We start from the raw sequence: 53,862 nt of genomic DNA, 5'->3' as shown, positions 1-53,862 counted from the left end.
GATTGACGGGGTGAGGTATGCAGCGTAGACAAGCATCAGGAATGCAGCGGAAATTGGCTCCGCGTAGCGGCTTCGTCCAACCTACCGGTGCAGCGGACGGCTTCGTCGCCCGCTGACCCTTAACATTGGCCGCCCTCAATTTAACTAAACGCGATACCATCAAGGGAGAATATGAAAGCAATATCGTTTGAAGAGTTTCGATCAAGGCAGTTCGGCATTGTGGTATTCGCCGGTGGTGGCAATAGATGCTGGTGGCAGGCTGGGATTGTGGAAGGCCTCAGAGATTCGGCGCTGTGGAAACCTACGACGTTTGTTGGCGCAAGTGCCGGCGCTGCGATAGCAGTAGCTGCAGTGACAGGCAGGCTTCGCGCGTCCCTCGCAGCAGCTGTGGAACGCTTCTCGAGGACTCCAGCAAACGTGGATTGGTCGAGACTTCTCAAGGGAACTCGGCCCTTTGTTTTGCCGCGAATCTATCCCGATTGGATCAAGTCATTTCTTAGCGCGTCTGACTTTCAAACGTTAAGGGAGTCCCCGATCGAAGTGCAGGTTGCTATCACTCGGCCTATCCGTTTTCTGCCAACCGCGGTGTCGACCGCCATTGCGCTGGGTTTGTATTCAACGGAGAAGTTCTGGTTGCGAACACTACACAACAGGCTTCCGCATCTCGTTGGGCTGCGGTCTGAGCATTTGGTGATCAATCAATGCTCGACCGTCGCAGAAGCCAGCACGCTGCTTCTGGCCTCTGGCGCGGCTGTGCCAATTACGCCAACGCATAGGGTGGGTGGCCGTGCCGCACTTGATGGTGGTTTCTACGATAGCATTCCACTTCCTAAGACCGAGAAGAACAGCGGAGACACGCTCATACTGGTTACCCGGCACAAGCCTGACCGGCCACAACTGTTCGAGGTAGATGGGCGCATTTATCTGCAGCCCAAATCCAAGGTTCCAGTCACAAATATGGATTGCACTGATCCGGTTGGAGTGCAACGCACGTTCGATCAAGGGTTTTCTGAAGCGGCCGAACTTCGCGGTACTCGGTGACGTGCAACCCGGCGCTCCTGCGGACTGCCTTCGGCAGCCGCCGAACTTCAACATCAGGCTTTTCATATGGAAGCGTACGAATTCATCGAAGAGCACAAGAAGCTCGTCACTCACTTTGGGCAATGGCCGAGTTTTCATGATGCTGAGGTTCATTGCCTAAGCCTTCATCGACCAGCCAAAACCACCTCTGGCGGCAACATACCTTCGCTCGAACTACAACTTCGCGGCTGGGTTCTTAAGCAAGAGGTATCGGAAACTGGTTTCTACAAGCTTCATGGAGACGCTGTCATTCACTTCCAGTTTGACGGCATCTTTGATCTAAAAATCGAAGGATTCAATAACCAGAACGTGTTGTCGTCCATGAACCTTGAGGTTGTCAACGATCCAAGCATGGCAGGCAGTAGCGTCCTTCAAGTTGAACTGGCGCATTGCTATGAGTTTGAAGCATCCTTCAAAGCCCGCGCTGCTCGCATCATCAGCGTCACGCCATATGCATAGTGCACCCGACCAGCTAGCATCGGGCACCAGCCCAACTGTTTAGTCAAGCCGACGCCCACAAGCTGCGCTTGTGGGTACGCTTCACGAATCATGCAAGTCGAGCACAGCATTCTTGTTCTAGCCACGGCCGAGAGGATCTTCCGCATTTACGAGAACGTCGCCGTGTGGCACACCTGGGACCCCGACACCAGGCGCGCTTCACTTGAGGGGCCGTTTGCCGTCGGCTCACGCGGATCGCTCACACCAACGAAGGGCAACACCGTGCCCATGCTCATCACCAAGGTAAAGCCCAATTCCTGCTTCACAGTCGAGTCCAAGATTCCCTTGTTCCGCATGGTCTTCGAGCACGAGCTTGTTGCTCAAGGCAACGCGGTCAAGGTGACTCACCGAGTCACGTTCTCAGGGTTACTTTCGATGATGCTGGGCCGCATGCTGGTCAAGCAGCTCAACATGGTCTTCCGGTCACCCTTGCAAGCCTCAAACGCCTGGCAGAGAGTGCAGCCAAACCCTTTGTCAAGCGGAGCGCCAACGGCAGGCCACTTCGAACTTTAGGTCTCACAGCAACCAGATGTCTGCGATCATCATTCTTCAATCCGCCGACTACAAGGCAGTGCCACTGCCCAAAAGCCTGGCTGTACATGCCGAGTTCACGTGGAACCACGGCGAGCCAAGGCGCCGAAGTGGCGTGTACGAGTCAAGCGGTCACACGCTGTCGCTCAGTAAAGCAGATATCGATGCGTTTGCCCAGCAAGTCGAGGATGTGACCGCTTTTCTTTCGCATCACGCGGATGTGTGGCGCACCTATGTCCAAGCACTTCGTCACCCATCAGCTGAACTGGTTCTCACCTCATTCATCTCGCCCCAAGGAGCGGCACAGGAACTTACCCTGCCCGTCAAACTTATCGCCGCTGCAGGGAACCTTGGCATGTCCATCTCGCTTCGCACCTTTCTAACCGGCGAGAGTGAGGCCTAACTGATCCTGCCCCTGTTTGGTTTATTCCTGTGGAAGCTTCTCTGCGAGCGACGGTTGGGGCTTGGTCCTCGTGAAAAGAGCAGGTCGAAAGAGGTCAGGCGGTGCATACATTGCTGCACTCTGCCCCGGCTAGGCAAGGCTGCGCAAGGCATAAGCGGCCATGAGCGCAGCCCCCTGGGTGAGGGCGTCTTCATCGATGTTGAACTTGGGGTGGTGGTGGGGGTAGCAGGCGCCCACCGACGGGTTCTGTGCGCCAACCAGTGCCATGAGGCCTGGGCAGAGCGCGAAGAAGTCACCAAAATTCTCTGACACCATGAGCGGTGGAAACTGAACCGATGCGTCCGCACCAAACAGCTCGTGCACACATTGCGTGGCCAGCTCGCTGCAGCGGGCGTCATTAACCAAGGCACCACCGCCGCGTTTGATGTCCAGGCGCGCCTGCACGCGGTGAGCCGCGGCCACGCCCGCCACCACACGTTCGAGGGCGACCTTGAGGGCCACACCGTCTTCAGGCAAGGCGGCGCGGATGGAGCCGGCCAGTTCGGCCCGGTGCGGTATCACGTTGCCCGCCTGCCCCGCCTGCAGGCGCCCAAACGACAGCACCGCCGCGTGGGTGGGATCGATCTCTCGCCCGGGAAGGGAGGACGCCTCTTGCAACAGCACACAGGCGGCGCGCAGGGGATCGACGCCACGGTGCGGGTGCGCACCGTGGGTGCCGCGCCCCTCCAACAGGATGCTGAAGTTGTCGCAACCGGCCATGCGCGGTCCGGCACGGGTGCAGATCTTGCCCGCCTCCAGTTCAGACCATAGGTGGATGGCAAACGCACCGATGAGCGGAAAGGGCCGCAGGTGCTCCAGCATCTCGGCCGTGCCGCCGCCGCGCTCCTCAGCTTGCTGGAAGCAGAGTTTGACCGTGCCGGGCAGTTCGGCCCTGCGCGCCTGCAGCAGTTGGGCAGCGCCCAGCAGCATGGCCACGTGGCCGTCGTGCCCGCAGGCGTGCATGGCGCCAGGCTGACGCGAGCGGTAGCTCAGGTGGTCGTTTTCTTCCTGAATGGGCAGGGCATCCATATCGGCCCGCAGCAACACCATCTGTTGCTGGTGCTGGCCTTCAACGGTGGCCACCACGCCGTGCTCGCCCACGGTCACCCAGGGCACGCCCAGGCGGTCAAGTTCGCGGCGCACCAAGTCGGCGGTGTGGCGCTCGGCAAACGACAGCTCGGGCTGTATGTGCAATGCGCGGCGGATGGTCCTGAGCTGCTCACCCAGGGCCTGTGACGATTGAACGAGAGCGTGCATGACGTGAAGGTGCTCCTATTGAAACCTCATCCGGTGCTGCGGCCCGTGGGCCACACCAGTGAACGCATGGCCCAGGCACCCCACAGCGGGCCTGGCACCAACAACCACAGGGCGCGCTCGCCCCACCGATCCATCAGCGCACCCAGCAACACGATGGACACCACCGAAATCAGAAAGCCCAGGCCGTTCTGGAGCACCAGCGTCATGCCCAACAGGCGCGGTGGCGCGGCCTGAGACGAGAGCGCGGAAAACTGTGGCGAATCGGCCACCACCAAAATGCCCCAGGCCAACAACAGACACAGCTTGAGCCCCACCATGCTGTGCGGCACGAAGGGGTACACCAGGCCCACCAACCCCGAGCTCAGCAACGCCACAAAAGCAACCGGCGCGCTGCCCACGGCCCGCGCGATGTAGCCGCCCAGCAAACAGCCCAGCGCGCCCGCGCCAATGACCACGGCCGGCAGCCAGCTCCACCAGCCCGTGGCCACCTGCGCCACATCCGGACGGGTCAGCAGCGGCGCACACAGCAGTGGCACCACGGCCCAGAACGCATACAGCTCCCACATGTGGCCGAAATAGCCGCCGGCCGATGCGCGCAAGGCCGGCCGCTTGGCCAGGGTGCGCAGGTCGAGCGTGCTCAGACGCAGGGCGTTGGCCGCAGGCGGTCTGAACCGGCCATCGCCCACGGCAGCCACCGCCAGCCCACCCACCAGGGCGAACAAGGACGCACCGACGAGCACATGCTCCCACGGCCAGCTCACGCCGAAGGCGCGCAGCGCGTGCGGCATGGCTGTGCCCAATGTGAGCATGGCCACCAGCCAGGCCAAGGCCAGCGCCGGTTTGCCGCCCACCCACTGCACCACCAGCTTCATGCCCAAGGGATAAATGCCCGCCAAGGACACGCCCACCAGCACACGCACCCACCAGGCGGTGGCCACACCCATCTGTGACATGACCACGCTGGCGTTGGCCAAAGCCCCGAGCACACAACTCGCTGCGAAGACCTTGCTGGCGGGCCAGCGATCGGCCGCACCGGTAATTGCCAGCAGCAGCGAGCCGCCGATGAACCCCAATTGGGTGGCCGCGAGCAACCAGGCAAAACCGGGGCCATCCAGCTGCCAGCGCGCCATCAGGCCCACCGCTGCGCCGGCAGGACTGAACCACAGCGAGGTACCCAGACACTGGGCGAGCACCACCACGGCCAGGCCACCAAGGCGCCACCGATGCGCCTTCGGATCCAGGGGGTGACCCGACGTGTTCACACCTGATCGAGCGCCTGTGCCAGGTCGTCGATCAGGTCGTCGGCGTGCTCCAGCCCCACCGACACGCGCAGCAGCCCCTGCGGCGTGGTGCTTTGTGGGCCTTCGATGGAGGCGCGGTGCTCGATCAGGCTCTCCACCCCGCCCAAGCTGGTGGCGCGGGTGAACAAGGCCACCTTGGCGGCCAAGCCCATGGCTGCAGGTTGCCCGCCCTGAACCTCAAAGGACAACATGCCGCCAAAGGCCCGCATCTGCCGTTTGGCCAACGCGTGATAGGGGTTGTCGGTGAGGCCGGGGTAGTGCACCGCCGTGACTTTGGGGTGGCTTTGCAGAAACGCCGCCACGCGCCCGGCGTTGTGGCAATGCGCGGCCATGCGGTAGGCCAAGGTGCTCAGGCTTCGCATGACCAGCCAGCAATCGAAGGGCGATGGCACCGCGCCACCGAACAGTTGGGCGGTCCGCACGGCTTCAAAGTGCTCGTCCGCCTGCCGCGTCACCAAGGCGCCCCCCAGCACGTCACTGCGGCCACCCAGGTACTTGGTGGTGGCGTGCATCACCATGTCGCACCCCAGCGCAAGTGGGTTTTGCACGGCAGGAGAGGCAAAGGTGTTGTCGGCAATCACACGGATGTTTTTGCCCGCACACATCTCCACCAGGGCCGCGATGTCGGTGCACTGCAGCAGTGGGTTGGAGGGGGTTTCCACCCACAGGATGCGGGTGTTGGGTTGAATGGCCGCGCGGGTGGCGTCCAGGTTGGTCATGTCCACAAAAGAGAACACAACGCCCCACTTGGCAAACAGGTGTTTGAGCACGTTCGCGGTGCCGTGGTAGATGTCCTTGGGCGCAACCACATGATCGCCCGGTTGCAGGCCCTGGAACACCGCCGTGACGGCGGCCAGGCCCGAGCCAAAGGCCGCCCCGGCCGCCCCGCCCTCCAGCGCGGCCAGCGCCTCTTCCAGCGCGTTGCGGTTGGGGTTGTGGTTGCGCGAGTACAAATACCCGCGCGAGTAGCCGCCGTCAATGTCGCGCTCGAACGTGGTGGACAGGTGAATGGGGGCCACCACGGCGCCGGTGGCAGGATCGACTTTCTGACCGGCGTGAACCGCAAGGGTTTCGAAACGGAGCTGGGGTTTGAGAGAGGACATATCAGGTGGTGGATGTGAGAGAAAGAAAAACGCGGGGGCTTAGAACACAGGCAGCAGGCTGCCTTTGAAGCGGGTCTGTATGTAGCTGCGAACTTCGGGCGAGCGCAAAGCGGCCACGAGTTTTTTCATCGCTTCGCTGTCTTTGTTGTCTGGGCGGGCGGCCAGCAGGTTGATGAACAGCGATTTGTCACCCTCCAGGAACAAGGCGTCCCGGTTGGGCTCCAGCTTGGCTTCGAGTGCGAACGTCGTGTTGATGATGGAGAGATCCACCTCGGAGAGTGTTCGCGGCAGCATGGGCGCCTCAAACTGCTTGAGGACCACCCGCTTGGGGTTGGCAACGATGTCGCGCTCGGTGGCCATGTTGTTGGCGGGATCGGCCAGTTGCAAGATGCCGGCCTGGTGCAACAGCTGGAGCGCGCGTCCGGCGTTCACCGCGTCGTTGGGGATGGCAATCAAGGCGTTGTCGCGCAGCTCTTTGACGTTCTTGACCTTGCGGGAATAGGCACCGAAGGGTGCGATGAACACATCCGCCACCTTGACGATGTTCGTGCCCCGGGTGCGGTTGAACTCGTTCATGAAGGGCTGGTGCTGAAAGAAGTTGGCGTCGATGCGCTTCTCCGCCAGCTGGGCGTTGGGCTGGATGTAGTCGGTGAACACACGGACTTCCAGCTCCACACCCTGCTTGGCGAGCACGGGCTTGATCTGTTCAAGGATTTCCGCGTGTGGCGTTGGACTGGCACCAACGATGAGCTTGTCGTTGGCAAAACTCAGCATCGGCAGGCAGGCGGCGGCACACAGCAAGGCTCTTCTGAACATCATGGTTCTCCTGGTTGGGGACGGGGTGGGGACGGGCGCAAAGGCGGACGGTCGGTCAATGGCTGAAGCGAGTGACCAGCCGCTGGCCCAGGCTTTGCAAGGCCTGGACGATGAGCAACAACAACACGATCGTGATGGCCATCACATCCAGCTGGAACCGCTGGTAGCCGTAACGTATGGCCAGATCGCCCAGCCCGCCGCCGCCGACCACGCCAGCCAACGCCGTGTAGGACACCAGGGCGATGGCGGTGACCGTGCCGGCCGCCAGAATGCCCGGCAAGGCTTCGCGCAACAGGGCGTTGAACACGATTTGTGTGGTGGTCGCGCCCATGGCCAGAGACGCCTCGATGATGCCCCGGTCCACCTCGCGCAGCGCCGACTCGATGAGCCGCGCAAAAAACGGCGTGCCGGCCACAACCAGCGATGGAATGGAGCCGGCCACGCCAAAGGATGTGCCGGTCACTAACACCGTGACAGGAATCATCGCGATGAGCAAGATCACGAACGGAATGGACCGCAGCACGTTGACCGCGAAGGACAACACCGCATAGGTCTTGGGCGCGTCCAGGAGCTGCTTGGGCCCGAGCAGAAACAGCACGACACCCAGGGGCAGGCCAAAGGCCACGGTCAAGCTCAGCGAGCCACCGAGCATGCTCAGTGTGTCGAGGGTGGCTTCACCGATCTCGCGCCATTGAACGTTGACAAAAAAACCTTCAAGCCACTGTCGCATCACTGACCTCCTCGACACAAACACCGGCCTGAGCTAACTGGGACAAAGCGCCCTGGACCTGATCGGCCTCACCCGTCGCCCGAACGACCACCTGGCCACACGGCTCGGACTTGATGGCACCAAAACGGCCCGTGATGATGGAGAAGTCCACCGCGAAGGACCGGGCGACCCGAGAGAGCAGAGGTTGGTGAACGGTTTCGCGCTGGAAGGTCAGGCGGTACAGGCCGCCGCGTGGGGCCGCGTTGTCGCCCCACACCACCGCGTCGTGGGCGCCTTCAGCCTCCTGGACGAAGCGCTTGGTCGTGGGGTGTTGCGGATGCAAAAACACCTGTGTCACCGCCCCCTCCTCCACAATCCGCCCGCCGTCAATCACCGCAACGCGGTCGCACACCGTGCGAATCACGTCCATTTCGTGGGTGATCAGCACGATCGTCAGCTTGAGCGTTTCGTTGATGCGGCGCAGCAGCTGCAAGATCGAATGTGTGGTCTGGGGATCGAGCGCACTGGTGGCTTCATCGCACAACAGCACGGTCGGGTGGTTGGACAGTGCCCGCGCAATACCCACCCGTTGTTTTTCGCCGCCCGACAATTGCCTTGGATATTTGTGCTTGTGTTTGCTCAGCCCGACCAATTCCAGCAATTCGTCCACCCTGGCATCAATGGCCTGGGCGCTTTTCTGGCCCACAATGCGCATGGCATACGCAATGTACTCGGCCACGGTCATGGAACCGAGCAAATTGAAATGCTGAAAAATCATGCCAACGTGCTGACGGAATTGGCGCAAGTCGTTTTCGCTCAGCGCCATCAAATCAACACCCGACACCTTGACCGTGCCCTCGGTCGGCCGCTCCAGTAAATTGATCAGCCGGATGAGGGTGGACTTGCCAGCACCCGAATGCCCAATCACGCCGAAGATCTCACCCTCATTCACCTTCAGATCAATGCGCTGCAACGCGGTGATGCTGGCATTGCCGGTGGTGTATGTTTTTTGTACGCCGCAAAACTCAATCACAAAGAATCCTCACAAAAATAGAAGGAACTCCATGTGCTTGACGTCAATGTCGTACACATCAAGCAGCTGAATGGCTTGATTTCATTCTGCTGTCATTTGAAAAAAGTACGCCATCACAAAACGCGATGCGGTATGCCATTGCGTTATGGCCGCAGGCACGCGACACCAACCACAGGCAGGCGCGACATCGGGTAACGTGCGCCCGGCAACACCCCTCAATGGGGCAGCGTGTGATGGGCTTGTGCCGCCACCGAGGCGAGGATTTGCACGAACCGCCGCCCGGCGTGCGACGCCTGGGCGCGGTGCGCGCGCAGGTGAAAAATGCGCACGGGGATCAGCGGATGCAACTGCACCACCCCCACCAGCCGCCGGTCGGCCTGCGCGGCGGTGAAAGAATCGATGCTGGCGATGCCCAAGCCGCGCTCGGCCATGCGCATGGCCATGTAATTGGTCGACACCGTCAACCGCGGTGTGCCGGACGCACTGCCTTGCGGCAACGGAAACAGTTCCGCACCGTGTGGCCCTCCGGGTGGCACACGGATGAGCGGCAAATGGGCCAGATCGGCGATGGCCATCTCGGCCGGCAAATCCTGCTTGATCGCCTTGGGCACCAGCGCCACGATGGTGCCGCTGGCCACCACGTCTTCCACGATGGCCGGGTTGGGCAGCGACGCCAGGGACAAGCCCACGTCGCACTGGCCTTGCATGAGCTTTTGGACGATGGCCTCATGAACGTGGGTTTCGATCTCGCAGCTGACCGCCGGGTACTGGCGCGAGAAGGCCTCGACACACTGGGGAATCAGCGCCGCCGCAATGGAGGGCGCACAGGCCACACGCAACACATGCGAGGGCTGGCTGGCCAGGGTCCTGGAAAACTCGCGCAACCGGTCCAGGCGGTGCGCAATCGCCTGAAATTCCGGCTGCAACAGCAAAGCCTCGGAAGTGGGCACCAGTTTGTTCTTCTCGCGCAGGAAGAGCTTGAAGCCCAACTGGTTCTCCGCGCTGTGCAGCAATTTGGTCACCGCCGGCTGACTCAGGTGCAGCAGCTTCGCAGCCCCCGTGACCGAGCCTGTCATCAACACAGCGTTACAGACGTCCAGGTGCGAGAGCTTCACGGTTTCAAGCCAGGGTTCGGAACAAGACCTTCAGATGCCGCGCCAAATGAGGCGCCGCAGCGGTTGGCCGGATCATAGGTGGTATCGGCGACAAAGGCGGAGAGGTCGTTGCTTGGACCGTGTGATGGGCACGCGCGAGCAAATCTCAAATCCATTGCCAAACAATTGAACAATTGATCGCAACAATGGATTGAACCCGCCTGCACCCTTTGATATTGACAAAATACGAGGGTTAACCACAGCCATTCATTCAACATATTCACTTAGCATCGCGCCGTTCTTTTTGGAACTCACCCACCTTGAGGCAATTCTGAAAAATAGATGTTGAAATTACAAAAATCAAAACCCATTCAATTTACATTCGGCACAACATTGGCCCTCGCACTGCTGGGCTGTGGTGGTGGATCGCAAGCAGAAAAGCCCCAATGCCCCTCGGCAATCGAGTCGGCCACAGCCCTCGCAATGGTCAACCAGATCAGGGCCGAGCCACGCATGTGTGGCGCCAAGGCCATGAGCGCGGCACCGCGCCTGCAATGGGACCAAGCACTGCATGCGGCAGCCACCGCTCACTCCAAAGACATGGCACACCGAAATTTCTTCGGCCATACCAATCCTGATGGCTTGACCACCGGCCAAAGAGCCACCATCGCCGGCTACGGTGCGAACACGGGCGAGAACATCGGCGCAGGTTACGCAAGCCTTGAAGCTGTGCAGAAAAGCCTGCTGGAAAGCGCCGAACATTGTGAAAACATCATGCGACCGGAATTCAAACATTACGCAGTAGCTTGTGCCAGCAACGACAACAGCGAATACGGCACTTACTGGACCCAGAGCTTCGGCTCCAAATGATGTCGGCCGATCGGCAATTGCAAAAGCAAGGTCTGATTACTTTTAAATTTGGGGCCATTGCCCACGGGGGACATACCTCAAGTGCCGCGACCCGCCGCACGAAAGCCAACGCCAGTTCAGGGTTCCACTGAGCGCCATGCCGTCGCAGTGCTTGCACAATGTCGACCGGGAGGAACCTGCCATGCACAGGCCATTGAAAACCAAGGCCCAACGGGCCGGCATCTGGGCCGCTGTGGCTTTTGCCACATTCTGCTTTGGCCTTGGCCCCAGCGCCCAGGCCCAGGCCCAGGCCCAGGCCCAGGCCCAGGCCCAGGCCCAGAACACACCGCACCGGCCCTTCGCATTCGCCGCCATCGGCGACACCGCGTATTCCATCGAAAACGAGCGGGCGTTTGACCGCATGGTGGACGCGATGAACCGCGCGCCCCTGGCCTTTGTGGCGCATGTGGGCGACTTTGAGGCCGACCCCAGGCCCTACGCAGACAGCCCGGACACGATTTCGATGCCCTGCACCAACGAACGCTACGCGCAGGTGTTGGCTTCGTTCCGGCGGTCGGTGCACCCTTTTGTGCTCACCCCGGGCGACAACGACTGGGCCGACTGCCACTTTCTGCAGGCGCGCCAGTTCGATCCCTTGGAGCGGCTGGACACACTGCGCACCAGCTTCTTTCCACCCGGGCGCAGCCTGGGCCAGCGCACGATGTCGCTGATCAGCCAGGCCACCACACCCGGCTTTGCCAGCTTCCGCGAGAACCTGCGTTGGCGCACCCATGGGGTGGTGTTCGCCACGCTGCACACCGTGGGCAGCAACGACAACCGGGGCCACAGCCCCACGCTGGACGCAGAACAGACGGCGCGCATGGCGGCCAACCTGGCGTGGCTGAAGCAGGCGTTTGCGGCGGCCAAGGCACCCGGCGTGTTGGGACTGGTGCTGCTCACCCAGGCCAACATCGGGTTTGAGGCCCACTGGACCCACAACCTCAAAACGCGCTACGTGCGCAGCGCGGGCGGCAGCGTACCTCAGCAAGCGGAAGGCAGCGCCTACGACCCGCTGGTGAAGGCGTTGACCAACGAGATGCTGTCGTTCGACCGCCCCGTGTTGTTCGTGCACGGCGACACCCACCTGTACCGCGTGAACCGGCCCTTGATGCACCCCAAAACCGGGCGCTTCTTCGACAACTTCACCCGCCTGGAGGTGTTTGGTGACCCGGACTCGCATTGGGTGCGGGTGACGGTGGATCCGGCCAAGCCAGGGTTGTTCACGATCGACGCCGAAACCGTGCCGGGGAACAGGGCCCACTGACCCTGGCGCCGACCGGCATGAGCCTCTGTGGGTGAAACACATCAAAACAGGCACTTCGGTGCTTGTTTTTTTACATCCATCCACATAATGCGCCATGGACAAGCTCAAGCAGCTCGAAACCTTTGTGTCTGTGGCCACGCGCGGCAGCCTGACGGCGGCGGCGCGGGCCGAAGGGGTGGCGCCGGCCATCATTGGGCGGCGGCTGGACGCGCTGGAGGAGCGACTGGGCGTCAAGCTGCTGGTGCGCACCACGCGGCGCATCAGCCTCACGCACGAAGGCAGCGCTTTTCTGGAGGACTGCCAGCGGCTGCTGACCGATCTGGCCAGCGCCGAGGCCAGCGTGAGTGCCGGCGGCGTGAAGGCCAGCGGGCATTTGCGCGTGACCGCACCGGCGGGTTTTGGCCGCCGCCACGTGGCGCCGCTGGTGCCACGCTTTCACGCCCTGCACCCCGAGGTAACGCTGTCGCTCAACCTGAGCGACCGGGTGGTGGACATCGCCGCCGAGGGCTACGACTGCGCGGTGCGGGTGGGCGATCTGCCCGACTCGGCCCTGGTCAGCGTGCGCCTGGCCGACAACCGCCGCCTGTGTGTGGCCACCCCCGCCTACCTGCAGCGCCATGGGGTGCCGCAGCACCCATCTGAACTGGCGCGTTTTGCCTGCCTCACGCTCTCGTCCGACGCGTCCCAGACGCGGGGCTGGGCCTTCATGGTGCCACGCGACGGTGGCGCCAGCGAGCTGGTGCACCTGCGCCCCGGCGGCCCGTTGGACTGCTCCGACGGCCAGGTATTGCACGAATGGTGCCTGGCCGGCCACGGCATCGCATGGCGCAGCACCTGGGAGGTGGAGGCCGACATCGCCGCAGGTCGGCTGCAGCCCGTGCTGGAAACATTTGCCGCCCCGCCGAACGGTATTTACGCCGTGTTCCCGCAGCGCAAACATCTGGCCTTGCGGGTGCGCCTGTGGATCGATTTTCTGAAACACCATTACGGCCAGCCCGACTTCTGGCGCCAACCCGCCGGCTGAGCCCCCACACGCACGCACGGCACACCCATGACCGCAGACGCCCCCACCCACACCACACCCCTCCGGCTGGAGTGGCTGGCCAACCCGCTGCGGCGTCCGGCCGCGCTGCGCCTGCACCTGGACACACAAGCACCCGAAGCGTGGTCGGTGTTGCTCGCCGATCCGGTCCTGCGCGAGCTGTGCGCGGCGCTGCCCTGCCACCTGGCCGAGCCAGCCCATGCGGGGCTGGACGACGCCACCCGAGCGCTGGCCACCGACGCAGGACTCACGGTGTTGCCTGACGCGCAACTCCAGCAAGCCGCCATGGCATTTCCGGCCCAGGTGGACAACGACCACTGGGTGGTGGGTGCCTGGTACCAACAGCCTCCTGCCAAAGCGGCGGCGGCCCAGGCCGCGTCACGCGCGCGGGCGCTGCAGCTGGTGCAACTGGTCAGCGCCGACGCCGACACCCACGAGATCGAGGCCGTGCTGCGCCAAGACGTGACGCTGTCCTACCACCTGCTGCGGGTGGTCAATTCGGTGGCCCTGGGTGGGCGGCGCGAAATCACCAGCTTTGCCCAGGCCATTCTGCTGCTGGGCCGCCAGCAGCTGCGCCGCTGGCTGCACCTGATGCTGTTTGCCGCCCGCGACGACGACCCGCGCAGCGCCATGCTGGGCGCCCATGTGACCCTGCGTGCGCGCAGCATGGAACTGCTGGCCGAAGCCTGCGGGCTGGACCGCGCGGCCCAAGAGCTGGCCTTCATGGGCGGCATGTTCTCGCTACTGGGCACGCTGTTTGGCCAGCCTTTGCCGCAGGTGCTGAGCTCGCTCACCCTGCCCGACGCGCTGCGCGGCGCCTTGCTTGAACGCGAGGGCATGCTGGGGCAACAACTCAGCGTGGTCGAAGCCTCCGAGGCGCCCGGCGACGCGCCCGCTTTGAACGCGCACCTGGCCCGCCTCGGCCTGCCCGCCGCCAGCTTCAACCGCCTGCGCCTGCAAGCGGCCGTGTGGGCCTTGCAGATGACACAGGCCCCCGCCGCATGACGTCCGTCCATACCCTCAACGACTGGTTGGCCTTGTGCCGCCAGGCCCAGCAGGCCGAGGGGCCAACGCGTTTGAGCGCGCTGGCGCAACTCGAGGCCGCGCTGTCCGAGGCCCAGCGCGACATCGAGGCGCAGACGCCCACGCTGCAACTGGACACGCTGGGCTACATCACCGACTGGAACCTGGGCGCGGCCGCGCTGTTCGGCTACAGCGCCGACGAGGTGCGCGGCCAACACGTGCTGTTTCTGTACAAGGACGATGGCGAGGCCCCGGCCGAGTTGTTCCTGGCCTCCGACAGCGCGTTGATGGAGGTGCAGCGGCGCAAAAAATCGGGCGAGGTGTTCCGCGCCACCATGTCGCTGCAGATGCTGCGCGATGCCGACGGCGAACCCGAAGGCATGCTGGCGCAGTTCAAACCCCTGCCCGATGGCCTGAGCAACGACGAAAAGCTGCGCCTGTACCTGCGCATCATCGAAGACAGCAACCAGGGCGTGATGGTGTCGGACGCGCAGGAACGCATCGTGGTGGTCAACGCGGCCTTTACCCGCATCACCGGCTACACCGCCGCCGAGGCCCTGGGCAAAACGCCCGACTTGCTGCGGTCGGGCCGGCACGACGCCGCCTTTCGCGCCCAGGTGCGCCTGGCCATGAAAGGCGAACACCCCTGGAGCGGCGAGATCCTCGGCCGGCGCAAGAACGGCGAGGTGTTCCCACAATCCGTGTCCATCAGCGCGGTGCGCGACGACCACGGCCAGATCACCCACGCCTTCTCCATCTTTTCCGACATCAGCGCCCACAAAGAAACCGAGGCCCGGCTGCACCGCCTGGCCAACTTCGACAGCGTGACCGGCCTGCCCAACCGCTCGCTCTTGCAGCAACTGGTGGGCCAGGCGCTCACCGGCGTGGAGCGCAACAAAAGCCACGGGGCCCTGCTGGTGGTGCACCTGCAGCGCGTGGCCATCCTGTACGACACGCTGGGCCACGACGCCTGCGATGCCCTGCTGCAGGAAGTGAGCCAGGGTTTCCGGAAAATGCTGCGCGACCAAGACGTGCTGGCGCGCACCGGCAACGACAAATTTGTGGTGGCCCTGCTCAACATCAACAAACGCGAACACGCGGCCATCGTGGCGCAAAAGCTGCTGTCCACGCTGGACCACAGCTTCAAGGTGCAAGGCCACGAACTGCGGTTGACGGCCAACATCGGTGTCTCCATCTTCCCCGACGATGGCCTGGACACCACGGCCCTGCTGCGTTTTGCCGAACTGGCTGCAGCCCGCGCGCGCGAAGTGGGCGACCAGACCGAAGCCGGTGAATGCCTGTTTTACAGCAGCGAAATGAACCAGCGCGCGAGCGCCCACTTCCGCCTCGAAAGCGAACTGCGCCAGGCGGTCAGCCGCAACGAACTTCGCCTGTTCTACCAGCCCAAAGTGAGCCTGCGCACGGGGCGCATCGCGGGTGCCGAAGCCTTGCTGCGCTGGCACCACCCCGAACAAGGGCTGCTGTCGCCCGCGCAGTTTGTGGCCGTGGCCGAAGAAACCCGGCTGATTCTGGAGCTGGGCGACTGGGTGCTCAACGAAGCGTGCCGCCAGCTGCGCGCCTGGGCCGATGCCGGCATGGTGGTGCCGCCGGTGGCGGTCAACCTGTCGGCGCGGCAGGTGGACGACCGCCTGCCCGAGATGGTGGAAAAAACCCTGAACCGGCACGGCGTGCCTCCGGCACAGCTCAAGCTGGAGATCACCGAAAGCCTGGTCATGCGCAACCCCGAGATGGTGCTGCCCGTGCTTAACCAGCTGGTGGCCATGGGCCTGTCCATCGCGCTCGACGACTTCGGCACCGGTTACTCCAGCCTGGCCTACCTGAAGCGTTTTCCCATCACCACGCTCAAGATCGACCGCGCGTTTGTCATCGGCGTGCCCCACGAAGCCAACGACTGCGCCATCGCCCAGGCCATCGTGACCATGGGCAAACAACTGCGGCAAGAGATCGTGGCCGAAGGCGTGGAAAGCCGCGAGCAGATGGCCTTTCTGCGCGAGCTGGGCTGCGACCAGTTGCAAGGTTTCCTGTTCAGCAAGCCGCTGGATGCCGACGAGTACGCGCGCTGGGTGGCAGAAGACCGGCGGTTGCCGCTTCAGTAGAGATCGCTGCGCCGGTGCGGCAGCGGTGAGCTCTGGCGTGCGGCCAACAGCGCCTGCGTGCTCAAACGCACCACGCTCAGCGACGCATCGCGCCCCGCCTGCGTCAGCACCGCGCCCAGCGGGCCGGCCACCGTGCTCAAGCCCCCGTAGTTGGTGTCACCCTCGCGCCCACACGCGTTTGTGTAGGCCAGGTACACGCGGTTCTCGCAAGCGCGTGCAGGCACCAGCAAGGTGGGCGCCTCGTCGTATTCACGCATGTTGGCGGTGGGCACCAACACCACATCGGCGCCCAACAAGGCGAGGTGGCGCACAGGCTCGGGGAATTCCACGTCGTAGCAAATCAGCAGGCCCAGACGCCAACCCCGGTAGCTGAACACCGTGGGCAGCGCCGGGCCGGGCGCGAACTGGACTCGGTCGGCGTCGCCAAACAAATGGGTCTTGGCATAGACGTTCAACAGCACACCTTCGGCGTCCACAAACGCCACGGCGTTGTGGGGTCGACCCGATGTGGCACAGGCCCAGCCGGCCACGATGGCGATGCCGTGGCGGCGCGCGGTGGCGGCCACGGCTTGCAGCAAGGGCCCATCGGTGGGCTCGGCCAAGGCCGCGATGCGATCCGCGCCCAACAGGTAGCCGGTGAGCGACATCTCCGGGCACACCAACACGTTCGCACCCTGGGCACGCGCCTGCGCCGCCGCGTCGTCCAACGCACGCAGCGCGGCGGGCACGTCGGCCGCATAGGCGGTTTGCCACAGGGCCAGGGTGAGGTCGGTTGTGGGGGTCATTCGGGCAAGGCCAGGGGGCCGATCTGCGGGTAGGCCTCGCCGGGGCCGGGGTTGGCCGTGTGGCAGGCGCCACCCAGATGATGCACCACACCCCACACGGCGTTGAGCGCGGTCTGCACCGCGCCTTCCACCCACGCGGGTGTCCACGAGATGTCGTCGCCCGCGAGGAAAATGCCGCGCTCGGCAGCAGGCAGGGCGTCTTGCATGAAGTGGCCGTACATGCGGTGGTTGTAGCGGTAGTGGCCGGGCAGCGCGCCCTTGAAGGCACCGAGGAAATGCGGGTCGGCCTCCCACGACACGCTGATGGGGTCGCCAATGATGTGGCTGCGGATGTCCACGTCGGGGTAGATTTTTTGCAGCGCCGAAAGCGCCAGCTCGACCCGCTTCTCGGTGCTGTGCGGCAGCATCTTGAGCGCGTCGCTCATCCACGCGTACGACAGGCAAATGGCGGCCGGTCGGTCCGGCCCGTTGTCGAAAAAGTAGGTGCCACGCGTGAGGCGGTCGGTCAGCGTCATGCCCATTTGGGGCCAACCCTGCTGCGGGCCGTCAGGCCGCAGATCTTTCCAGAACGGTCGGTCCACCATCACAAAGGTTTTGGACGACTGCATGTAGCGCGTGCGGTCCAGCGCCATCCACAGCGGCTGCGAGAACAGCGACTCTTCGCAATCGATCTGGGTGGTGAGCAGCCAGCTCTGGCACGTGACGAGCACGGCCGCGTGTTCGCGTGTGACGCCCCAGGTGTCGGTGACGGCGATGTGGCCGCTGGGCGCGCGCTTGAGCGCCTCCACGCCGGCGCGCGGCGCGCCACCGTGCAGCCGTGCCAGCGTGGTGCCTGCGGGCCAGTGCGCCAATTGCGCGGGGGCGTGTTGCCACAGGCCCTCGGGCACCTGCTGCACGCCACCCTCGATCAGGTGCTGGTCCTCGTCGCAACCGGTGAGCACCACACGCAGGATCTCCAGCATGGAGTTGGGAAAGTCCGAGTCCCAGCCTCCGGTGCCAAAACCCACCTGTCCAAACACCTCGCGGTGGCGAAAACTCAGGGCCGCGAAGGCGGGCGATTGAGCGACAAAGTCGTAGAAGGTGCGGTCGTCCCACAAAGGCACGAGCTGATCCCACAAGGCTTTGAGACGCGGCACGTCGCGCTCGCGCAAGGCCTGCTGCAGCCCGCTGAAACCGGCGCCACCTTCCAGCGCCTGACCCCAGGCCTCGGCCACCTCGCGGAACAGCGGCGGCAGGTCGTCCAGCGAACGCGCCCAGTGGGTTTGCCCTGCCAAGTCGACCACGGTGCAGCCGGCGGCCGGCGTGAGCGGGTTGGGAAAGGGCTGGCTGCGCAGGCCCAGCAAATCAACGTAGTGCCAGAAGGCGCGCGAAGACGCCGGAAAACGCATGCCGCCCAGCTCGGCCACCACGCCCTGCCCACCTTCAAACGCCTGCGAGCGCAGCCGCCCGCCCAGGCGCGAGGCCTCGTACACCACAGGCTTCACGCCCAGCTTCATCAGCTCGTAGGCCGCCGTGAGGCCGGCCATGCCGGCGCCCACAATGGCTACCTCTGTGCCCAGGCGCTCGGCCGGTAAAGCACCCAGCCCGGCCGGGTGGGCCAGCCAGTCGTCGTAGGCAAAAGGAAAGTCGGGGCCAAAAATCGTGACGGGCTTTTGCATGGCGACTTCCCTCAAAACAAGCTCGCGACCAACCAGGCAGCGGTGCCCCACATCATGAGCGCCACCAGACCATCGAGCGCCCGCCACACCGCCACCGAATTGAGCCGGCGACCCAGCCAGAACATGGCCACGCCCAGGCCCACAAACCACAGCAGCGAGCCGGTGGCCGCGCCCAGGCCAAACACCCTGCTGCCTTGCCCGTAGGCCAGCGAGGCGGTGCCGATCAGCACAGCGGTGTCCAGCCAGGCATGCGGGTTGAGCCACGAAAAGGCCAGCGCTTGCAATACCGCCTGCCGGCGGGTAAGGGCCTGCGGCACGCCCGACGCGGTGATGCCACCAGCGCGGGGGTGGCGGAAGCGCAAAAACGCCTGCCAGCCGTACACCGCGAGGAACAACACCCCCGCGCCGATCAGCGCGCCCTGCAGCTTGTCGCTCAAGCCCCCGAGTTGCGCCAGGCCCAACACACCCAACGCAATCAGGCTCACATCGGTGACCACACAGATGGCGATGGTCAGCCACACATGTTGGCGCTGCAGGCCCATGCGCAGCACGTGCGCGTTCTGCGGGCCAATGGCCATGATCAGCGACAGGCTGAGCACCAGGCCGGCGGTGAAAGCCGGCGACAACGAAACAAAAGGCAAAGCGATGGACATGAAAGCACCCAAAACACAAGGTTCACAACGGCCTGCAGTGTGCGCTTGTCATGACTTGAATTAAACTGAATTGACTTGTTTTCACTTCACTCAAGTTTTACTTAACCCATGCTCGACGCCAAACAGCTCGACGCCCTGGCTGCCGTCGTGGAGCACGGCGGCTTTGGCCCTGCCGCCCAGGCCCTGCACATCACGCTGGCCGCCGTGTCGCTGCGCATACGTGGGCTGGAGGAACAACTGGGCCAACGTTTGCTGGTGCGCGGCAAGGCGGTACACGCCACCGCCGCCGGCCAGGCGCTGCTGGCGCATGTGAAGCAGGTGCGTTCGATGGAGGCCGACCTGCTGGCCGGCTTGCAGGGGCAGCACAGCGCCGCGCGCCAACGGTGGCAGACGCTGGGCGTGGCCATCAACGCCGACTCGGTGGCGGGCTGGTTTTTGCCCGGCGTGGCGCCGCTGCTCAAACGCCACAAGCTGCTGCTCGACATCCTGATCGACGACCAGGACCACACGCACGACGCGCTCAAGAGCGGCGACGTGATGGGCTGCGTGACGACACTGGCGCAAGCCATGCGCGGCTGTGTGGCCGAGCCCCTGGGCGTGATGCGCTACCGCTGTGTGGCCGCGCCGGAGGTGGTGGCACGCTGCCGCACGGCCAGCGGCGCGGTGTCGGTGCACAAGCTGCTGCAACAGCCGGCCATCATCTTCAACCGCAAAGACGCCCTGCAAGACACGTTCCTGGCGCAACACTTCGAGCTGCGCCAACCCGAATACCCGCGCCACTTCGCCCCCTCGGTGGAAGCGTTCGAGACCGCCATCGCGCTGGGTCTGGGCTGGGGCATGGTGCCCGAGCAACACCTGGCCGGGCACCCCGGCTTTGAAGAGGTGTTGCCCGGCGCCACCGTAGACGTGACCCTGTACTGGCAACACTGGGCGCGCGAGGCGCCTTCCGCGCAGCGGCTGACGGCGGCGGTGAAGGCGGCGGCGCGAATCAGCTTGGCACAAAGTTGAGCAAACACCGTTATCTATCCGGCTGGCATAGGCTTGCTCCACGCGAGACACAGACGTGGAAGTAAGTTAAGTAGACAGCAAGAGCGGCTGCCGACCCATACATCCAGAAAAATGGCAAAAACAACAACGCACTGCCAAGACCGACCGCAGGCCCTACTGTGTACCAACTCCAATGTGGCTTTTGCTCAGTCAACCATCCCCGAGTCAGAACAAACAGTGCCAGCCACGCGTAAGTAACTGCCAAACCAACGAAAAGGGGGAGGCCCAATCGACCGTGCTTTATCCAGTCGACAATGGCCGTCCCCAACACTACCAAGACCGAAATAAGAACGCCAAAACTAGACAACAACCAGCAGATCAAGGCGATGACAAATCGCTTGCCATTCATTTTTGCTGGGCGCTTCTGTATTCCGTCCATCAAGTCGGACATCAGCCCTTGAGGCACTCGCTCATAAAGGCCTTGCGCTCCTTGCCTTCTTTGCCGGTGGCTTTGAAGTCGGCGCTGCACTGGGTCATTTTTTCGTTCCGGGCCTTTTTGCCGTCGGCCGCCTTGGTGCTCAGGCAGGTTTTCATGAAGGCCTGGCGCTCTTTGCCTTCCTTGCCGGTGGCCTTGAACTCGGCGCTGCACTCGGACATGCGGTTGTTTTGTGCGGTGCGGGCCTTGGCGGGTTTGGCCTCGGCAGCGGGTGCGGGTGAGGCCGCTGGTGCTGGGGCGGATGCCGTGGCAGCCGCAGGCGCGGCCGTCTGGGCCTGCGCAACAAAAGCCAGGCCAGCCAAAGACAGCGCAACAAAGGTCAGTTTCATGGGGTTCCTCTCCTGAAAAGAAAAGCGACCGGGATGGGCGCCGACGGGCATCACACCCAAAAACGGCTCGACGCGCAAGAAACTTGAAGCACCTGTAACAAGCCTGTGGCGCCCAGGAAACAGCCGGCTCGTAAAATCCCGCGATGCTTCAAGCCAAGACCGAATTGCTCGCCGCCCTCGCCGCCGAGCTGGAAAAACTGTCCCCGGGCGCCGGTGCGCGTGCCGCTTTTGAATCGCCCAAGGTGGCGGCGCACGGCGATTTCGCCTGCACCGCCGCCATGCAGCTGGCCAAGCCGCTCAAGGCCAACCCGCGCCAGCTGGGCGAGCAGCTGCGCGATGCGCTGCTGGCCACGCCGGCCTTTGGCCAGTGGGTGGAGGCCATCGACATCGCCGGCCCCGGCTTCATCAACGTCCGCCTGAAAGCCGCTGCCAAACAGCAGGTGGTGCGCGAGGTGCTGGGCGCGGGTGCGGCCTTCGGCCAGCAGCCGGCGCGCAACGAGCGGGTGCTGGTGGAGTTCGTCTCGGCCAACCCCACCGGCCCGCTGCACGTGGGCCACGGCCGCCAGGCCGCGCTGGGCGATGCGATCTGCAACCTGTTCGAAACCCAGGGCTGGAACGTGCACCGCGAGTTTTATTACAACGACGCGGGCGTGCAGATCAACACCCTGGCCACCAGCACGCAGTTGCGCATCCAGGGCGTGAAACCCGGCGATGCCGCATGGCCGGAGCAGGCCTACAACGGCGACTACATCCAGGACATTGCCAACGACTACCTGGCCAAGAAAACGGTGCATTCGGACGACCGCGAATTCACCGCCAGCGGTGACCCGGCGGCGCTGGACGACATCCGTCTCTTTGCCGTGGCCTACCTGCGCCACGAACAGGATCTGGACCTCAAGGCCTTCTCGGTCAAATTCGACCAGTACTACCTCGAATCCAGCCTCTACACCAGCGGCAAGGTGGACGCGGCGGTGCAAAAGCTGCGCGACGCCGGCAAGACCTACGAACACGAGGGCGCGCTGTGGCTCAAGTCCACCGACTACGGTGACGACAAGGACCGCGTGATGCGCAAGGGCGACGGCTCCTACACCTACTTCGTCCCCGACGTGGCCTACCACATCGCCAAGTGGGAACGTGGCTTCACCAAGGTCATCAACATCCAGGGCACCGACCACCACGGCACCATCGCCCGCGTGCGCGCCGGCCTGCAGGCGGCGGGTGTGGGCATCCCCCAGGGCTACCCCGACTACGTGCTGCACACCATGGTGCGCGTGGTCAAGGGCGGCGAGGAAGTGAAGATCAGCAAACGCGCAGGCAGCTACGTGACGCTGCGCGACCTGATCGAATGGACCAGCAAGGACGCGGTGCGTTTCTTCCTGCTGAGCCGCAAGCCGGACACCGAATACACCTTCGACATCGATCTGGCGATCCAGAAGAACAACGACAACCCGGTCTACTACGTGCAGTACGCACACGCGCGCATCTGCTCGGTGCTGGCCTCCTGGAAAGACAAGGAAGGCGGTGACGCCGCCACCCTGAAAGACGCTGACCTTTCGGCCTTGACCGGCCCGCAGGCCCAGGCCCTGCTGCTGCAACTGGCCAAGTACCCCGAGATGCTGAGCGCTGCCGCCACCGACTTTGCGCCCCACGACGTGACCTTCTACCTGCGCGAGCTGGCCGCCGCCTACCACTCGTACTACGACGCGGAGCGCATTCTGGTGGAAGACGAGGCCGTCAAACGTGCCCGCCTGGCCCTGGTCGCGGCCACCGCACAGGTGCTGCACAATGGCCTGGCTGTGCTCGGTGTGAGCGCACCGCAAAAGATGTGAACAGCATGAAGAAGCAACTTGGTGGAACCCTGATCGGTTTTCTGGCCGGCCTGTTGGTGGGCCTGGGTCTGGCCCTGGCGGTGGCGGTCTATGTGACCAAAGTGCCGGTGCCCTTTGTGGACCGGGGCGTGTCGCGCAAGCCCACACAAGACGCCATCGAGGCCGAGAAGAACCGCAACTGGAACCCGAACGCGGGCCTGGCGGGCAACAAGCCGGCAACGCCCAAGGCCGATGCGCAGGCGCCCGAAGAAGGTGCGGTCAAGGCAGAAGGGTCGCCGGCCCCTGCGGCCAAGCCCGCCGCCACGTCCCCGGCCACGTCGTCCGATCCCCTGGGCGACCTGGCGCGCAGCCGCACGCAGGGCAACTCGCCGGCAGGCGGCACGGTGGCGGCAGTGCCGGCCAGCGGCGCCACGGAGTCCGACGCTTTCATTTATTTTGTGCAAGCGGGCGCTTTCCGCACGCCGGCTGACGCCGAGGCGCAGCGCGCCAAGCTGGCCATGCTGGGATTTGACGCCAAGGTCACCGAACGCGAGCAGGCGGGTCAAACCGTCTACCGTGTGCGCACCGGCCCCCACCGTGCCAAGGCCGACGCCGACGCCACCCAGGCCAAGCTGGCCGGCAACGGCATTGAAGCCGCGCTGGTGCGCGTGCAACGCTGAAGTGTTGTTGACCACCCCGTCGCTTGCCCACTGCGTGTGGCCGCATCCCCCTCAAGGGGCGACACCAGCCGTCCGGCAGAGCCGGCCCGGCGGTGTCTCCCGGTTCGGCCGCTTCATGCGCCACGGGTACGGCGCACATGCAATGGATCAGCGACACGCAGCCACGTTTTTGAACTTTTGCCGCCGTGACGCGCTCCACTCGGAGCAACCGCCGTTTTGGCAAGGAGATTGTTGAACATGCAACGCCGCGAATTCACCCAGGCCGTGCTGATGGCCGGCACCGCCTCCACGGGCCTGTTGGGCGCCAGCCACGCGCAGGCCCAGGCCACCTTCAAGGAGGGCAGTGACTACCTCAAGCTGAGCCGCCCGGCCCCCGTCGATGCGCCGGCCGACAAGGTCGAAGTGATCGAGTTCTTCTGGTACAGCTGCCCCCATTGCAACGCCTTCGAACCCGCGTTCGACGCCTGGGCGAAGCGGCAACCGGCCCACGTGGTGGTCAAACGCGCACCGGTGGCCTTTCAGGACAGTTTTGTGCCCCAGCAGCGCCTGTATTACGCGCTGGAGGCCCTGGGCAAGGTCGAGGAGATGCACCGCAAGGTCTTCCACGCCATCCACACCGAACGCCAGCGCCTGGCCACCCAGGACCAGATCGCCGATTGGGTCGCCAAACAGGGTGTGGACCGCGCCAAGTTCCTGGAGGCTTACAACGCCTTCGGCGTGGCCGGCAAAGCCCGCCGTGCCACCCAGTTGCAAGACGCCTACCAGGTGGACGGTGTGCCGTCTTTGGGCATCGCCGGCAAATACTTCACCTCAGGTTCGTTGGCGCAGACGCTGCCGCGCTCGCTGCTGGTGGCCGACCACCTGATCGCACAGTCGCGCAAGGGCTGAGCCACAGGCCCTGGTCCAGGCCCGCCCTCTTCCGGCGGGCTTTTTTGTGCCCGCGCCACGGCTGAGGCCGGAAAGCACCGGCTTACAATGCCATGCAATTTCCATGCCCTACCCAACATGCCGTTCCCGACCCTGACCCACCTCTGCCAGGCCATGCTGCTGACCTTGGCCGCGTGCGCCGGTGTGGCAGCCTGGGCCGAGAAGGCCGACCGCGACAAGCCCATGAACGTGGAGGCCGACGCCTTGCGCCACGAGGACGGCCGCCAAACCAGCGTGTTCACCGGCAACGTGGTGGTGACCAAAGGCAGCATCCTCATCCGGGGCCAACAAATCGAGGTGCGCCAAGGCGCTCAGGGCCAGCAGTTCGGCATCGTGCTGGGCAACGCGCAGCAACAGGCCTTCTTCCGCCAGAAGCGCGATGTGGTCGATGAACACATCGAGGGCGTGGCCGACCGCATCGAATACAACAGCCAGGCCGACACGGTGAAATTCATCGGCCGCGCCGTGCTGCGCCGCTACCGGGGCAGCAACCTGAACGACGAAACGGCTGGCAACACCATCGTCTACGACAACGGGGCCGACGTGTTCACGGTGGACGGTGGCACAGCCACCACGGCCGCCACCCCCAACAACCCCGGCGGGCGCGTTCGCGCCATGCTGACCCCGGTGCCCAAGGCCGACGCCAGCGCCACCGCCCCGGCAAACAGCCCCGCTCCCGTGCTCAAACCCAGCCCCAGCATGGGGCCAGGCAAGCAGTGAGCGCGCACACATCTGCACCGCTGGCGCCCAAACGCCGGCTGGAAGCCAGTGGCCTGCAAAAGGCCTATGGCAGCCGCAAGGTGGTCAAGGACGTGTCGCTGGCGGTGGAAGAAGGCGAAGTGGTGGGCCTGCTGGGCCCCAACGGTGCCGGCAAAACCACCTCGTTCTACATGATCGTGGGCCTGGTGCGGGCCGATGCGGGGCAGATCACGCTCGACGGCCAGGCCGTCGAACGCCTGCCCATCCACCGCCGGGCACGCCTGGGCCTGGGCTACCTGCCGCAGGAAGCCTCGATTTTTCGCAAGCTCAGCGTGGAAGACAACGTGCGTGCCGTGCTGGAGCTGCAGGACGACCCCGCCACCGGCAAGCCCTACACCGCCCAAGCCCTGGACGAACGCCTGACGCAACTGCTGGAAGACCTGCACGTGTCGCACCTGCGCTCGTCGCCGGCTCCCGCCTTGTCGGGCGGCGAACGGCGCCGGGTCGAAATCGCCCGCGCGCTGGCGAGCAACCCGCGCTTCATCCTGCTCGACGAGCCCTTTGCCGGCATCGACCCGATTGCCGTCATCGAGATCCAGCGCATCATCGGTTTTCTCAAGTCGCGTGGCATCGGCGTGCTCATCACCGACCACAACGTGCGCGAAACGCTGGGCATCTGCGACCACGCCTACATCATCAACGAGGGCCGCGTGCTGGCCCGGGGCACGCCTTCGGAGATCGTCGAAAACGCGGATGTGCGAAGGGTGTACCTCGGCGAACACTTCCGCATGTGATGCCCATGAAACCCCCACGCTCCACCGCTTCGCGGGTCGCTGCCCCCCCAGGGGGCTGGCCTGGCTTGGGGCGGCCCTGCGCTGCGGCCGTATGAAGCAAAGCCTTTCGCTTCGTGTTTCCCAGCATCTGTCGCTGACCCCACAACTGCAGCAGTCCATCCGGCTGCTGCAGCTCTCCACGCTGGAGATGGCGCAGGAGGTCGAGCAGATGCTCGACGAGAACCCCTTCCTGGAGCGCAGCGAGGAGGTGGCCGAGCGCGAGGCGTTTGGCGTGGACGCCGAAAACGCACCGGTCAGCACCGGCGATCAGGTGAGCGAATGGAGCGCGGACAGCGGCCCGGCGACCACCAGCAGCGAAAGCGACGACTTCAGCGAAGAGGTGGGCAGCAGCGAGCCCGACTGGGACGGTGATGGCACCGTGTCCTTCACGCCCGACGACGGCGAATGGGGCGGCGAGGCCGCGCCGCGCAACCGCAACAACGCCGACGATGAAACCGCCAGCGCCGCCGAGCTGGCCAGCGAACACATCAGCCTGCAGGCCCACCTGCACCAGCAGGCCCTGGGCCTGCGGCTCAATGAAGAGGAGCGCGCAGCGCTGTACTTCCTGATCGAATCGCTCAACGACGACGGCTACCTGGACGAGCCCATCACCGACCTCGCCGCCGCGCTGGCTGGCGACGACTGGGAGGCCCGTGAAGCCACCGAACAGGTCCTGAACCTGGCGCTGCACTGGCTGCAGAACATGGACCCGGCTGGTGTGGGTGCGCGCGATCTGGCCGAATGCCTGCGGCTGCAAATCGAAGAGCTGCGCAACAGCCCCGCTGCCCAGGCCGCGCTGGCCATGTGCGCGCAGCCGCTGGACCTGCTGGCGCGGCGCGACGCCAAACGCCTGGCCGCCGCCTGCCACCTGGACGAGGCCGTGGTGCGCGAGGGCCTGGCGCTGATCAGCCGGTTGGAGCCCAAGCCGGGCCGGCGCTTCGCCAACGTGGAACGCAACACCGTGGTGCCCGACGTCATCGTCACCAAGGCGGGGCGCGGCTTCAAGGTGCAGCTCAACCCCGACGTGATGCCACGCCTGCGGGTGCACGACATCTACGCCAACGCGCTGCGACAAGGGCGCGGCGACAAGGGCGAAGGCGCGGCCAGCATGCAGCAGCGGCTGCAGGAGGCGCGCTGGTTCATCAAGAACATCCAGCAGCGCTTCGACACCATCCTGCGGGTCTCCAGCGCCATCGTCGAGCGCCAGCGCAACTTCTTCATGCACGGCGAGCTGGCCATGCGACCGTTGGTGCTGCGCGAGATCGCCGATGAGCTGGGCCTGCACGAATCCACCATCAGCCGCGTGACGACCGCCAAGTACATGGCCACCCCTTTTGGCACCTACGAGCTCAAGTACTTCTTCGGCTCCAGCCTGGGGACGGAGACCGGCGGCAACGCGTCGAGCACCGCCGTGCGCGCGCTGATCAAACAGTTTGTGGCGTCTGAAGATGTAGCCAAGCCGCTGTCGGACAACCAGCTGTCGGAAATGCTCAAGGAACAAGGCATTGAGTGCGCACGCCGCACGGTGGCCAAGTACCGCGAGGCCCTTCGCATCGCACCCGCCAATTTGAGAAAACGATGACCCCCACGCTCCACCGCTGCGCGGGTCGCCGCCCCCCGAGGGGGCTGTTCCGCCTTGGGGCGGCCCGGCGGCGGATCGAAAAGCCCACATGAACCAACTCACCCTTTTCCTGCCCTGCGCCGCTGGCGTGGAAGACTTTCTGGCCGCTGAGGTCAAGCGCATCGTGGGCGTGGCCGATGGCGACATGTCACGCTCGCGCGGCGGTGTGTTGCTCAAGGCCAGCTGGCGCGACGCCATGCTGCTCAACCTGCACAGCCGCCTGGCGCAGCGCGTGCTGGTGGAGCTGGCCTACGAGCCCTACCGCAGCGAAGACGACATCTACGAGATCGCCTGCGGTGTGGCCTGGGAAATCTGGATGACGCCCCGGCACACGCTCAAAGTGGAGATCACCGCGCAGCACAGCCCGCTCAAGAGCCTGAACTTTGCCGCCCTGCGGGTGAAGGACGCGGTCTGCGACCGCCTGCGCCACAAGACCGGCGAGCGCCCCAGCATCGACACCACCTGGCCCGACGTGCGGGTGTTTGCCCACCTGACCGAAGGCCAGTGCTCCGTCTACATCGACACCTCGGGCGAGCCGCTGTTCAAACGCGGCTGGCGCGAAGACAAAGGCGACGCGCCGCTGAAAGAAACCCTGGCCGCCGCCATGATCGCGGCGACCGGCTGGGACGGCAGCCAGGGCGCCGCCCTGCCCCTGTACGACCCCTGCTGCGGCAGCGGCACCGTGCTCATCGAGGCCGCGCAGATGGCGCTCAACATCGCGCCTGGTAGCACACGCCGCTTTGCCTTCGAAAAACTGCTGCCCTTCCAGTCCCATGTGTGGCAGGGCATCAAGGCCCAGGCACAGGCGGCACAAAAGCCCTGGCCCGAAGGGCAAAAGCCCTTCATCTTTGGCAGCGACGTGGCCTTCCGCATGGTGGACTTCGCGCAGCGCAACGCGCAGCGCGCCGGCGTGGCTCACGCCATCGAACTGCGCGGTGGCGACGCGCTGCAACGCATGCCACCCAGCGAGCAACCCGGCGTGATGCTGCTCAACCCGCCCTACGGCGAACGCATTGCGGCGGCTGGCGTGGCCGGACAGCGCGCAGAACAGCGGGCCACCGTGCGGGCGCGCGAACACGCGCAGAACGCCGACGGCGGCGAAGTGGACGCCTTCTTCGAACGCCTGGCCAGCCATTGGAAAAAACACTACAGCGGCTGGAGCGCCTGGCTGCTCACGCCCGACCTGAAACTGCCGGGCAAGATGCGATTCAAGGAAAGCCGGCGTGTGCCGCTGTGGAACGGCCCCATCGAATGCCGCCTGTTCCGCTTCGATCTGGTGGCGGGCCGCAACACCAAGCCGGCTGCGCCCTCCGATGCCGGCTGACGCGGTGCCGGCCGACGCCGCCGCCGGGCCGCCCCAAGGCGGCGTCAGCCCCCTTGGGGGGCAGCGGCCACACGCAGTGGGGCGCGTGGGGGCTCCGCTCGTCATCGACACCAACGTCGCGCTCGATCTGTTGGTGTTCAAAGACGCATCCACCACAGCGCTGTGGGATGCGCTGCAAACCGGTCGGGTCCGCTGGATTGCGACACGTGCCATGCGCGATGAACTGGAACGTGTGCTGGGTTATCCCAAACTGGCCGCGCGCATCGCCTTCCACCAATGCGACACGAGCACGGTGCTGGCGGCCATGGATGGGCTGTGCGATCAGGTGGCGGATGCGCCCAAAGCGCCCGTCACCTGCACGGACGCGGACGATCAGAAATTCATCGATCTGGCACTGGCCCACCGGGCCCAGCTGTTGAGCAAAGACCACCACATCACCCGCATGCGCAAGCGCCTGGCCGCGCTCGGCGTGAGCACTTCTGTCACTTGGAATCCGGTTGTTGTCTGATACAGACGGATACCACGGGTGGCATCTTTGTTTGTCAAATTTCTACAAATTTTCGCTTAGAATTCGCGTGGGCCGTCCTTGATGGCTCCCCGCTTTTCCTCCCTGAGCGGGCGCCTCAATGTGTCAAAGCAAAGAGGCTTCCCAATCCTGGCCCCTGGCCAGGATTTTTTTTGGGCGGATGCTTCCCCCGCGCCGGCTGCGTGCTGGCTGGCTCAATCGGCGGCCTGCTTCAGGCGCTCACTTTTCCAGTACACGTCGTCGCCACCGTTCATGCGGTTGAGCACACGGGCGAAGACGAACATCAGGTCACTCAGGCGGTTGAGGTACTGGCGCGGGGTGTCCTTGATGGCCTCCTCGTTGCCCAGCGCCACCACAGCACGCTCGGCACGGCGGGCCACGGTGCGGCACACGTGCGACAAGGCGGCTGCACGGCTGCCGGCCGGGAGGATGAACTCCTGCAAACGGGGCAGGCGCTCGTTGTGGGTGGCCAGGGCTTCGTCCAACGCCAGCACGGCTTCGGGCTTGAGCAGCTCAAACCCCGGTATGGAGAGTTCGCCCCCGAGGTTGAACAACTGGTGCTGCACCTCGACCAGGGTCTGGCGCACATCGTCCGGCACGTCTTCGCACAAGAGCACGCCGATGTGCGAATTGAGTTCGTCCACCTCGCCCATGGCGTGCACGCGCAGGCTGTTCTTGGAGACCCGGGTGTTGTCGCCCAGGCCGGTGGTGCCGTTGTCGCCGGTGCGGGTGGCGATTTGAGTGAGTCGGTTGCCCATGCGCGTTCCTGTGTCGGTGGAGGAAGCACCGATTTTGACGCATGGGCCCTCAGCCCCATGCGACGCTCAGAACCGCGCGACCGTGTGGGCCTCGATGTACTCGAAGTGGATGTCCTCTCCCAGGCCCGGCGCTTGCGACAGGTGCACATAGCCCTGCGCGTCCATGGGGTCGGGCAGGCGGTGCAGGTAGGCGGGCACCTCGTCGTAGTCGAGGAAGGGGTGCAGCAGGCCACGCTCGTACCAGCGGCAGTTGCGCACGGCCGCACACACCGCCAGGTTGGCGGCGCCGTTGCCGTGCACCTCGCAGTTCATGCCAAACCCCTCGGCCATGTGCGCCACCTTCAGCGCCGGCGAGATGCCGCCCACGCCGGTGACGCCAGCGCGCAGGATGTCGCTGGCGCCGGCCTTGATCCAGTCGGCACGGCTGTGGTGTTTGCCGGACAGGCTCTCGGGGCCGAGGATGGGGATGTCGAGCTGCTCGGCCAGCCACACGTAGGAGGCCATGCTCTGCTCGTTCATCATCTCTTCGAACCAGGTGAAGTCCAGGCGCTGCAGGGCACGGCCGATGCGCAGGGCGTCGGTGCGGCTGTAGCTGTGGTAGCCGTCGAGCATCAGCGGCACGTTGGGCCCCACGGCTTCGCGCACGGCGGCGCAGGCGCGGATGTCCATGTCCACGTCGGGCGCGAAGGACACCGGCGGCATCCAGGTGTGCAGCTTGATGCCACGGTAGCCCCGCGCCACCAGCTTGACGGCGAAGGCGGCGTATTCGTCGGGGGTGGAGAGGCCACCAGGCGTTTCGTCGCCACACATGGTGCTGCCGTAGGCCGGCACCTTGTCGCGGTATCCGCCCAGCAGCTTGTACACCGGCTCGCCCAGCGAACGCCCGGCCAGATCCCACAACGCGGTGTCCACCGCCGCCAGGGCGCGGTCGGTGAGCTGGCCAGCGCTGCCGCGCTGCCAGTGTTCCAGCTCGTGCCACAGCGCTTCGCGGTGCATGGGGTCGCGACCGATCAGCACCTTGCGCACAAAGCTGTCCAGCACGTGGGGGCGGATCACTTCGCAAGGGGCAAAACAGTGGCCGGTGCTGCCATCGTCGCAGGTGATGCTCAACAGCACCTGTTTGGCCTGACCCAGTTCGCCAGGGTGCGAGTGGCCCGCGCTGTCCACGCTGCGGCGGGTGGGGTAGGTGAACACCTGTCCGTCAATTTTTTCGATCTTCATTCAAACGTCCTGATCAACAAAAAGGGGGCCATCACACCCGTGTGGCACCTGCCTGGGCGCGCACCTTGCGCGCGACCTCGGCGGTGGGATCGATGGCCCCGTGCAAGGTGGGCGTCCAGCCCACATCGGCGCCCAGGGTGGCACCGGGGTTGGCCTGCCTGAGCGCGGCCAGCAAGTCCACCGACTGCCCGTTGTGCCAGTTGTCCTGGGCGGCCAGTGCCTGGCCTCGCCAGAGCTTGACAAGTTGTGTGGCGGGCACATGCGGCGGGGTTTCCCACACGTTGTTCTGCACCACCAAACGCGATTGCACGCCCACCCCTATGGAATAGCCCAGCGGGTACGGGCCCTGGTCGCTGCCGGTGTAGAGGTTGTTGTAGACATGGACCTGGCCAAAACGCACGCGCGGTGCGCGCTCGCCACAACGCTCCCACCAGTTGTGGTGGAAGGTCACCTTGAGGCGCTCACCGTCATCGGCCTTGTCGCTGTTGCCCACGAGGTTGGTTTTGTCGTGGTCGCGAAAGTGGCAGTACGACACCGTGACCCAGTTGGAGCGGGTGGTGATGTCGAGCAGGCCATCGTGGTGCTGCATGGGCCGGCCCAAGGCGGTGCGGGCGCTGTGGTCGGGGCGCGCGCCGTCGTCGAAGGTGCAGTGGTCCACCCACACGTGGGTGGCGTTGCCCAGCGAGAGGTTGTCGTACTCCGCGTTCCACTCGCCGCTGGCGTTGTCCTTGGGGTCCCAGGCAGGGAAAAAGTCGTAGGCGTCGCTGAAGCGCAGGTTGCGCAAGATGACGTTGTCCACGTCTTTGATCAACAGCGTGCCGTGCTTGAAGCCCGCGTCGGGCCCCATGCCAATGACGGTGGTGCGCCCAGGCACCGGCACCACCACCGTGGCCTGCTGGCGATCCGCCGAGCGCTGGCGGGCTTCTTCCAACGGTCCCTTGAGCGGCTGTTTGCCCCACACTGCGGGTGCGTAGGCGCGCAGGTAGGCCTCGAAATCAAAGGCCGGGTCGCGGAAGGCCTCGGCCCCGACGGGGCGGTTCTGCGCGTCCACACACAGATCGATGCGGCCGTGGACCCGCACGATGCGGGGCGCACCGGCTGCGCCGGCAGCCAAAGCCGCCACCAGTTCGGCGCGGTTGCGCACGTCGAACACCATGGACGGCAAGGCGTCGGCACCACCCCGCGTGCCACCTTCGGCCGCTGCCCAACCATCGTTGGTGGCCAGCACCTGGCGCTCCCACGGGTGGCTGGTGGCCACGGGGCCGGTGCTGGAACAGCCGGGCAACAGGGCCATGCCAGCACCCGCCGCCGACAAACCCAGGACCAGACGGCGGCGCGCAGCGTTGTGCAAGCTGAACATGTGTGCTCCCTTCACTTGATGCGCTTGAGCAGGGTGTTGCCTTCCTCGTACAAACGACGTGCGGCCTCCTGCTCGGTGGCCTTGCCATAGGCCACGGTCTCGAAGACCTCGCGCATGAACTTGCTGAAACGCTGGTTCTCGAACAGCGGTGAAGGCAGGTCGATGCCACCGGCCTCCTTCTGCAGCTTGATCTGCTGGTAGGCCGCCTGCTCCAGCGGGCCAATGCGGTTGTCCTTGAGCAAGGCGTGCAGCGCGCCGCTGGCCGAGGGCACGCCACGCGACAGCCCGAGGATTTGTGCGGCCTGCGGGTCGGTCAGCAGGAAGTTCAGGAACTTGACCGCGACTTCTGGGTGTTTGGTGCGTTTGCTCACGGCAAACATCAGCGAGGGCCGCCCGAACATGCCGCTGTGTTTGGCGCCCGGCAAGGTGAGGAAGGGGCCAATGGCCAGCTTCTGGTTTTTGTCCAGCGTGCTTTCGCGCAGGCGCACCACCGAGTCCCAGGTGTAGTTGCCGGCCCAGTTGCCGTTGGTCCAGTCCTGCTGCTGTTCGGTGGGCTTTTCGGCACCGCCCAGGCTGGCGCGGTAGGGCAGCGGGGTGGCCACCTTGCTGTCCACCAGCTTCTTGTACATCTGCACCCACTCCAGCACCGCTTCCTGGCTCATGGCCACCTTGGGCTCGTTGGGGTCCACATAGGGTTTGCCGTGTTTCTGCTGCACGTAGGCGTGCGACAGCAACAGCACGTCGTAAGGCTCACCGTCGAGCAGGTAGGCCTTGTCGCCGTTTTTGGCCTGTAAGGCCTTGCCGGCCGCGAAAAGTTCGTCCCAAGTGGTGGGCAGCTTCAGGCCGGCGCGTTCAATGGCCGCCTGGTTCCACACAAACACCCGCGCGGTGTAGGCCGCGGGCAACGCATTGAGCTTGCCGCCCAAGGTGCCCATCTTGAGGTCGGCGGGCGCGAACTGGTCCAGCGCCAGCAGGTTCTTGTGGGCGCCCAGGTCCAGGAAGCCCGTACCGCTCTTGGAGTAGCTGGACAACCATGCCCAGTTGAGCTGCACGATGTCGGCCTCGGAACCCCCAGCGATCTGCGTGGACAGGCGCTCCTGGTAGCCGTTGAAGCCCATGTACTCGCCCTTGATTTTGACGCCCGGGTTTTTGGCCTCGAAGGCGGCGATGGCCTTGAGTGTGGTTTCGTGGCGCTCGCCGCCGCCCCACCACGAAAAGCGCAAGGTGGCGTCCTGCGCGTGAGCGGGGGCGGTGCTGGCCAGCGCGGCAAGTGCGGCGGCGGTGAGGATGGTGCGGCGTTGCATGTGGATCTCCCTGTGTTGTTGTGTTGGAAAGCGGATCAGAGGAACAGGTTGCGGCCATCGCCTTCGTGGGCAAAAGCGTGGCACTGGTGCATGTGGAAACCGAAGGTGTGCTTGTCGCCACGCTGCTTATGCTCCAGGCCCTGGAGCTGTTCGGGCGGCACGCGGCAGGTCAGCGGCACGTCGCCGATGTCGAAGTGCACAAACACCTCGCTGCCCATGTGCTCCATGAAACGCAGACGGCCTTCCACCCGATGCACGCCGTCTTGTTCGGCGCCAGCGGTGACGTGCTCGGGACGGATGCCAAAACGGATGGGCTGGCCCACCAGCGAACGCAGCTTGGCCTCGCGGTCAGCGGGCAGCGGCAAGGTGGCGCCACCCAACTCGATGCCCAGGCCGGCACCTGCGGCACTCACCTTGGCCGGGCGGATGTTCATTTCGGGCGAGCCGATGAAGCTGGCCACAAAGGCATTCGCCGGACGTTCGTAAAGCGTGGTGGGCCGGTCCACCTGCTGGATGGTGCCTTCCTTGAGCACGCAGATGCGCTCGCCCATGGTCATGGCCTCGGTCTGGTCGTGGGTGACATAGATCACGGTGGACGGTCGGCCGGCTTCGCGCAGCGTGCGGTGCAGCTCGGTCAGGCGCACCCGCATGGACGCGCGCAGTTTGGCGTCGAGGTTGGACAGCGGTTCGTCGAACAAAAACACCTCGGGCTTCTTCACGATGGCGCGGCCCACGGCCACACGCTGCGCCTGGCCACCCGAGAGCTGCTTGGGGTAGCGGTCCAGCAGGTGGTCCATCTCCAGCAGCTTGGCGGCGTCGCGCACGCGGTTGTCCACCTCGGCCTTGGGTGTGCCCGCGAGCTTGAGGCCAAAGGCCAGGTTCTCGTAGACCTTCATGTGTGGGTACAGCGCATAGTTCTGGAACACCATGGCGATGCCACGTTGTTTGGGCGCGAGGTTGTTGACCACCTTGCCGCCGATACGCAGCTCACCACCGCTGATGGTCTCCAGCCCGGCGACCATGCGCAGCAGCGTGCTTTTGGCGCAGCCCGACGGGCCGACAAACACCATGAACTCACCGTCGTGGATGTCGAGGTCAACGCCATGCACGGCGGTGAACCCATTGGCGTAGGTTTTCTGGATTTTTTTGAGATGGACTTGTGCCATGGTGTGGTCTCCCTGGAATGCGTGTAAAGACGAAGCCGTGTCAGTGGTCCATCGCGTGAACGCGGGAACCGCGACGCACGAAACGGCCCAACCGGGGGACACCGCCGGGCCGGCTTTGCCGGACGGCTGGTGTCGCCCCTTGAGGGGGATGCGGCCACGCGAAGCGGGCAAGCGACGGGGTGGTCGGTTTCACATCAACCCTTGATGCCGCTGCTGGAGGCGCCTTCGATGAAGTGGCGCTGGGCGGCGAAGAACACGAGGATGGACGGCAGCAGGGCCACCACCGAGATGGCCAGCACGCTGGCCCACTCGACCTCTTCGGTGGCGCCGATGCTCATCTTCAAAGCCAGCGACACGGGGTACTTCTCCACGGTGGAGAGGTAGATCAGCGGGCCCATGAAGTCGTTCATGGTCCAGATGAACTGGAACACGATGACGCTGATGATGGCCGGCTTGAGCAGCGGCACGATGATGTGCCACAGCAGTTGCAGCGGGTTGCAGCCGTCGATTTGTGCGGCCTCCTCCATGTCGCGCGGGATGCCGCGCAGGAACTGCACCAGCATGAAGACGAAGAAGGTGTCGGTGGCGAAAGCCGAAGGCACGATCAGCGGCAGGTAGCTGTCGAGCCAGCCAAACTCTTTGAACATCAGGTACTGCGGCAGGCGCAGGATGATGAGCGGCAGCATCATGGTGCCGACCATGATTCCGAACAGCGTCTTCTTGCCCCAGAACTCGAAACGCGCGAAAGCGTAGGCCACCAGCACACACGAGATCACCGTGACGATGATGCGCGGCACCGTGATGATGAAGGAGTTGAGGAAGTAGGTGGCGAAGGTGTATTCGGTGCTGGTCTTCCAGCCCTTGACGTAGGCGGTGAAATCAAAACTGGAGGGCCAGAAACCCATCTCGGTGAAGATTTCGGTGTTGGTCTTGAATGACGCACCGACCAGCCAGATCATGGGATAGAGCATGACCAGGCCGACCAGGCCCAACACCACGTAGCGCATGAGGGCGTTGAGGCGTTCGCGCCGTTGCGACACGGCGGCTTCGTGGTCGGCCACAGACGTTGCTGCGGCGTTGTTGGTGGTGAGCGTGTTCATCGCTTGCTGTCCTTCTCGCCGGAATAAAAGACCCAGTACTTGGAGGTGAAAAAGGAGAACGCGCTGAGACTGCCCACCAACGCGAACAACACCCACGACAGCGCGCTGCCGTAGCCCAGGTTGAAATACTTGAAGCTTTGGTCGTAGATGTAGAGCGAGAGCACGTAGGTGGAGTGCAGCGGGCCGCCCTCGGTGATCATGTAGGGGCCGTTGAACTCCTGGAAGGCGTGCACCATCTGCATGATCAGGTTGAAGAAGATCACCGGCGTGATCAGCGGCACCGTGATGCGGAAGAACTGTTGTGTCTTGCTGGCGCCGTCGATTTCAGCGGCCTCGTACAACGACGTGGGCACGTTCTGCAGCGCGGCCAGAAAGATCACCATGGCCGAGCCGAACTGCCAGGTGAACAACAGGATCACGGTCCAGATGGAATAGTGCTCGTCGGCCAGCCAGGCGATGGGCTCCAAACCGAACTTGGCCAGCACGATGTTGACCAGCCCGTTCTGCGAAAAGATGAAGCGCCACATCACCGCCGCTGCGATGGAGCCGCCCAGGATGGAGGGCAGGTAGAAGGCCGAGCGGAAGAAGTTGATGCCACGCAGTTTGAAGTTCAGCACGTGGGCGATGAACAACGCGAAGCCCACCCGCAGCGGCACCGAGATGGCCACGAACAGCAGCGTGACGCCGAGCGACTTGTGGAACAGCGGATCGGTGGTGAACATCTCCCGGTAGTTGTCCAGGCCGATGTACTCGGGCGGGTTGATGACGTCGTATTGCGTGAAGCTCAGCGCAAAACTCATCACAAAGGGGAACAGCTTGAACAGCAGCACGCCCAACACAAAGGGCAGCACAAACAGAAAGCCGATGCGTTTGTTTTCATACATGGTTGGCCCAGTCTCCGGCGCGCGCGGCCGGGGTTCGGTGATGTAATAAGCCCACTGCAGGGAGATGCCTCGCCCCACCACGGGTGGTCACGGTCCTGCGTTTTGTGTTCACGCTGCCGCCATGCCCGCCTCTCGCCCACAGCCCCACCGCGCTTTGTCCCACCTGCTGGTGGCCGAACTCAGCGCCGACATCCGCAACAACGTGCTGCGCCCTGGCGACAAGCTGCCCATCGAGCCTGAGCTGGCACAACGTTTTGGCGTGAGCCGCACCGTGGTGCGCGAATCGGTGCAACGCCTGCAGGCCATGGGCATGGTGGAGGTGCGCCGTGGGGTGGGCACCTTTGTGCTGGCGCCCACCGCCGACCACGGCTTGCTGTTGCACGCCGAGGGCCTGAGCGGAACACACCAGGTGCTGGCCATGCTGGAGCTGCGCATCGGCGTGGAAACCGAAGCCGCTGCGCTGGCCGCCATGCGCCGCACCGACGCCCAGCTCGCCGGCATGCGGCGCGCCTTGCAGGACTTCGACACCGCCTTGCGCGAGGGCCGCAGCACGCTGTCGGCCGACTTCGATTTCCACCGGCTCATCGCCCAGGCCACACACAACCCCTACTTCGAGCAGGTGCTTCACAACCTGGGGCACGCCACCATGTCGGGTGGCGCCCACCGGCACGGTGAGGCCCAGGCCGTGACCGATCAGGACGCGGCCTCGCCCACGCAGTTTGGCGCGGAAGTGGCCACGTTGTTGCCGGGCAAGGCCATGACCGCCCACGAGCACGAGGGCCTGTTTGAGCGCATCGCACAAGGCGACGTCATGGGTGCGCGGGCGGCCATGCTGGTGCACCTGAGCAGCAGCCGGGAACGCATGCGTCGCGCCAGTGCCACGCCCGCCTGAGGGCCAGCGCCGGCACGGCGGGTGATGGCGGCGGAGGGTCTCGGCCATGGGGTCACTCAGAAGTTGTGCCGCAACGCCACTTCGTAGCCGGTGCCGGCGCGCTTGTATTTCAGCGTGCCATCAGCCTCGAAGGCCTTGAGCTGATCGCGCACCAGCGACAGATTCACCGAGGTGCGTTTGCTCAAGGGGTAGTGGTAGCCCAGGCCCAGACGGGCGCCTTCGCGGTCAGCGGCGCGCGACGAACCGTTGGCCATGTCGTCCTTGAGGCGGCGGTAGGACACGCGGACCTCGCCCGGCCCGGCCGGAATGCGTGCACCCAGCGTCACCACCGTTTGCCGCCCGCTGTCGCTGGCACCCAGGTCGTCGGTGCGGGCCCAGGTGAACAGGGGTTTGATGAACCCCAGGTCGTAGGAGCCGCCGAAGGTCAGCGTTTTGATGCCATCGCTCGAACTGGCGCCCGACAGCGGGTCCTGTTCTGTCTGGTAGGTGGTGGCCAGGGTCAACGGGCCGCCCGCGTAGTCCAGGTGGAAACCGCGGGCCGCTTTGATGTCTTTGGCGGGCGCAGCAGCGGCCAAACCCAAACTGAAGCCGCCCAGCGAGGGCGTTTCGTAGTAAACGGTGTGGTCCCATTTGGCGGCGGAACGGGCCCCACGGCTGCCGTTGGAGGCGTAGGAGTCGCCCCCAAACGCTTCAAAGCGGCCGTTGACGCCCTTCCAGTCCTGCGGCGAACTCATGCGCCCCAAGCGCACCTGGCCGATGGACTTGTTCGCCAACCCCACCCAGGCCTTGTCCTTCCAGTAGACCGGGCCATCGACGTTGCCGTCGGTGCCGTTGAAGCGGTGCTCCAACTGGAAGAAGGCGCTGTTGCCATTGCCCAGGTCTTCCTTGCCCGCAAAGCCGATGCGGCCGCGAGAGCTGTCGTCCATGTAGCTGACGCTGTCCTCGCTTTTGCTCAGGTCCATCGGTCCGTGGCGCACGCCCAGATCGATGCGGCCATACACGGCCACGCTGGATTGCGCCTGCGCGATCCCCACTTGCAGGCATGCGGCCAGCAGCACGCCGGGCACCACCACCCAGTTGCGTTGTTTCATTTTTCAGTCTCCCTGATGCACGCTCACGTGCATTGCGCCTCACACACACCGCTGCCCACAGGCACCGGCGCCTCCCTTGTTCAAACCCCCACCCAGCAACGCGCAGGGGTTTGTTCAAACGCTTTTTGTTGTTAGACATCATACGTAAACACCAGCTCGGAATGCCGCCCAAAAATGCGCTGAAATTAGGGGTTTTCCCTTTTGTTTCACAATTTTTTGGGATTGAATTGGCCTGCACCACCACAACCAACCCGGCAAACGCGGGGAAAACATCCGAGAACCTTGGATGAGCCGCAGCACCACGGTCACGTCATGTGATGACTTGCCTCTTTCTCTGCCTCCAGTGCCGCCCCAGGGCACAACACCCACAATGTGTCGATAATGCAAAGCCGGCAGCCGCACTGGCCTAGGTCTGCCGGGTTGGAGACCTTTTATGAACACCCCCCTGCCCAGCCACTTGCTGCCTGAAATCCACCAGCGCGAGGTGCCCGTCGCCCTGATCGATGCGCTGAAAGCGCGTTTTGGCGACCGTTGCTCCACCGCGCTGGCCGTGCGCGAGCAACACGGCCGCGACGAGTCCGCCTTCACCACCGTGCCGCCGCCCTCGGCGGTGGTGTTCGCCGAATCCACCCAGGACGTGGCCGACGCGGTGAAGCTGGCCGCGCAGCACCGGGTGCCGGTCATTCCTTTTGGGGTGGGCTCCTCGCTCGAAGGCCATTTGTTGGCCGTGCAAGGTGGCATCAGCATCGACGTGAGCCGCATGGCCCAGGTGCTGTCGGTCAACGCCGAAGACCTGACGGTGACGGTGCAGCCCGGTGTGACACGCAAGGCGGTGAACGAAGCGGTCAAGAGCGAAGGCCTGTTTTTCCCCATCGACCCCGGCGCCGATGCGTCGATTGGTGGCATGGCCGCCACCCGCGCCAGCGGCACCAACGCCGTGCGCTACGGCACCATGCGCGAAAACGTGCTGGCGCTGGAGGTGGTGACCGCCCAGGGCGAGGTCATCCGCACCGGCACCCGCGCCAAAAAAAGCAGCGCCGGCTACGACCTCACCCGCCTGATGGTGGGCAGCGAAGGCACGCTGGGCGTGATCACCGAGGTCACGCTCAAGCTGTATCCGCTGCCCGAGGCGGTGTCGGCCGCGACCTGCTCTTTCCCCAGCATCGAAGCCGCCGTGCGCACCACGATTCAGGTGATCCAGATGGGCATCCCGATCGCACGCTGCGAGTTGATCGACGCCGGCACCATCCGCATGGTGAACGCTCACAGCAAGCTGGGCCTGCGCGAGGAAACCATGTTGCTGATGGAGTTCCACGGCTCGCCCGCCAGCGTGCAGGAACAGGCCGAAACGGTGCAGGCCATCGCCGACGAATTTGGCGGCCAGGCCTTTGCCTGGGCCACCACACCCGAAGATCGCACCCGCCTGTGGACCGCGCGCCACAACGCCTACTTCGCTGCCGTGCAGAGCAAACCCGGCTGCCGTGCCATCAGCACCGACACCTGTGTGCCCATCAGCCGCCTGGCCGACTGCCTGCTCGACTCGGTGGCCGAGGCCGACGCCTCGGGCCTGCCCTACTTCCTGGTCGGCCATGTGGGCGACGGCAACTTCCACTTCGGCTACCTGATCGACCCGGACAACGCCGACGAACGTCGGCTGGCCGAGGACCTCAACCACAAACTGGTGGCGCGGGCGCTGTCGCTGGAAGGCACTTGCACCGGCGAACACGGCGTGGGCCTGCACAAGATGGACTTCCTGCGCCATGAGGCCGGTGATGGCGCGGTGCAGATGATGCGCACCATCAAACGTGCGCTGGACCCCGACAACATCATGAACCCAGGCAAGATCTTCGCGTGGTGAGACACGCCGCCCTCGCACCCCGGCGTACCGCCGCATGAGCCTGCCGCTGCGTTTTCGCTCGCGCTTGCAGGGCCATTTCCAGCCCCTGTCGGTGGCCCTGATCTACGGCGTGCTGGCGTCGCTGTGGATTTTGCTGTCCGACCGCGCCGTGGGCTGGCTGTTCAAAGACCCGGCCCTGGTGCTGCTGGCCAGCACCACCAAAGGCTGGCTGTTTGTGGGCGTGACCACGGCCCTGGTGTTTGTGCTGCTGTTGCGGCGCGAGCGCCACACGCCCGACACACCCGCGCCCGTGCGCTCCCTGCCCTGGTGGGGCCTGGCCGGGCTGCTGCTGCTGGTGCTGGCCGCCACCGGCCTGGCCATCAACGGCGTGTGGCGTGGCGAACGTGAGCAAGCCAGCAAACAGCTGCTGGCCATTTCGGAAAGCAAAGCCCGAGAGGTGGCGCTGTGGTACAGCGAGCGCCAGCACGATGCACATTGGCTGCAAGCCGACAAAGACCTCCAGGTCAACTGGCTGATCTGGCTCCACACGCGTGCACCCAGTGCGTTGGACGCCTTGGGGCAGCACCTGGCGGGTCACCTCAACGACGGTCATTTTCGGCGCGCCAGCCTGTTGCGCCCCGACGGCACCGTGGTGTGGCACTCCGGCGGGCCCACACACGCCCAAGAACCCGAAATCAAAGCTGGCCTGGCCCGCGCGTTGCAACTCAACAGCACGGAGCGGGTCGGCCCCTGGACAGACAGCAGCGGGCAGCTCCGCCTGGCCTTTCTGGCCCCCGTGGCGGCCGACAGCGAGTCCCCTGCGGTGGTGGTGCTGCACCTGGACCCGCCGCCCCACCTGCATCCCGCGCTGGCACAGTGGCCTCTGCCCCAAGAAACCGCCGAGGCCTTTCTGTTCACGCAGGAAGCCGACCAGGTGCGCTTCCTCTCGGCACGCAAGTTCATCACCGCCGACAGCCACGAACACCACCTGCCCCTGAACACGCCCGAGCTGTTCACCGCCCGGGTGCTGCGCGGCGATGCCCAGCCCAACACCGTGCTGGACGGTCTCGACTACCGGGGCATGGCGGCGCTGGGTGTGGTGCGCGCCATCGAAGGGACCGACTGGTGGCTGCTGGCCAAGCAGGACAGGGTGGAGCTCATGGGAGACGCCGTGTTGCGCTCGCTGTGGCTCATGCTGCTGGGCCTGCTGAGTCTGCTCAGCGCGTCTGCCTTGGTCTATCTGCTGACGCAACGCAGGCACCTGCAGGACATGGCACACAGCTACACCACGCTGCAGCATATGCAAGCCGAGCTGGGCAACAGCGAAGCCCGCTACCGTCTGCTGGCCGAAAACAGCGTCGATGTGGTGTGGCTGTACGACCTGCAGCGCAGCCAAATGGTCTACATCAGCCCCTCGGTGGAAAAGATGCTGGGCTACCGGCCCGACGAGCTGGTGGGACACGACGCCCTGACCCTGTTGCTGACGCCCGAAGCCCAGACATTCGCCGTCGGGCGCCTGCAGGCGCGTCAACAGGCCCTCGCGCAGGGCGACACCGAGGCCATGAGCAGCGTCGATGAGCTGATGCACCGCCACAAGGATGGCCACCTGGTGTGTGTGGAGCTGGTGACCACTTTCGTGACCAACGGTCAGCAACAGGTGCTGCAGTTGCAGGGCGTGAGCCGCGACGTCACGGCACGCAAGGCCGCCCAGACGCAGATCACCCAGCTTTCGCAGGCCACCGAACAAAGCCCCGCCAGCGTGATCATCACCAACCTGCGCGGCGAGATCGAGTACGTGAACGCCGCCTTCGAACGCAACACCGGCTACACGCGCCAGGATGTGGTGGGCCGCAACCCGCGTTTCCTGCAATCCGGCCAGACGCCGAGCGGCACCTACAAAACGATGTGGAAGGCGCTGCGGGCGGGCGACCACTGGGACGGCGAGGTGATCAACCGCCGTCGGGATGGCACGCTCACCGTGCAAAGCGTGACCACTGCCCCGGTGCGCGGCGACACCGGCGCCATCGAGCGCTACCTCTCGGTGCAGCTGGACGTGACCGCCCAGCGCGAGGCCGAAGCCACCGCCCACCGCCTGGCCTGGTTTGACCCGCTGACCGGCCTGCCCAACCGCCACCGTCTGCTGACCGAACTGGCCAACAGCCTGGCGGCAGACCGGCGCCAGGGCGGCCACAGCGCCATCGTGTTGATCAACCTCGACCGCTTCAAAACCGTCAATGAAGCCCTGGGCCACGCGGCCGGCGACGCCTTGTTGCGCCAGCTGACGCAGCGCCTGGGCCAGTTGCAGGCGCCTGGCGACATGCTCGCGCGCCTGGGTGCCGACGAATTCGCGTTGTTGCAGCACGCACAGGAACAACAAGCGGCCGCCACCTCGGCCACCGCACTGCGCACAGCGCAGGCGGTGCACGCCGCCCTGGTGGCGCCATTTGCGCTGGAGTCGGGCGAAACGATCAACGTCACCGCCAGTGTGGGCGTGGCCCTGCTGCCACACGACGCCACCGACACCCCCGGTGATGTGCTGCGCCGCGCCGACACCGCGCTGCACCGCGCCAAAGCGGGCGGCGGGCAGCAGTCGGCCTTTTTCGATGCCGCCATGGGCCAGGTGGTGAGCGAGCGTTTTGCGGTGGAGCAGGATTTGCGCCGTGGCCTGGCCGCGCAAGAGCTGCGCCTGTACCTGCAACCCCAGGTCAACCGCCAGGGCCACATGGTCAGCGCTGAAGCGCTGGTGCGCTGGCAACACCCCGACAAAGGCCTGGTGCCGCCCGGCACCTTCATCGGTGTGGCCGAAGAAAGCGACCTGATCACCGAGGTGGGCGACTGGGTGCTGACCCAGGTCTGTGCCCACCTGGGCCAGCTGCACACGCAGGGCCGCCGCCTGCCCATCGCGGTCAACGTGAGCCCGCGCCAGTTCCACAAGGCAGACTTTGTGCCCGGCGTGTTGCAGGCGCTGGAGCAGGCGGGCGCGCAGCCCGAAGATCTGGTGCTGGAAATCACCGAAGGGGTGGTGATCGAGCAGGTGGACACGGTGGTGCGCAAAATGAGCCAGCTCACACAGCATGGCGTGCGGTTCTCCATCGACGACTTCGGCACCGGCTATTCATCGCTGGCCTACCTCAAACGCCTGCCCATCCACGAACTGAAGATCGACAAGAGTTTTGTTCAAGACGCGCCACACGACCCGAGCGACGCCGCTTTGGTCGAGGCCATCCTGTCGGTGGCCGGCCACCTGCGCCTGAAGGTGGTGGCCGAGGGCGTGGAAACGCAGGAACAGGCCGACTTCCTGAACCAACGCGCCAACGTGATTCACCAGGGTTATCTGTTCGGCCGCCCAGCGCCCGCTGCGGAGGTGCTGGCCACGTGGTCGGGCGCCCCGTCTGACGGCGCCTCGGCGGCCTGAAACGGCACCTGGTAAAGCCACACCGGCCGCTCGTCTTCGTCCTGCAGACAGGCGTTCGCCACCCACCCGTCGGCGGCGAACTCCAGGCTCACCAGCCAGGCGCCTGGGCGCAGTTCGCGCGTCGCCTTGTCCATGGCGCGGGCCATGCTTTCAGGCCGCTGGAACAGGTAGACCATGTCGTACGGCGACCAGTCGGCGGCCCACATGTCGCCGCCCGCCACCCGCGCCCAGCGACAGCGGAAGGCACACAACAGGCGCAGCGGGAGGCTGCGTTCTATGCCCGCCAGGTGCACATCCGGGTACTCCCGTTCCAGCTCGATCAGACCGTCCCCCAGGCCACAACCGGCGTCCAGCACCCTGCCAGCCAAAGGCAACGGTGCAACCTGCCGCAAGCCTTGCAAAACACCTGGCGGCGTGGGAAACAGCGGGGCGTCCTTCCAGCTCGACGGGGGGTACACCGCCAGAAACAGGCCCAGTGGCAACAACCAGGCCCAGGCCAGGTGGGCCCCCATGGGCAAGCCTGTGAGCAACCACCACGAGAGCGGAAACCCCAGCGCCATCACCAGCTTGCGGGTCAGTGTGCTGCCCATGGTGCTGAACACCACGCCGGTGGTGGCACCCACCAGCAAAGGCACGGCCACAGGCATGCCAACCCAGCCCGCCAGTTTGAAGCCCCCCCACGCGGCGGCCCAGGTCAAAAGCGCGGGCAGCGGCCAGGGCCAGTGCAAGGGGGTGTGGTTCACGTGACGGTTCCTGTAGAGCCAAAGCGCTCCGGGTCGCCAGCTTGAGGCCCAGCGTTTCGGCGCAACACGTTGGCCCCCTTCATGCCGGTCATCCAGCCAAGCACCTGCTCAGTTCACCGAGCCGTGGTTCCCACGCAAGCGGTCAATCAGACCGTTGAGTTCATCGAGCGAACCAAACGAAATCGCGATTTCACCCTGGTCCTCAAAACGCCCATGGCGTTTGACGCGTTTTTTCACCCGCACTTCCACCGCAGCGGTCAGCAGATCGGCCAATTCGTCTTCCACCCGGCGGATGTCGCGCGACTTTTCTTTTTTGGGTTTCTGGGGCGTGAGCGCAAACTCGGCCGCCAACTTCTTGACCAGACTTTCGGCCTCGCGAACCGACATCTTTTTGGCCGAAATCTGGTTCCCGGCGGTGATCTGCGCCGCACGGTCCAGCGCCAGCAGCGCCCGCGCGTGGCCCATGTCGATGTCACCGGCCATCAGCATGGTCTGCACCGGGTCGGCCAGGTTGAGCAGGCGCAACAGGTTGCTGGCCGCGCTGCGCGAACGGCCGACGGCCTGCGCCGCCTGCTCGTGAGTGAGCCCAAACTCTTTGATGAGACGTTGTAAACCCTGGGCTTCTTCCAGCGGGTTGAGGTCTTCGCGCTGGATGTTCTCGATCAGCGCCATGGCGGCGGCGGCCTCGTTGGGCACCTCACGCACCAGCACCGGCACCGTGTCCAGCCCGGCCAGCCGCGAGGCCCGGAAGCGCCGTTCGCCGGCGATGATCTCGTACTTGCCCGCGTGGTCGCCGTCGGCCAGGCGACGCACCAGAATGGGTTGCATCACCCCCTGGGCCTTGATGGACTCGGCCAGTTCGTACAGCGCGCCTTCGTCCATGTGGGTGCGCGGCTGGTACTGGCCGGGCACGAGTTGGTCCAGCGTCAGGGTGGAAGGCGCACCCTCGGTTGCCGGTGCGGCAGGTGCAGCGTCGTCCACCTTGGGGCCGAGCAGGGCTTCGAGGCCACGTCCGAGGCCTTTGGGTTTCTTGGTGACCATCGTCGTCAGGCTTTCAAAATCAGTTCGTCAAGCAGGTCGCGGCCGGTACGCCAGTCGCCCAGGCCCGATTCGGCATTGATGTGCCCCCGTTCGCCCAGATCCACGAAGCGGCTGCCCCAGGTGGTCGCCAGTTCGCGGGCCTTGTCAAAACGGCAGTAGGGATCGTTGCGGCTGCCCACCAGGATGCTGGAAAAAGGCAATGGCTGGCGCACGATGGGCGCCCAGCTGGGCAACTGCGGGCCCAGGTCGGGGTCTTCGGTGTCGCCGGGTGCCACCAACAGGGCACCCAACACACGGGCCGTGTTCTGCGAATGCGCGGCCCAGGCGGCCGTGAGGATGCAACCCAGGCTGTGGGCCACCAGCAAGGCCGGGCGGTTGTCCTGCAACAGCACCTCTTCGAGCCGGGCCATCCAGTCGCCCCGGCGCGGGGTCTCCCAGTCGTGCTGCTCCACGCGCTGGTCGCCGTACAGCACTTCCCAGCGGCTCTGCCAATGGTCGGGGCCGCTGCCCAGCCAGCCGGGCAGCACCAGCACACGCGGCGTCATGGCTTCATGGTCCCGAGGCGGTCCACCATCTCCTGCGCAAAGGCCACAAAGGCCTGGCTGCCGCGGGCCGAGGGATCGAACACCACACCGGGCAGGCCGTAGCTGGGGGCCTCGGCCAGGCGGACGTTGCGCGGGATGAGGGTGTTGAACACCTTGTCGCCAAAGTGGCCCTTGAGCTGCTCGCTGACCTGCTGTTGCAGGGTGATGCGGGGGTCGAACATGACGCGCAGCAACCCGATGATTTCGAGCTCGGGGTTGAGGTTGGCGTGCACCTGCTTGATGGTGTTGACCAGGTCGCTCAGCCCTTCCAGCGCAAAGTACTCGCACTGCATGGGCACGATGACACCATGGGCGGCGCACAAGCCGTTGAGCGTGAGCATGGACAGGCTGGGCGGGCAATCGATGAGCACAAAATCGAAGTCGGCATCGGCGGCCGCCAGCGCGGTCTTGAGGCGTTTTTCACGCCGCTCCAGCTCCACCAGTTCCACCTCGGCGCCAGCCAGTTCGCGGTTGGCGCCCAGCACGTGGTAGCCACATTTGTCCGAGAACACCGCCGCCTCGGCCACGCTGGCCGACTCAAGCAGCACGTCGTACACGGTGAGCGCCAGTTCGCGTTTGTTGACGCCGGAGCCCATGGTGGCGTTGCCCTGCGGGTCCAGGTCCACCATCAGCACACGCTGGCCCACCTTGGCCAGACCGGCCGCGAGGTTGACCGTGGTGGTGGTTTTGCCCACCCCGCCCTTCTGGTTGGCGATGCAGAAAATTTTGGCCATCTGGGGCTTACTTGCTCAAGGCCAGCTTGACGCCAAAGCCGATGAGGAACACGCCGGCCAGCTTTTCCAGCGTGCGGGCAATGACCGGGTTGGCGCGCATGCGAGCGGCCAGAAAGTAGGTGAGCAGGACAGCCACCAACCCGTACAAGAAGGTCAGTACCGCCACCGTGGCCGCCATCGCACCAAAGGTGATCAGACCTTGGTGTCGGGTCGGGTCCACAAACAACGGAAAGAAGGCCATGTAGAAGACGATGGCCTTGGGGTTGAGCAGCGTGATGGTGAAGGCCTGCTGAAAGTATTGCTGGGGGCGGATGTTGAGCACAGGCGCGTCACCCGGTTTGGCGGTCAACATCTTCCAGCCCAGCCAAGCCAGGTAGGCGGCGCCCAGCCACTGCACCGCAGCAAAAGCCGCCGGGTAAGCGGTCAGCAACGCAGCCACACCAGCGACGGCCGCCCACATCAGCACCTGGTCACCCGCCATCACCCCCAAAGTGGCCGCCAGCCCGCCACGCAAGCCACCCTTGCCGGTGGAGGTGATGAGCGCCAGGTTGCCCGGGCCGGGAATGGCGAGAAACAGAACGATGGCGGCGACAAAGGCGCCGTAATCAGCGATGCCGAACATGGGGGGCTTTCTTTTCTTGAGCGGGAATGCGCTTGAGTTTACGTGAGGTTGTGGGGTGGGATGGTTGTGGTTTCACGTGGAACATCTGGATTGCGGCTGGTTTCGGGCCTGGGTGTGGGCACGGCGGATGGGGTGGGTGCGCGGGCGCAGGCCCTATTTGCGGTTGCCACAGAGGGCGCGAGCAACAACGGTCTTGACGAAGCGGCGCTTGCGCGCCCAATCAGACGCCCGCGAGTGGGCCGGAGAACGCGCATGCCGCCACAGGCACAGCGCGAGGTCACCGCATCAAATCAACCCGCACGCATCCAAACAATGCACCGCTCAGCATCCAACCCTGGCACCAACAACGGTTCCACGTGAAACACCTCCACATCAGCAGGCAAAGCAGCCATCTCATCACCCGGGTGTTTGCCCTTGAGCGCCATCCACACCCCGCCCTGCCCCAGCGCCTGGCGCGACCAGGTGGTGAAGTCCACCAGCGATGCGAACGCGCGCGACGACACCACGTCGTACGGTTCGGTGAGCGACTCCACCCGCGCGTGCACACCGCGCAGGTTCGGCAAGCGCAAAGCCACAGCCACTTGTTGGATGAAGGCGGCCTTTTTGGCCACGGTGTCCACACAATCCACCCGCACATCGGGGCAGCAGATGGCGATGACCACACCTGGCAAGCCGGCACCCGAACCCACATCCAGCAAACGGATGGCACGCCCGTTCCGCTGGTGGTTCAGCGGCGCAATGACGGCCAGGCTGTCCAACAGGTGGTGGGTCAACATCTCGGCCGGCTCGCGCACGGCCGTGAGGTTGTAGACCCGGTTCCATTTGGCGATCCAGTCCAGGTAGGCCAGCAACTGGCCAATCTGGGTGTCATCCAGCGTCAGACCCAGCGCCGTCACACCCGCGCGCAACGCGGCTTCCTGCGCGTGCACCGTCATGCCGCTTCTGCCTCGGCCTCGTTGGCAAAACCTTTGAACTTGCCACGCTTGAGGTGGATGAGCAGCAAGGAAATGGCGGCGGGCGTCACGCCCGACACACGCGAGGCCTGACCCAGGGTTTCCGGCCTGTGTTTGTTGAGCTTTTGCCGCACCTCGATGGACAACGCCGGCACCGCCATGTAATCCAGCTCAGCGGGCAGCCTGAGGTTTTCGTAGTGGGCAGCGCGCTCCACCTCGCCCTTTTGCCGGTCGATGTAGCCCGAGTATTTGGCAGCAATTTCAATCTGTTCCACCACCGGCTCATGCAAGTCGTCAAACAAATCGCCCAGTGTTTCACGTGAAACCAGGGTGTCGGCGCCGTACTTGCCGCCATCCATACCCATCAAGGCCGCATAGCTCACGTCGGGCCGGCGCAACAAGTCGCCCAGGTTGTACTCGCGCTCAATGGCCTTGCCCAACACCCGCGCCGACTCTTCCGCCGGCAGGTTGCGCGGATTGACCCACGTCGCCTTGAGGCGCTCTGTTTCACGTGAAACCGCATCACGTTTGCGGTTGAAGGCGTCCCAGCGGGCGTTGCCCACCAAGCCCATCTGGCGTCCGACTTCGGTCAGACGCATGTCGGCATTGTCCTCACGCAGCTGCAGGCGGAACTCGGCGCGGCTGGTGAACATGCGGTAGGGTTCTGTCACGCCCTTGGTGATCAGGTCGTCCACCAGCACGCCCAGGTAGGCCTGGTCGCGACCGGGCAACCAGGCGCCTTCGCCCCGGCACAGCAGCGCGGCGTTGATGCCGGCAAACAGCCCCTGGGCGGCCGCTTCCTCGTAGCCGGTGGTGCCGTTGATCTGACCGGCGAAGAACAGGCCTTGGATCTGCCGGGTCTCGAAACTGCTCTTGAGCGAGCGCGGATCGAAGTAGTCGTACTCGATGGCGTAGCCCGGACGCAGGATGTGGGCATTCTCCAGCCCCGGCATGCTGCGCACCAGCGCGTACTGAATGTCAAAAGGCAAGCTGGTGGAAATGCCGTTGGGGTAGACCTCGTGGGTGGTCAGGCCCTCGGGCTCCAGAAAGATCTGGTGGCTGTCCTTGTCGGCAAAGCGGTTGATCTTGTCTTCCACGCTGGGGCAGTAGCGCGGCCCCACGCCTTCGATCTTGCCGGTGAACATGGGGCTGCGGTCAAAACCGCTGCGGATGATCTCGTGCGTGCGCTCGTTGGTGTAGGTGATCCAGCAAGGCAATTGCTGCGGGTGCATGCTGGCCTTGCCCATGAAGCTGAACACCGGCACCGGGCGGTCGGCGGTGTCCGAGCCCGGCATGCCGTCGCCCGGCTGTTCGGCACACTTGCTGTAGTCGATGGTTTTGCCGTCCAGGCGCGGCGGCGTGCCGGTCTTGAGGCGCCCCTGCGGCAGCTTCAATTCCTTCAGTCGGGCCGACAGCGAGACCGCCGGCGGGTCGCCCGCGCGGCCGGCGCTGTAGTTTTGCAGGCCAACATGGATCTTGCCGTCCAGAAAGGTGCCAGCCGTCAACACCACCGTGCGGCTGCGAAAACGGATGCCCACCTGGGTCACAGCGCCCACCACCCGGTCACCTTCCACCATCAGGTCGTCCACCGCCTGCTGGAAGATCAGCAGATTCGGCTGGTTCTCCAGCATGCGGCGGATGGCGGCCTTGTACAGAATGCGGTCGGCCTGGGCCCGGGTGGCGCGCACGGCCGGCCCCTTGCTGCTGTTGAGGATGCGGAACTGGATGCCGCCCTCGTCGGTGGCCAGCGCCATGGCACCGCCCAGCGCGTCCACCTCCTTCACCAGATGCCCCTTGCCAATGCCGCCGATGGACGGGTTGCAGCTCATCTGCCCCAGGGTTTCGATGTTGTGCGTGAGCAGCAGCGTGGCGCAGCCCATGCGGGCCGCGGCCAACGCGGCCTCGGTGCCGGCGTGGCCGCCACCAACAACAATGACGTCAAATTCCTGGGGGTACAACATGGTGGGGCGCGCGCAAATGCTGGGGAACCCTCGATTTTACGGGCCTGCCTATTTTTCGACCACCCCACGCGCCACCCGGCCTTGGGGCATCAAGGACAATCGGCCGCCATGAGTCTTGCCTGCCGTCCCGGTTGCGCCGCCTGCTGCATCGCCCCGTCCATCACCAGCCCCCTGCCCGGCCTGCCCCAAGGCAAGCCGGCGGGTGTGCCCTGCCCGCACCTGGACGAGGACCTGCGCTGCCGCCTGTTCGGCCAACCCGAACGCCCGGCCGTCTGCAGTTCGCTCGCGCCCGAACCCGCCATGTGTGGTGACGACCGCTGGCAGGCCCTGCACTTTCTGCACACCCTCGAACACGCCACCCAACCTGGACCCCAACCCTCATGAAAACACTGGTTTTTGCCGGCAGCACCCGCCAACAGTCCTTCAACCGCCGCCTGGCCGCCGTGGCCGCCCAAGCCGCCCGTGATCTCGGCGCCGACGTCACCCTGCTGGAACTCGCCGACTTCGAGCTGCCGCTCTACAACGGCGACCTGGAAGCACAAGGCACCCCCGACAAGGTGCGGGAGCTGAAGGCCATCGTGCATGCCCACCCGGCCTGGATCATCTGCTCGCCCGAGTACAACGCCAGCTACACAGGCCTGCTCAAGAACACGCTGGACTGGCTGTCGCGCCCCATCGCGGGCGACGCCGACTGGGCCGTGGGCACCAAACCCTTCAACAACAAGGTGGTGGGCCTGCTGGCCGCTTCCAACGGTGCGCTGGGCGGCGTGCGTGGCCTGGGCCAGCTGGCGCCGCTGATGCGCCAGCTGCAATGCTGGGTGGCCCCCAAACAATTCGCCCTGGGGCAAGCCGCAACGGCCTTTGACGACAAAGGCCTGCTGCGTGACGCCACGCAACAGGCCAGTGTGGTGGGCGTGGTGGAGCAGGTGCTCCACACAGCCCGCAAGCTCAACGCCTGACTTACTGCTTGACCGCCTCGACCTGCACCACCAGGCGCACGTTCTTGGCAAAGCCCCAGTCCACGCCATAGTTCAGGCCGTGGGCGCTGCGGTCGATGGTCGCTTCAAAGTCGCCACCACACACCTCACGCTTGAGCATGGGGTTGTCGTAGCAGTTGAACTTGTTGGCTTTCAGGGTCACCGGCACGGTTTTGCCCAGCAGGGTGAAGTGGCCGCTGACCTCGCTCACCTTGTCGCCGTTGAAGGCGAACTTGTCGGACACAAAGCGCGCTTTCGGGTGCTTGGCCGCATCCAGCAAGTCAGCGCTCTGCAGGTGCTTGTCGAATGCTGCGGTGCCGGTGTTCACCGAGGCCACGTCGATGCTGATATCCACCTTGCCGGTCTTGGCCGCGCGGTCAAACTGCACCGTGCCTTCCTTCTTGTCGAAACGGCCGCGGTTGGTGGTGGTGCCAAAGTGGTCGATCTCGAAGGTCACGAAGGTGTGGGTCGGGTCGATGGCGTAGTCGGCGGCGTGGGCCACACCAGCGGACAGGGAGGCCACAGCGGCCAGGGCAATGAGGGTGTTGCGCATGAAAAACTCCTGAGGGTTGGAACAGAAAAACTTAAAACTTGCCCATGCCGCTGAGCGCGAGCTTGAACTTGACTTGCACGTCGTCGGCCACCATGGCCGTGTCGGCCCACTCGTTTTCGCCGATCTTGAAGGCCAGGCGCTTGAGCGGCAGGGTGCCCGTGGCGGTGGTGACAGTGCCGCTTTGGCTCAATGCCACCGGCACCACCACGTGGCGGGCGGTGCCTTTGATAGTCAGCTGACCAGCCACCTCAAATTTGCCACCGCCCAACGCCTTGACGCCGCTCGACTGGAACGTGGCCTGGGGGAATTTGGGCACGTTGAACCAGGGCGCCTTGGGCAATTCGGCATCGGTCTCGCGCGAGCCCAGCGTGGCGCTGCCCACGTCCACCGTGAAGGCGATCTTGCTGGTTTGCGGCTTGGCCACATCAAAGCTGATCTGGGCGTCGAACTTGCGGAACTTGCCTTCCAGCGGCACGCCCATCTGGCGCGCCACAAAGGCGATCTCGCTTTGTTCGGGCAGCAGTTTTTGTTGTGCCAGCGCAGGCAGGGACATCAAGGCCAAAGCGGCCACAGAAAACGAAATGCGAGCAAAAGACATGGGGTTCTCCGAAAAAGTCAGGCGCGTTCGGGCAACATGCGGCTCAACAAGCCGTCGCGGTCCAGCCATTGGTGCTTGAGCGCGGCGCCGATGTGCATCAACACCAGAGCGGCCATGGCAAAGGCGCTGAACTTGTGCAGCGGCTTGAGCACTTCGGCCAACGATTCGCTCACCGGCACAAAGTCAGGCAACTGCACCGCGCCGAACCACACGATGGGAAAACCGGCGGCCGAGCTGTACGCCCAGCCCAGCAGCGGCACGGCAAAAAACAGCAGGTACAGCGCGTGGTGGGTGGCGTGGTGGGCCACACGCTGCCAGGCAGGCATGCGGCCGGCCACGGCCTCGGGCAGCTCCGGCGGGCGGTGCGTGAGGCGCCAGGCCAGGCGCAGCGCAGACAGCAGCAAAATGCTCACACCCGCCCACTTGTGCCAGTTGTAGAGCTTGAGGCGCTGCGGCGAAAACGGCAGGTCGGCCATGTACAGGCCCATGCCAAACATGGCGATCAAGGCAAGGCCCAGCACCC

52 protein-coding genes (1 of these 52 running past the window's edge) are annotated in these 53,862 nt (G+C 64.9%); 23 read left to right on the top strand and 29 right to left on the bottom strand.

Annotated elements, in window-relative coordinates; genetic code table 11:
* The first annotated feature begins 171 nt into the window (after positions 1-171).
* From ACFQU0_RS00575 to ACFQU0_RS00560, 4 genes are all read left to right on the top strand, one after another.
* Positions 172-1,041 (top strand): patatin-like phospholipase family protein, encoded by an 870-nt coding sequence (locus ACFQU0_RS00575; RefSeq protein WP_382197828.1) that lies wholly within the window; start codon positions 172-174, stop codon positions 1,039-1,041.
* 66 nt (positions 1,042-1,107) lie between these two features.
* Complete coding sequence (locus ACFQU0_RS00570; RefSeq protein WP_382197825.1) at positions 1,108-1,539, top strand: Imm50 family immunity protein; 432 nt, start codon at positions 1,108-1,110, stop codon at positions 1,537-1,539.
* A gap of 90 nt (positions 1,540-1,629) precedes the next feature.
* Entirely contained in the window at positions 1,630-2,091 is a 462-nt protein-coding gene (locus ACFQU0_RS00565; RefSeq protein WP_382197822.1) for an SRPBCC family protein, read from the top strand.
* Between the two features lie 16 nt (positions 2,092-2,107).
* Entirely contained in the window at positions 2,108-2,512 is a 405-nt protein-coding gene (locus ACFQU0_RS00560; protein WP_382197819.1) for a hypothetical protein, read from the top strand.
* Between the two features lie 129 nt (positions 2,513-2,641).
* On the opposite strand, the gene ACFQU0_RS00555 is transcribed toward ACFQU0_RS00560, so the two are convergent.
* From ACFQU0_RS00555 to ACFQU0_RS00525, 7 genes are all read right to left on the bottom strand, one after another.
* Complete coding sequence (locus tag ACFQU0_RS00555) at positions 2,642-3,808, bottom strand: M20 metallopeptidase family protein (RefSeq protein ID WP_382197817.1); 1,167 nt, start codon at positions 3,806-3,808, stop codon at positions 2,642-2,644.
* A gap of 26 nt (positions 3,809-3,834) precedes the next feature.
* Positions 3,835-5,070 (bottom strand): MFS transporter, encoded by a 1,236-nt coding sequence (locus tag ACFQU0_RS00550; RefSeq protein WP_382197814.1) that lies wholly within the window; start codon positions 5,068-5,070, stop codon positions 3,835-3,837.
* On the bottom strand, positions 5,067-6,212 hold the full coding sequence (locus ACFQU0_RS00545; protein WP_382197811.1) for a trans-sulfuration enzyme family protein: 1,146 nt from the start codon (positions 6,210-6,212) through the stop codon (positions 5,067-5,069). The genes ACFQU0_RS00550 and ACFQU0_RS00545 overlap by 4 nt, the downstream gene beginning before the upstream one ends.
* Before the next feature lie 39 nt (positions 6,213-6,251).
* Positions 6,252-7,031: a MetQ/NlpA family ABC transporter substrate-binding protein gene (locus ACFQU0_RS00540; protein ID WP_382197808.1), complete on the bottom strand. Its 780-nt coding sequence runs from the start codon at positions 7,029-7,031 to the stop codon at positions 6,252-6,254.
* Between the two features lie 52 nt (positions 7,032-7,083).
* Positions 7,084-7,758 carry a methionine ABC transporter permease gene (locus tag ACFQU0_RS00535; RefSeq protein WP_382197805.1) on the bottom strand — a complete coding sequence of 225 codons (675 nt, stop codon included), beginning with the start codon at positions 7,756-7,758 and terminating at the stop codon, positions 7,084-7,086.
* Positions 7,742-8,770: a methionine ABC transporter ATP-binding protein gene (locus ACFQU0_RS00530; protein ID WP_382197802.1), complete on the bottom strand. Its 1,029-nt coding sequence runs from the start codon at positions 8,768-8,770 to the stop codon at positions 7,742-7,744. The genes ACFQU0_RS00535 and ACFQU0_RS00530 overlap by 17 nt, the downstream gene beginning before the upstream one ends.
* 215 nt (positions 8,771-8,985) lie before the next feature.
* On the bottom strand, positions 8,986-9,885 hold the full coding sequence (locus ACFQU0_RS00525) for a LysR family transcriptional regulator (RefSeq protein ID WP_382197799.1): 900 nt from the start codon (positions 9,883-9,885) through the stop codon (positions 8,986-8,988).
* A 321-nt stretch (positions 9,886-10,206) separates the two neighbouring features.
* Between ACFQU0_RS00525 and ACFQU0_RS00520 the strand changes: the two genes are divergently transcribed.
* The 5 genes from ACFQU0_RS00520 (at position 10,207) to ACFQU0_RS00500 (ending at position 16,219) form a co-directional block, all read left to right on the top strand.
* Entirely contained in the window at positions 10,207-10,734 is a 528-nt protein-coding gene (locus ACFQU0_RS00520) for a CAP domain-containing protein (RefSeq protein ID WP_382197796.1), read from the top strand.
* A gap of 181 nt (positions 10,735-10,915) precedes the next feature.
* A complete protein-coding gene (locus ACFQU0_RS00515) occupies positions 10,916-12,037 on the top strand; it encodes a hypothetical protein (protein WP_382197793.1) in 1,122 nt (373 codons plus the stop codon).
* A 94-nt stretch (positions 12,038-12,131) separates the two neighbouring features.
* Complete coding sequence (locus tag ACFQU0_RS00510) at positions 12,132-13,061, top strand: LysR family transcriptional regulator (protein WP_382197790.1); 930 nt, start codon at positions 12,132-12,134, stop codon at positions 13,059-13,061.
* A gap of 27 nt (positions 13,062-13,088) precedes the next feature.
* The gene (locus tag ACFQU0_RS00505) at positions 13,089-14,084 is read left to right on the top strand and encodes an EAL and HDOD domain-containing protein (protein WP_382197788.1); all 996 of its coding nucleotides are present in this window, start codon (positions 13,089-13,091) and stop codon (positions 14,082-14,084) included.
* Entirely contained in the window at positions 14,081-16,219 is a 2,139-nt protein-coding gene (locus tag ACFQU0_RS00500) for a putative bifunctional diguanylate cyclase/phosphodiesterase (RefSeq protein WP_382197785.1), read from the top strand. Before ACFQU0_RS00505 ends, ACFQU0_RS00500 begins: the two co-directional genes overlap by 4 nt.
* Here the strand turns inward: ACFQU0_RS00500 and ACFQU0_RS00495 are convergent.
* The 3 genes from ACFQU0_RS00495 to ACFQU0_RS00485 are packed head-to-tail and all read right to left on the bottom strand — an operon-like array spanning position 16,213 to position 19,315.
* A complete protein-coding gene (locus tag ACFQU0_RS00495; protein WP_382197782.1) occupies positions 16,213-17,004 on the bottom strand; it encodes a carbon-nitrogen hydrolase family protein in 792 nt (263 codons plus the stop codon). The two genes, ACFQU0_RS00500 and ACFQU0_RS00495, sit on opposite strands and share 7 nt — an antisense overlap.
* A complete protein-coding gene (locus tag ACFQU0_RS00490) occupies positions 17,001-18,662 on the bottom strand; it encodes a flavin monoamine oxidase family protein (protein ID WP_382197779.1) in 1,662 nt (553 codons plus the stop codon). The genes ACFQU0_RS00495 and ACFQU0_RS00490 overlap by 4 nt, the downstream gene beginning before the upstream one ends.
* A gap of 11 nt (positions 18,663-18,673) precedes the next feature.
* The gene (locus ACFQU0_RS00485; RefSeq protein ID WP_382197776.1) at positions 18,674-19,315 is read right to left on the bottom strand and encodes a LysE/ArgO family amino acid transporter; all 642 of its coding nucleotides are present in this window, start codon (positions 19,313-19,315) and stop codon (positions 18,674-18,676) included.
* 108 nt (positions 19,316-19,423) lie between these two features.
* Between ACFQU0_RS00485 and ACFQU0_RS00480 the strand changes: the two genes are divergently transcribed.
* Positions 19,424-20,323, top strand: coding sequence for an HTH-type transcriptional regulator ArgP (locus ACFQU0_RS00480; RefSeq protein ID WP_382197773.1), 900 nt, complete (start codon positions 19,424-19,426; stop codon positions 20,321-20,323).
* A 429-nt stretch (positions 20,324-20,752) separates the two neighbouring features.
* On the opposite strand, the gene ACFQU0_RS00475 is transcribed toward ACFQU0_RS00480, so the two are convergent.
* A complete protein-coding gene (locus tag ACFQU0_RS00475) occupies positions 20,753-21,127 on the bottom strand; it encodes a PsiF family protein (RefSeq protein ID WP_382197770.1) in 375 nt (124 codons plus the stop codon).
* 143 nt (positions 21,128-21,270) lie between these two features.
* Between ACFQU0_RS00475 and argS the strand changes: the two genes are divergently transcribed.
* The 8 genes from argS (at position 21,271) to ACFQU0_RS00435 (ending at position 29,527) form a co-directional block, all read left to right on the top strand.
* Positions 21,271-22,956, top strand: coding sequence for an arginine--tRNA ligase (gene argS, locus ACFQU0_RS00470; RefSeq protein WP_382197768.1), 1,686 nt, complete (start codon positions 21,271-21,273; stop codon positions 22,954-22,956).
* A 5-nt stretch (positions 22,957-22,961) separates the two neighbouring features.
* Positions 22,962-23,615 (top strand): SPOR domain-containing protein, encoded by a 654-nt coding sequence (locus ACFQU0_RS00465; protein WP_382197765.1) that lies wholly within the window; start codon positions 22,962-22,964, stop codon positions 23,613-23,615.
* 237 nt (positions 23,616-23,852) lie between these two features.
* On the top strand, positions 23,853-24,503 hold the full coding sequence (locus tag ACFQU0_RS00460; protein ID WP_382197762.1) for a thiol:disulfide interchange protein DsbA/DsbL: 651 nt from the start codon (positions 23,853-23,855) through the stop codon (positions 24,501-24,503).
* Between the two features lie 117 nt (positions 24,504-24,620).
* Entirely contained in the window at positions 24,621-25,262 is a 642-nt protein-coding gene (gene lptA, locus ACFQU0_RS00455; RefSeq protein WP_382197759.1) for a lipopolysaccharide transport periplasmic protein LptA, read from the top strand.
* Entirely contained in the window at positions 25,259-26,035 is a 777-nt protein-coding gene (gene lptB / locus ACFQU0_RS00450; protein ID WP_382197756.1) for an LPS export ABC transporter ATP-binding protein, read from the top strand. The genes lptA and lptB overlap by 4 nt, the downstream gene beginning before the upstream one ends.
* Before the next feature lie 91 nt (positions 26,036-26,126).
* Positions 26,127-27,656 (top strand): RNA polymerase factor sigma-54, encoded by a 1,530-nt coding sequence (locus ACFQU0_RS00445; protein ID WP_382197753.1) that lies wholly within the window; start codon positions 26,127-26,129, stop codon positions 27,654-27,656.
* Between the two features lie 88 nt (positions 27,657-27,744).
* Positions 27,745-29,019, top strand: coding sequence for a THUMP domain-containing class I SAM-dependent RNA methyltransferase (locus ACFQU0_RS00440; RefSeq protein WP_382197751.1), 1,275 nt, complete (start codon positions 27,745-27,747; stop codon positions 29,017-29,019).
* Entirely contained in the window at positions 29,009-29,527 is a 519-nt protein-coding gene (locus ACFQU0_RS00435; RefSeq protein WP_382197748.1) for a putative toxin-antitoxin system toxin component, PIN family, read from the top strand. The genes ACFQU0_RS00440 and ACFQU0_RS00435 overlap by 11 nt, the downstream gene beginning before the upstream one ends.
* A gap of 212 nt (positions 29,528-29,739) precedes the next feature.
* Here ACFQU0_RS00435 and ACFQU0_RS00430 read toward each other — a convergent pair whose 3' ends face one another.
* From ACFQU0_RS00430 to ACFQU0_RS00400, 7 genes are all read right to left on the bottom strand, one after another.
* On the bottom strand, positions 29,740-30,303 hold the full coding sequence (locus ACFQU0_RS00430) for a cob(I)yrinic acid a,c-diamide adenosyltransferase (protein ID WP_382197745.1): 564 nt from the start codon (positions 30,301-30,303) through the stop codon (positions 29,740-29,742).
* 66 nt (positions 30,304-30,369) lie between these two features.
* Positions 30,370-31,524 (bottom strand): mandelate racemase family protein, encoded by a 1,155-nt coding sequence (locus ACFQU0_RS00425; protein ID WP_382197743.1) that lies wholly within the window; start codon positions 31,522-31,524, stop codon positions 30,370-30,372.
* 31 nt (positions 31,525-31,555) lie between these two features.
* Complete coding sequence (locus tag ACFQU0_RS00420; protein WP_382197740.1) at positions 31,556-32,884, bottom strand: pectate lyase family protein; 1,329 nt, start codon at positions 32,882-32,884, stop codon at positions 31,556-31,558.
* 11 nt (positions 32,885-32,895) lie between these two features.
* Positions 32,896-34,188: an ABC transporter substrate-binding protein gene (locus ACFQU0_RS00415; protein ID WP_382197737.1), complete on the bottom strand. Its 1,293-nt coding sequence runs from the start codon at positions 34,186-34,188 to the stop codon at positions 32,896-32,898.
* A 35-nt stretch (positions 34,189-34,223) separates the two neighbouring features.
* A complete protein-coding gene (locus tag ACFQU0_RS00410; protein ID WP_382197734.1) occupies positions 34,224-35,354 on the bottom strand; it encodes an ABC transporter ATP-binding protein in 1,131 nt (376 codons plus the stop codon).
* A 194-nt stretch (positions 35,355-35,548) separates the two neighbouring features.
* Positions 35,549-36,454, bottom strand: coding sequence for a carbohydrate ABC transporter permease (locus ACFQU0_RS00405; protein ID WP_382197732.1), 906 nt, complete (start codon positions 36,452-36,454; stop codon positions 35,549-35,551).
* Complete coding sequence (locus ACFQU0_RS00400; RefSeq protein ID WP_382197729.1) at positions 36,451-37,338, bottom strand: carbohydrate ABC transporter permease; 888 nt, start codon at positions 37,336-37,338, stop codon at positions 36,451-36,453. Before ACFQU0_RS00400 ends, ACFQU0_RS00405 begins: the two co-directional genes overlap by 4 nt.
* Positions 37,339-37,459: 121 nt before the next feature.
* Here ACFQU0_RS00400 and ACFQU0_RS00395 point away from each other — a divergent pair, with 121 nt between their 5' ends.
* Positions 37,460-38,230 (top strand): FadR/GntR family transcriptional regulator, encoded by a 771-nt coding sequence (locus tag ACFQU0_RS00395; protein ID WP_382197726.1) that lies wholly within the window; start codon positions 37,460-37,462, stop codon positions 38,228-38,230.
* A gap of 56 nt (positions 38,231-38,286) precedes the next feature.
* Here ACFQU0_RS00395 and ACFQU0_RS00390 read toward each other — a convergent pair whose 3' ends face one another.
* Positions 38,287-39,321: a porin gene (locus ACFQU0_RS00390; protein ID WP_382197723.1), complete on the bottom strand. Its 1,035-nt coding sequence runs from the start codon at positions 39,319-39,321 to the stop codon at positions 38,287-38,289.
* Positions 39,322-39,754: 433 nt separating this feature from the next.
* Here ACFQU0_RS00390 and ACFQU0_RS00385 point away from each other — a divergent pair, with 433 nt between their 5' ends.
* Both ACFQU0_RS00385 and ACFQU0_RS00380 read left to right on the top strand, forming a co-directional pair.
* Positions 39,755-41,179, top strand: coding sequence for an FAD-binding oxidoreductase (locus ACFQU0_RS00385; RefSeq protein WP_382197720.1), 1,425 nt, complete (start codon positions 39,755-39,757; stop codon positions 41,177-41,179).
* Between the two features lie 34 nt (positions 41,180-41,213).
* A complete protein-coding gene (locus ACFQU0_RS00380) occupies positions 41,214-44,573 on the top strand; it encodes a sensor domain-containing protein (RefSeq protein ID WP_382197717.1) in 3,360 nt (1,119 codons plus the stop codon).
* Here ACFQU0_RS00380 and ACFQU0_RS00375 read toward each other — a convergent pair.
* From ACFQU0_RS00375 to mnmG, 7 genes are all read right to left on the bottom strand, one after another.
* Entirely contained in the window at positions 44,489-45,316 is an 828-nt protein-coding gene (locus ACFQU0_RS00375; RefSeq protein WP_382197714.1) for a class I SAM-dependent methyltransferase, read from the bottom strand. The genes ACFQU0_RS00380 and ACFQU0_RS00375 overlap by 85 nt on opposite strands.
* 108 nt (positions 45,317-45,424) lie before the next feature.
* Positions 45,425-46,357, bottom strand: a complete 933-nt coding sequence (locus ACFQU0_RS00370; protein WP_382197711.1) for a ParB/RepB/Spo0J family partition protein — start codon at positions 46,355-46,357, stop codon at positions 45,425-45,427.
* A gap of 5 nt (positions 46,358-46,362) precedes the next feature.
* Positions 46,363-46,902, bottom strand: coding sequence for an RBBP9/YdeN family alpha/beta hydrolase (locus ACFQU0_RS00365; protein ID WP_382197708.1), 540 nt, complete (start codon positions 46,900-46,902; stop codon positions 46,363-46,365).
* Positions 46,899-47,675: a ParA family protein gene (locus tag ACFQU0_RS00360; RefSeq protein ID WP_382197705.1), complete on the bottom strand. Its 777-nt coding sequence runs from the start codon at positions 47,673-47,675 to the stop codon at positions 46,899-46,901. Before ACFQU0_RS00360 ends, ACFQU0_RS00365 begins: the two co-directional genes overlap by 4 nt.
* 7 nt (positions 47,676-47,682) lie before the next feature.
* Positions 47,683-48,297, bottom strand: a complete 615-nt coding sequence (locus ACFQU0_RS00355) for a LysE family transporter (RefSeq protein ID WP_382197703.1) — start codon at positions 48,295-48,297, stop codon at positions 47,683-47,685.
* 290 nt (positions 48,298-48,587) lie between these two features.
* Entirely contained in the window at positions 48,588-49,232 is a 645-nt protein-coding gene (gene rsmG / locus ACFQU0_RS00350) for a 16S rRNA (guanine(527)-N(7))-methyltransferase RsmG (RefSeq protein WP_382197700.1), read from the bottom strand.
* The gene (mnmG, locus tag ACFQU0_RS00345; protein WP_382197697.1) at positions 49,229-51,211 is read right to left on the bottom strand and encodes a tRNA uridine-5-carboxymethylaminomethyl(34) synthesis enzyme MnmG; all 1,983 of its coding nucleotides are present in this window, start codon (positions 51,209-51,211) and stop codon (positions 49,229-49,231) included. The genes rsmG and mnmG overlap by 4 nt, the downstream gene beginning before the upstream one ends.
* 108 nt (positions 51,212-51,319) lie before the next feature.
* Here mnmG and ACFQU0_RS00340 point away from each other — a divergent pair, with 108 nt between their 5' ends.
* Positions 51,320-51,595 (top strand): YkgJ family cysteine cluster protein, encoded by a 276-nt coding sequence (locus ACFQU0_RS00340; RefSeq protein WP_382197695.1) that lies wholly within the window; start codon positions 51,320-51,322, stop codon positions 51,593-51,595.
* Positions 51,592-52,170: an NADPH-dependent FMN reductase gene (locus tag ACFQU0_RS00335; RefSeq protein WP_382197692.1), complete on the top strand. Its 579-nt coding sequence runs from the start codon at positions 51,592-51,594 to the stop codon at positions 52,168-52,170. The genes ACFQU0_RS00340 and ACFQU0_RS00335 overlap by 4 nt, the downstream gene beginning before the upstream one ends.
* A gap of 1 nt (position 52,171) precedes the next feature.
* Here ACFQU0_RS00335 and ACFQU0_RS00330 read toward each other — a convergent pair whose 3' ends face one another.
* The 3 genes in view from ACFQU0_RS00330 to ACFQU0_RS00320 are tightly spaced (at most 31 nt apart) and all read right to left on the bottom strand, a layout consistent with a single transcriptional unit that may run on beyond the window.
* Positions 52,172-52,741: a YceI family protein gene (locus ACFQU0_RS00330; RefSeq protein WP_382197689.1), complete on the bottom strand. Its 570-nt coding sequence runs from the start codon at positions 52,739-52,741 to the stop codon at positions 52,172-52,174.
* Positions 52,742-52,772: 31 nt separating this feature from the next.
* Complete coding sequence (locus tag ACFQU0_RS00325) at positions 52,773-53,339, bottom strand: YceI family protein (protein WP_382197686.1); 567 nt, start codon at positions 53,337-53,339, stop codon at positions 52,773-52,775.
* A 17-nt stretch (positions 53,340-53,356) separates the two neighbouring features.
* A protein-coding gene (locus tag ACFQU0_RS00320) for a cytochrome b (RefSeq protein WP_382197683.1) crosses the window boundary here: on the bottom strand, positions 53,357-53,862 show its 3' portion. Its footprint extends 55 nt past the window's final position; only the last 506 of its 561 coding nucleotides appear in the window; its start codon lies beyond the right edge, outside the window; its stop codon occupies positions 53,357-53,359.

The sequence above is a fragment of the Hydrogenophaga defluvii genome, from assembly GCF_042665235.1.
GTDB lineage: Bacteria > Pseudomonadota > Gammaproteobacteria > Burkholderiales > Burkholderiaceae_C > Hydrogenophaga > Hydrogenophaga defluvii_A.
The sequence above is the reverse complement of the archived record's forward strand: the minus strand, read 5'-3'. Positions and strand labels throughout refer to the sequence as shown.

Bases quoted from the DNA above. Each gene is read 5' to 3' on its own strand.
- ACFQU0_RS00505 (WP_382197788.1), top strand. From the start codon at position 13,089: ATGACCGCAGACGCCCCCACCCACACCACACCCCTCCGGCTGGAGTGG.
- ACFQU0_RS00385 (WP_382197720.1), top strand. From the start codon at position 39,755: ATGAACACCCCCCTGCCCAGCCACTTGCTGCCTGAAATCCACCAGCGC.
- ACFQU0_RS00570 (WP_382197825.1), top strand. From the start codon at position 1,108: ATGGAAGCGTACGAATTCATCGAAGAGCACAAGAAGCTCGTCACTCAC.
- ACFQU0_RS00520 (WP_382197796.1), top strand. From the start codon at position 10,207: ATGTTGAAATTACAAAAATCAAAACCCATTCAATTTACATTCGGCACA.
- ACFQU0_RS00380 (WP_382197717.1), top strand. From the start codon at position 41,214: ATGAGCCTGCCGCTGCGTTTTCGCTCGCGCTTGCAGGGCCATTTCCAG.
- ACFQU0_RS00460 (WP_382197762.1), top strand. From the start codon at position 23,853: ATGCAACGCCGCGAATTCACCCAGGCCGTGCTGATGGCCGGCACCGCC.
- argS (WP_382197768.1), top strand. From the start codon at position 21,271: ATGCTTCAAGCCAAGACCGAATTGCTCGCCGCCCTCGCCGCCGAGCTG.
- ACFQU0_RS00555 (WP_382197817.1), bottom strand. From the start codon at position 3,808: ATGCACGCTCTCGTTCAATCGTCACAGGCCCTGGGTGAGCAGCTCAGG.
- ACFQU0_RS00535 (WP_382197805.1), bottom strand. From the start codon at position 7,758: ATGCGACAGTGGCTTGAAGGTTTTTTTGTCAACGTTCAATGGCGCGAG.
- ACFQU0_RS00440 (WP_382197751.1), top strand. From the start codon at position 27,745: ATGAACCAACTCACCCTTTTCCTGCCCTGCGCCGCTGGCGTGGAAGAC.
- ACFQU0_RS00515 (WP_382197793.1), top strand. From the start codon at position 10,916: ATGCACAGGCCATTGAAAACCAAGGCCCAACGGGCCGGCATCTGGGCC.
- ACFQU0_RS00340 (WP_382197695.1), top strand. From the start codon at position 51,320: ATGAGTCTTGCCTGCCGTCCCGGTTGCGCCGCCTGCTGCATCGCCCCG.
- ACFQU0_RS00395 (WP_382197726.1), top strand. From the start codon at position 37,460: ATGCCCGCCTCTCGCCCACAGCCCCACCGCGCTTTGTCCCACCTGCTG.
- ACFQU0_RS00510 (WP_382197790.1), top strand. From the start codon at position 12,132: ATGGACAAGCTCAAGCAGCTCGAAACCTTTGTGTCTGTGGCCACGCGC.
- ACFQU0_RS00370 (WP_382197711.1), bottom strand. From the start codon at position 46,357: ATGGTCACCAAGAAACCCAAAGGCCTCGGACGTGGCCTCGAAGCCCTG.
- ACFQU0_RS00545 (WP_382197811.1), bottom strand. From the start codon at position 6,212: ATGTCCTCTCTCAAACCCCAGCTCCGTTTCGAAACCCTTGCGGTTCAC.
- ACFQU0_RS00365 (WP_382197708.1), bottom strand. From the start codon at position 46,902: ATGACGCCGCGTGTGCTGGTGCTGCCCGGCTGGCTGGGCAGCGGCCCC.
- ACFQU0_RS00425 (WP_382197743.1), bottom strand. From the start codon at position 31,524: ATGAAGATCGAAAAAATTGACGGACAGGTGTTCACCTACCCCACCCGC.
- ACFQU0_RS00430 (WP_382197745.1), bottom strand. From the start codon at position 30,303: ATGGGCAACCGACTCACTCAAATCGCCACCCGCACCGGCGACAACGGC.
- ACFQU0_RS00445 (WP_382197753.1), top strand. From the start codon at position 26,127: ATGAAGCAAAGCCTTTCGCTTCGTGTTTCCCAGCATCTGTCGCTGACC.
- ACFQU0_RS00325 (WP_382197686.1), bottom strand. From the start codon at position 53,339: ATGTCTTTTGCTCGCATTTCGTTTTCTGTGGCCGCTTTGGCCTTGATG.
- ACFQU0_RS00575 (WP_382197828.1), top strand. From the start codon at position 172: ATGAAAGCAATATCGTTTGAAGAGTTTCGATCAAGGCAGTTCGGCATT.
- ACFQU0_RS00540 (WP_382197808.1), bottom strand. From the start codon at position 7,031: ATGATGTTCAGAAGAGCCTTGCTGTGTGCCGCCGCCTGCCTGCCGATG.
- rsmG (WP_382197700.1), bottom strand. From the start codon at position 49,232: ATGACGGTGCACGCGCAGGAAGCCGCGTTGCGCGCGGGTGTGACGGCG.
- ACFQU0_RS00500 (WP_382197785.1), top strand. From the start codon at position 14,081: ATGACGTCCGTCCATACCCTCAACGACTGGTTGGCCTTGTGCCGCCAG.
- ACFQU0_RS00335 (WP_382197692.1), top strand. From the start codon at position 51,592: ATGAAAACACTGGTTTTTGCCGGCAGCACCCGCCAACAGTCCTTCAAC.
- lptA (WP_382197759.1), top strand. From the start codon at position 24,621: ATGCCGTTCCCGACCCTGACCCACCTCTGCCAGGCCATGCTGCTGACC.
- ACFQU0_RS00390 (WP_382197723.1), bottom strand. From the start codon at position 39,321: ATGAAACAACGCAACTGGGTGGTGGTGCCCGGCGTGCTGCTGGCCGCA.
- ACFQU0_RS00495 (WP_382197782.1), bottom strand. From the start codon at position 17,004: ATGACCCCCACAACCGACCTCACCCTGGCCCTGTGGCAAACCGCCTAT.
- ACFQU0_RS00560 (WP_382197819.1), top strand. From the start codon at position 2,108: ATGTCTGCGATCATCATTCTTCAATCCGCCGACTACAAGGCAGTGCCA.
- ACFQU0_RS00415 (WP_382197737.1), bottom strand. From the start codon at position 34,188: ATGCAACGCCGCACCATCCTCACCGCCGCCGCACTTGCCGCGCTGGCC.
- mnmG (WP_382197697.1), bottom strand. From the start codon at position 51,211: ATGTTGTACCCCCAGGAATTTGACGTCATTGTTGTTGGTGGCGGCCAC.
- ACFQU0_RS00490 (WP_382197779.1), bottom strand. From the start codon at position 18,662: ATGCAAAAGCCCGTCACGATTTTTGGCCCCGACTTTCCTTTTGCCTAC.
- ACFQU0_RS00355 (WP_382197703.1), bottom strand. From the start codon at position 48,297: ATGTTCGGCATCGCTGATTACGGCGCCTTTGTCGCCGCCATCGTTCTG.
- ACFQU0_RS00435 (WP_382197748.1), top strand. From the start codon at position 29,009: ATGCCGGCTGACGCGGTGCCGGCCGACGCCGCCGCCGGGCCGCCCCAA.
- ACFQU0_RS00480 (WP_382197773.1), top strand. From the start codon at position 19,424: ATGCTCGACGCCAAACAGCTCGACGCCCTGGCTGCCGTCGTGGAGCAC.
- ACFQU0_RS00400 (WP_382197729.1), bottom strand. From the start codon at position 37,338: ATGTATGAAAACAAACGCATCGGCTTTCTGTTTGTGCTGCCCTTTGTG.
- ACFQU0_RS00420 (WP_382197740.1), bottom strand. From the start codon at position 32,884: ATGTTCAGCTTGCACAACGCTGCGCGCCGCCGTCTGGTCCTGGGTTTG.
- ACFQU0_RS00485 (WP_382197776.1), bottom strand. From the start codon at position 19,315: ATGTCCATCGCTTTGCCTTTTGTTTCGTTGTCGCCGGCTTTCACCGCC.
- ACFQU0_RS00475 (WP_382197770.1), bottom strand. From the start codon at position 21,127: ATGAAACTGACCTTTGTTGCGCTGTCTTTGGCTGGCCTGGCTTTTGTT.
- ACFQU0_RS00565 (WP_382197822.1), top strand. From the start codon at position 1,630: ATGCAAGTCGAGCACAGCATTCTTGTTCTAGCCACGGCCGAGAGGATC.
- ACFQU0_RS00410 (WP_382197734.1), bottom strand. From the start codon at position 35,354: ATGGCACAAGTCCATCTCAAAAAAATCCAGAAAACCTACGCCAATGGG.
- ACFQU0_RS00330 (WP_382197689.1), bottom strand. From the start codon at position 52,741: ATGCGCAACACCCTCATTGCCCTGGCCGCTGTGGCCTCCCTGTCCGCT.
- ACFQU0_RS00405 (WP_382197732.1), bottom strand. From the start codon at position 36,454: ATGAACACGCTCACCACCAACAACGCCGCAGCAACGTCTGTGGCCGAC.
- ACFQU0_RS00465 (WP_382197765.1), top strand. From the start codon at position 22,962: ATGAAGAAGCAACTTGGTGGAACCCTGATCGGTTTTCTGGCCGGCCTG.
- ACFQU0_RS00360 (WP_382197705.1), bottom strand. From the start codon at position 47,675: ATGGCCAAAATTTTCTGCATCGCCAACCAGAAGGGCGGGGTGGGCAAA.